The organism is Cellulomonas gelida, assembly GCF_006538725.1.
Lineage (GTDB): Bacteria > Actinomycetota > Actinomycetes > Actinomycetales > Cellulomonadaceae > Cellulomonas > Cellulomonas gelida.
In genome coordinates this window covers 1-41009 of record NZ_BJLQ01000030.1, presented here as the reverse complement: position 1 = coordinate 41009, position 41009 = coordinate 1, and the positions used below count along the sequence as shown (strand labels likewise).

At 73.6% G+C, this 41009-nt stretch carries 33 protein-coding genes; 11 read left to right on the top strand and 22 right to left on the bottom strand.

The window, feature by feature from the left end:
* Together CGE01nite_RS12675 and CGE01nite_RS12670 are read left to right on the top strand one after the other, a co-directional pair.
* A partial coding sequence (locus tag CGE01nite_RS12675; protein WP_174773454.1) for a DNA glycosylase AlkZ-like family protein occupies nucleotides 1-2375 on the top strand: 2375 nt, incomplete at its 5' end.
* Between the two features lie 48 nt (nucleotides 2376-2423).
* On the top strand, nucleotides 2424-3179 hold the full coding sequence (locus tag CGE01nite_RS12670) for a DNA-formamidopyrimidine glycosylase family protein (protein ID WP_141371288.1): 756 nt from the start codon (nucleotides 2424-2426) through the stop codon (nucleotides 3177-3179).
* 198 nt (nucleotides 3180-3377) lie between these two features.
* On the opposite strand, the gene CGE01nite_RS12665 is transcribed toward CGE01nite_RS12670, so the two are convergent.
* The 3 genes from CGE01nite_RS12665 to pgsA all read right to left on the bottom strand — a co-directional run bounded on the left by CGE01nite_RS12665 (nucleotide 3378) and on the right by pgsA (nucleotide 5149).
* Nucleotides 3378-3719, bottom strand: a complete 342-nt coding sequence (locus tag CGE01nite_RS12665) for a helix-turn-helix domain-containing protein (RefSeq protein ID WP_048341450.1) — start codon at nucleotides 3717-3719, stop codon at nucleotides 3378-3380.
* A gap of 319 nt (nucleotides 3720-4038) precedes the next feature.
* Complete coding sequence (locus tag CGE01nite_RS12660; RefSeq protein ID WP_141371287.1) at nucleotides 4039-4560, bottom strand: CinA family protein; 522 nt, start codon at nucleotides 4558-4560, stop codon at nucleotides 4039-4041.
* A 1-nt stretch (nucleotide 4561) separates the two neighbouring features.
* A complete protein-coding gene (gene pgsA, locus CGE01nite_RS12655; protein ID WP_141371286.1) occupies nucleotides 4562-5149 on the bottom strand; it encodes a CDP-diacylglycerol--glycerol-3-phosphate 3-phosphatidyltransferase in 588 nt (195 codons plus the stop codon).
* Between the two features lie 134 nt (nucleotides 5150-5283).
* On the opposite strand from pgsA, the gene CGE01nite_RS12650 reads away from it, so the two are divergent.
* Complete coding sequence (locus tag CGE01nite_RS12650; protein WP_141371285.1) at nucleotides 5284-6594, top strand: CapA family protein; 1311 nt, start codon at nucleotides 5284-5286, stop codon at nucleotides 6592-6594.
* Between the two features lie 9 nt (nucleotides 6595-6603).
* Here the strand turns inward: CGE01nite_RS12650 and CGE01nite_RS12645 are convergent, their stop codons facing one another.
* Nucleotides 6604-9033: a putative bifunctional diguanylate cyclase/phosphodiesterase gene (locus tag CGE01nite_RS12645; RefSeq protein ID WP_229747442.1), complete on the bottom strand. Its 2430-nt coding sequence runs from the start codon at nucleotides 9031-9033 to the stop codon at nucleotides 6604-6606.
* A complete protein-coding gene (locus tag CGE01nite_RS12640) occupies nucleotides 9030-11711 on the bottom strand; it encodes an FtsK/SpoIIIE family DNA translocase (RefSeq protein ID WP_141371284.1) in 2682 nt (893 codons plus the stop codon). Before CGE01nite_RS12640 ends, CGE01nite_RS12645 begins: the two co-directional genes overlap by 4 nt.
* A 164-nt stretch (nucleotides 11712-11875) precedes the next feature.
* Between CGE01nite_RS12640 and CGE01nite_RS12635 the strand changes: the two genes are divergently transcribed.
* Nucleotides 11876-12820 (top strand): DMT family transporter, encoded by a 945-nt coding sequence (locus CGE01nite_RS12635; protein ID WP_141371283.1) that lies wholly within the window; start codon nucleotides 11876-11878, stop codon nucleotides 12818-12820.
* 37 nt (nucleotides 12821-12857) lie between these two features.
* Here the strand turns inward: CGE01nite_RS12635 and CGE01nite_RS12630 are convergent, their stop codons facing one another.
* Nucleotides 12858-13649, bottom strand: coding sequence for an MBL fold metallo-hydrolase (locus CGE01nite_RS12630; protein WP_048341476.1), 792 nt, complete (start codon nucleotides 13647-13649; stop codon nucleotides 12858-12860).
* A gap of 70 nt (nucleotides 13650-13719) precedes the next feature.
* Between CGE01nite_RS12630 and CGE01nite_RS12625 the strand changes: the two genes are divergently transcribed.
* Nucleotides 13720-14736, top strand: a complete 1017-nt coding sequence (locus CGE01nite_RS12625) for a GlxA family transcriptional regulator (RefSeq protein WP_141371282.1) — start codon at nucleotides 13720-13722, stop codon at nucleotides 14734-14736.
* Here CGE01nite_RS12625 and CGE01nite_RS12620 read toward each other — a convergent pair.
* The 4 genes from CGE01nite_RS12620 to CGE01nite_RS12605 all read right to left on the bottom strand — a co-directional run bounded on the left by CGE01nite_RS12620 (nucleotide 14711) and on the right by CGE01nite_RS12605 (nucleotide 18896).
* Nucleotides 14711-16396 (bottom strand): ribonuclease J, encoded by a 1686-nt coding sequence (locus CGE01nite_RS12620; RefSeq protein ID WP_048341457.1) that lies wholly within the window; start codon nucleotides 16394-16396, stop codon nucleotides 14711-14713. The genes CGE01nite_RS12625 and CGE01nite_RS12620 overlap by 26 nt on opposite strands.
* A 115-nt stretch (nucleotides 16397-16511) precedes the next feature.
* The gene (gene dapA, locus CGE01nite_RS12615; RefSeq protein WP_141371281.1) at nucleotides 16512-17429 is read right to left on the bottom strand and encodes a 4-hydroxy-tetrahydrodipicolinate synthase; all 918 of its coding nucleotides are present in this window, start codon (nucleotides 17427-17429) and stop codon (nucleotides 16512-16514) included.
* 88 nt (nucleotides 17430-17517) lie between these two features.
* Nucleotides 17518-18051, bottom strand: coding sequence for a dihydrofolate reductase (locus CGE01nite_RS12610; protein ID WP_141371280.1), 534 nt, complete (start codon nucleotides 18049-18051; stop codon nucleotides 17518-17520).
* Nucleotides 18048-18896 carry a thymidylate synthase gene (locus CGE01nite_RS12605; protein WP_048341459.1) on the bottom strand — a complete coding sequence of 283 codons (849 nt, stop codon included), beginning with the start codon at nucleotides 18894-18896 and terminating at the stop codon, nucleotides 18048-18050. The genes CGE01nite_RS12610 and CGE01nite_RS12605 overlap by 4 nt, the downstream gene beginning before the upstream one ends.
* Before the next feature lie 67 nt (nucleotides 18897-18963).
* Here CGE01nite_RS12605 and CGE01nite_RS12600 point away from each other — a divergent pair, with 67 nt between their 5' ends.
* The 4 genes from CGE01nite_RS12600 (at nucleotide 18964) to CGE01nite_RS12585 (ending at nucleotide 21331) form a co-directional block, all read left to right on the top strand.
* Nucleotides 18964-19713 carry an AzlC family ABC transporter permease gene (locus CGE01nite_RS12600; RefSeq protein ID WP_229747443.1) on the top strand — a complete coding sequence of 250 codons (750 nt, stop codon included), beginning with the start codon at nucleotides 18964-18966 and terminating at the stop codon, nucleotides 19711-19713.
* Complete coding sequence (locus CGE01nite_RS12595; RefSeq protein WP_048341461.1) at nucleotides 19710-20030, top strand: AzlD domain-containing protein; 321 nt, start codon at nucleotides 19710-19712, stop codon at nucleotides 20028-20030. The genes CGE01nite_RS12600 and CGE01nite_RS12595 overlap by 4 nt, the downstream gene beginning before the upstream one ends.
* A gap of 108 nt (nucleotides 20031-20138) precedes the next feature.
* Nucleotides 20139-20780: a TIGR00645 family protein gene (locus CGE01nite_RS12590; RefSeq protein ID WP_141371278.1), complete on the top strand. Its 642-nt coding sequence runs from the start codon at nucleotides 20139-20141 to the stop codon at nucleotides 20778-20780.
* On the top strand, nucleotides 20777-21331 hold the full coding sequence (locus CGE01nite_RS12585) for a GNAT family N-acetyltransferase (protein WP_048341463.1): 555 nt from the start codon (nucleotides 20777-20779) through the stop codon (nucleotides 21329-21331). The genes CGE01nite_RS12590 and CGE01nite_RS12585 overlap by 4 nt, the downstream gene beginning before the upstream one ends.
* 66 nt (nucleotides 21332-21397) lie before the next feature.
* On the opposite strand, the gene CGE01nite_RS12580 is transcribed toward CGE01nite_RS12585, so the two are convergent.
* Genes CGE01nite_RS12580 through CGE01nite_RS12570 form a run of 3 tightly spaced genes read right to left on the bottom strand, consistent with a single transcriptional unit; the run spans nucleotide 21398 to nucleotide 23552 of the window.
* On the bottom strand, nucleotides 21398-21862 hold the full coding sequence (locus CGE01nite_RS12580) for a hypothetical protein (protein ID WP_048341464.1): 465 nt from the start codon (nucleotides 21860-21862) through the stop codon (nucleotides 21398-21400).
* A gap of 3 nt (nucleotides 21863-21865) precedes the next feature.
* Complete coding sequence (dapB, locus tag CGE01nite_RS12575; RefSeq protein ID WP_082156132.1) at nucleotides 21866-22621, bottom strand: 4-hydroxy-tetrahydrodipicolinate reductase; 756 nt, start codon at nucleotides 22619-22621, stop codon at nucleotides 21866-21868.
* Between the two features lie 43 nt (nucleotides 22622-22664).
* On the bottom strand, nucleotides 22665-23552 hold the full coding sequence (locus tag CGE01nite_RS12570; protein ID WP_141371277.1) for a hypothetical protein: 888 nt from the start codon (nucleotides 23550-23552) through the stop codon (nucleotides 22665-22667).
* Between the two features lie 218 nt (nucleotides 23553-23770).
* Here CGE01nite_RS12570 and CGE01nite_RS12565 point away from each other — a divergent pair, with 218 nt between their 5' ends.
* Entirely contained in the window at nucleotides 23771-26941 is a 3171-nt protein-coding gene (locus tag CGE01nite_RS12565) for a S8 family serine peptidase (protein ID WP_141371276.1), read from the top strand.
* 109 nt (nucleotides 26942-27050) lie between these two features.
* On the opposite strand, the gene CGE01nite_RS12560 is transcribed toward CGE01nite_RS12565, so the two are convergent.
* The 8 genes from CGE01nite_RS12560 to CGE01nite_RS12525 form a co-directional block, all read right to left on the bottom strand.
* Nucleotides 27051-28394, bottom strand: a complete 1344-nt coding sequence (locus CGE01nite_RS12560; protein ID WP_141371275.1) for a M16 family metallopeptidase — start codon at nucleotides 28392-28394, stop codon at nucleotides 27051-27053.
* 1 nt (nucleotide 28395) lies between these two features.
* Nucleotides 28396-30636 carry a polyribonucleotide nucleotidyltransferase gene (locus tag CGE01nite_RS12555; RefSeq protein WP_141371274.1) on the bottom strand — a complete coding sequence of 747 codons (2241 nt, stop codon included), beginning with the start codon at nucleotides 30634-30636 and terminating at the stop codon, nucleotides 28396-28398.
* 272 nt (nucleotides 30637-30908) lie between these two features.
* The gene (gene rpsO, locus CGE01nite_RS12550) at nucleotides 30909-31178 is read right to left on the bottom strand and encodes a 30S ribosomal protein S15 (RefSeq protein ID WP_048341468.1); all 270 of its coding nucleotides are present in this window, start codon (nucleotides 31176-31178) and stop codon (nucleotides 30909-30911) included.
* A gap of 140 nt (nucleotides 31179-31318) precedes the next feature.
* Nucleotides 31319-32362: a CAP domain-containing protein gene (locus CGE01nite_RS12545; RefSeq protein WP_170210969.1), complete on the bottom strand. Its 1044-nt coding sequence runs from the start codon at nucleotides 32360-32362 to the stop codon at nucleotides 31319-31321.
* Nucleotides 32363-32530: 168 nt separating this feature from the next.
* Complete coding sequence (locus tag CGE01nite_RS12540) at nucleotides 32531-33520, bottom strand: bifunctional riboflavin kinase/FAD synthetase (RefSeq protein WP_048341470.1); 990 nt, start codon at nucleotides 33518-33520, stop codon at nucleotides 32531-32533.
* 106 nt (nucleotides 33521-33626) lie between these two features.
* Entirely contained in the window at nucleotides 33627-36974 is a 3348-nt protein-coding gene (locus tag CGE01nite_RS12535; RefSeq protein ID WP_141371272.1) for a glycoside hydrolase family 9 protein, read from the bottom strand.
* A 158-nt stretch (nucleotides 36975-37132) separates the two neighbouring features.
* Nucleotides 37133-38125 carry a tRNA pseudouridine(55) synthase TruB gene (gene truB, locus CGE01nite_RS12530; RefSeq protein ID WP_141371271.1) on the bottom strand — a complete coding sequence of 331 codons (993 nt, stop codon included), beginning with the start codon at nucleotides 38123-38125 and terminating at the stop codon, nucleotides 37133-37135.
* Nucleotides 38122-38721, bottom strand: coding sequence for a TetR/AcrR family transcriptional regulator (locus CGE01nite_RS12525; RefSeq protein ID WP_048341472.1), 600 nt, complete (start codon nucleotides 38719-38721; stop codon nucleotides 38122-38124). The genes truB and CGE01nite_RS12525 overlap by 4 nt, the downstream gene beginning before the upstream one ends.
* A 91-nt stretch (nucleotides 38722-38812) precedes the next feature.
* Here CGE01nite_RS12525 and CGE01nite_RS12520 point away from each other — a divergent pair, with 91 nt between their 5' ends.
* On the top strand, nucleotides 38813-40330 hold the full coding sequence (locus CGE01nite_RS12520) for a DHA2 family efflux MFS transporter permease subunit (RefSeq protein ID WP_082156135.1): 1518 nt from the start codon (nucleotides 38813-38815) through the stop codon (nucleotides 40328-40330).
* A 108-nt stretch (nucleotides 40331-40438) separates the two neighbouring features.
* Here CGE01nite_RS12520 and rbfA read toward each other — a convergent pair whose 3' ends face one another.
* Nucleotides 40439-40888, bottom strand: a complete 450-nt coding sequence (gene rbfA / locus CGE01nite_RS12515; RefSeq protein WP_048341473.1) for a 30S ribosome-binding factor RbfA — start codon at nucleotides 40886-40888, stop codon at nucleotides 40439-40441.
* Between the last annotated feature and the right edge of the window lie 121 nt (nucleotides 40889-41009).

The following is a 41009-nucleotide window of genomic DNA, read 5'->3' as shown; positions in this document are numbered from 1 at the left end:
CCGGCGCGCTGGCCGAGCTGATGCGCGGCATCGCGGCGGGCCGCGTCCGGGTGCTCGAGGTGACGACCGCGTCGCCCTCGCCGTTCGCGCAGTCGCTGCTCATGGGCTACACCGCGCAGTTCCTGTACGACGGGGACGCGCCGCTGGCCGAGCGACGGGCCGCGGCACTCACGCTCGACCCCACGCTGCTCGCCGAGCTGCTCGGTCAGGGTGGCGAGTCCCAGCTCGCCGACCTGCTCGACCCGCAGGCGGTGCTCGACACCGAGGCCGAGCTCTCGGGCCGGGCGCCCGACCGGCAGGCGACGACGCTGGAGCAGCTCGCCGACACGGTGCGCCGGCACGGTCCCCTGACGGTGCCCGAGCTCATGACCAGGACCGCGCCCGCCGCGCACGACCACGTGACGCGGTGGCTCGAGGAGCTCGCGGCGGCGCGCCGCCTGATCGAGGTGCGCCTCGCCGGGGTGCCCGCGCACCGCGCCGCGCAGTGGGCCGCGGTCGAGGACGCCGGTCGGCTGCGGGACGCGCTGGGCGTCGCGCTGCCGGTCGGCGTGCCCGAGGCGTTCACCGAGGTCCTCCCCGACCCGGTCGGCGACCTGACCCGTCGGTACGCGCGCACGCACGGTCCCTTCACCGCGGCGGCGCTCGCCGCGCGGTACGGCTGGGGCGTGGCGATCGCGCACCAGGCGCTCGCGCGACTCGAGAGCACGGGCGTGCTCGTCCGGGGACGGCTGCGCCCTACCGAGCTGGGCGGGACGGGCGACGAGTACTGCGACGGCGACGTGCTCCGGACGCTGCGCCGCCGCTCGCTGGCCGCCCTGCGCTCCCAGGTCGAGCCCGTCGACCCGCGCGCGCTCGGCGTGTTCCTGCCGCGCTGGCAGTCGGTCGTGCCCGTGCTGGGGCGCGCGGGCGACGGCCTGCGCGGCGTCGACGGCGTCGCGCGCGTCGTCGAGCAGCTCGCGGGCTTCGCGGTCCCGGCCTCGGCCCTCGAGGGCCACGTCCTGCCGTCACGCGTCGTCGACTACCGCCCGGAGATGCTCGACGAGCTCACCGCCGCTGGTGAGGTGGTGTGGGCCGGTCACGCGGCACTGCCGGGCCACGACGGTCTGGTCTCGCTGCACCCCGCCGCGGTCGCGGACCTCACGCTGCCCGCTGCCACGCTCGCCGACCCGCCCGATGCCGCGGTCGGGCTACCGCCCGTGCAGGCGGCGGTCCTCGCGTGCCTCGCCGACGGCGGGGCGTGGTTCGTCGGTGCGCTCACCACGCGTGTGGCCGAGCGGCTCGCGGACGCCGTGACCGACGACGCCGGGCACACCCCGCCGACCGAGCGCGACGTCGCGGCCGCGCTGTGGGAGCTCGTGTGGGCGGGCCAGGTCACGAACGACTCGCTCGCACCGCTGCGCGCCTGGCTCGGCTCGGGCACGACCGCGCACCGCACGCGCGCGGCGGCTCCCCGCGGTCGGGCCCTGCGCCCGCGCCTCGGGCTGCGCGGCCTGGGCACCGGGAGCGGGCTGGGGACGGGCCGGCCGGCCCACGGCTCGAGCATCGGGAGCGCCGCCGGCCGCTGGTCGCTCCTGCCCCCGCGCGAGCCCGACCCCACGCTGCGCGCGCACGCCCTGGCGGCCCAGCTCCTCGACCGGCACGGCGTGCTCACGCGCGCGGTCGCCCCGCTCGAGGGCATCGGCGGCCGGTTCGGGGACGTGTACCGCGTGCTCGGCGCGCTCGAGCAGGGCGGCCAGGTGCGCCGCGGGTACTTCGTCGAGCGGCTCGGCGGGTCGCAGTTCGCGCTGCCGGGCGCGGTCGACCAGCTCCGTGCGGACGCCGCGACGGTGCAGGCCGCGCGGGACCGCGCGGTCGAGCTGCGCGACGAGCCGGCGACCGTCCCCGCGCGAGGGTCCGCAGACGTGTGGACCCCCGGCCGCGGAGGTCCGACGACCGGTGGCGGGAGCGACGACTCCGCGCGCCGCTCCGGATCGGGGTCGCACCCGGTGGTCGTCGTCCTGGCCGCGACGGACCCGGCCAACCCGTACGGCGGGTCGCTCGCGTGGCCCGAGCGGCCCACCGGTGGCGACGGGACGGGGCACCGCCCCGGGCGCAAGGCCGGCTCGCTCGTCGTGCTCGTCGACGGCGCGCTCGCGCTGTACCTCGAGCGCGGCGGGCGCACCGCGCTGTCGTTCGCGGACGACGAGGAGACCCTCGCCGCGGCGACGCGCGGCCTCGCCGCCGTCGTGGCTCGCACGGGCCGGCTCACGATCTCCCGCATCGACGGCGCGACGGTGCTCGCCGACGGCGCCGTGCACTCGCCGCTCGGGCAGGCACTGGTCGCCGCGGGCTTCGCGACCACGCCGCGCGGGCTCCGTCTCGGCACCGACCGATGACGCGCCGATCCCGGCGGCACGGCGCACGCCTCGCGCAGGCGGTGCCCGGTGCCTGAGGGCGACATCCTGCGGCGCACCGCGACCAGGCTCGACGAGGCGCTCGCGGGGCAGGTCCTCGAGCGCGCAGAGCTGCGCTGGCCCACCGCGGCCGGCGTGGACCTCACCGGCCGCACCGTGCTCGGCACGCGCTCCTACGGCAAGCACCTGCTCACGCGGTTCGACGACGGTCGCACGCTGCACACCCACCTGCGCATGGACGGCGAGTGGCGGCTGGCGCGCACCGGGACACCCGCGGCACGCGGCCGCGCCCCGGAGATCCGAGCGGTGCTCGCGACGTCCCGCTGGACGGCGCTCGGCCGGCTGCTCGGCATGCTCGACGTGCTGCCGACGCGCGACGAGCCCCGCCTGCTCGCGCACCTCGGCCCCGACCTGCTCGCCGACGAGCTCGCGCTCGACGAGATCCTCGAGCGGTGGCGTTCGGCCGCAGACGTCCCGGCCGCCGAGGTGCTGCTCGACCAACGGGTCGCCGCGGGCATCGGGACGATCTACTGCGCCGAGTCGTTGTTCGCGCTACGCCTGTGGCCGTGGACCCCGGCGTGCGAGGTCCCCGACCCGCGCCGGCTGTACCTCACGGCGCGGCAACAGCTGCAGCGTGCCGTGCTCACGGGGTTCCCACCCGGGCGGGTGCACGGGCGGCTGAGGCAGCCGTGCCCCCGGTGCGGCACGCCGATCACGGTCGGCCAGGCGCGCCAACCCCCGATGCAGCGGCCGGTGTTCTACTGCCCGTCCTGCCAGCGACCCTGATGTCGGCGATCGGCCGCCGCCGCAGGCGCTCGTGGGCCACCCGGCAGTCCTCACATGGTCGCGGACACCACGAGCCGCAGACAGCAACGAGCCGCAGACAGCACGAGCCCCGGACGGCGATCCGTCCGGGGCTCGTGGTGAAGTCCGCCCAGCGCGTGCGCTGGAGTGTCTGTCGAGCAGTGGGCCGACGAGCAGTCGTCAGCCGATCGGCGCGAGCTCCGAGCGCGTCCGCGCCCAGCCACCCTCGCCGGTGCATCCCATCGACGCTGCCAGGTCCGCGGGGACCGTGTCCGGGATGAGCAGCCCTTCGGCGACCGCGACCCGGTCGCTCACCTCGCGCAGCACGAGCGACATCGGCACGTCGAGCGCGGCGCAGATGCTCTGCAGCAGCTCCGACGACGCCTCCTTCTGCCCTCGCTCGACCTCGCTCAGGTACCCGAGCGAGACCCGTGCCGCCGACGAGACCTCACGAAGGGTCCGGCCCTGGCGCTGACGCGCGTCCCGCAGCACATCGCCGATCTCACGACGCAGTACGACCATCGGGGCTCCCCCTCTCGTCTCGTCCGTCCGGCCGACGGTCCTGCCGTCGAGCCGGAGTGTCGAGCCAGTCGGCACGTCCCGTGCCGGCTGGCGTGTCGCCTCGCGTGTCGCCGTCCTGTCCGCCGACACCTTGCCACCGTACCGTGCGCCACTCACACGCGCGGTCGCGCGGCGGGCAGGAGGTCGAGTGTTCATCACGCTCGCTCCAACGTCCGAGCACGTCGCCGTGTTCCCGCGTCCCGTCGGCCGCTCCCTCGCGCTCGCGAGGATTCACCCTCGCGGACGGCGCACCGGTCCCGGCCGGCCCGCGCCGCGGCAGTCACGACGAGGCCCGGCGCCGGCCACCCGGCGCGACGGCCTCGACCAGGAGCCGCAGCGCGGCCTCGACCGTCTGTGCGCGCACCGCTGCTCGGTCGCCCGCGAGCAGCAGCGAGACGACCCGCCGGCCGAAGGGTGTCACCACCGCCACGTGCACCGTCCCCGGCGGCTTGCCGTCCTGGCCCTCGGGTCCGGCCACCCCCGTGGTCGCGAGACCCACGTCCGCGCCGAGCCGCTCGCGCACGCCGTCGGCCATCTGCAGCGCGACGTCCGGGTCGACCGGACCGCGCCGGGTCAGCAGGTCGTCGTCGACGCCGAGGAGGCGGGCCTTGAGGTCGGTCGCGTAGGCCACGACCGCGCCGCGGTGGACCAGCGAGGCACCGGGGACGTCGACGAGGCGCGCGCTGAGCAGCCCGCCGGTCAGGGACTCGGCGACCGCGAGCGTCCACCCACGATCCCGCAGCGCCTCAAGAGCCACCGCGGCCGCGCTCGTCGTCGGGCCGGGCGTTCCAGAGCCGGGCACGCTAGATCCCGGGCGGGACGGTCGCGGTCCGACGGATACGGGCCGCGGTGCGTACGTAGTCGAGGCCGGTCACGACCGTCACCACGAGCGCCGCGGCCATGACCACGCCCGCGAGCACCTCGAACGCGCCGGGCATCGCGAACAGAGGCAGCACGTAGAGCCCGATCGCGAACGACTGCAGCACGGTCTTGAGCTTGCCCCCACGGGACGCGGGCAGGACGACGTAGCGGAGCAGGAAGAAGCGCATGACCGTGATCCCGAGCTCGCGCACGAGGATCACGACCGTGATCCACCACGGCAGCTCGTCCAGCGCGGAGAGCAGGACGAGCGCCGTGCCGATCAGCAGCTTGTCGGCGATCGGGTCGAGGAGCTTGCCGAAGTCGGTGACCTGGTTCGTCCGGCGCGCGTACCAGCCGTCGATGCGGTCCGTGACCGCGGCGACCCCGAAGATGCCGGCGGCGAGCAGCCGGTAGCCGACGCTCTCGCCGCCTTCGGCGAGCAGCGCCCAACCGAAGACCGGCACGAGGAGGACCCGCGCGACCGTCAACACGTTCGCGAGGTTCCACGACGGCTGGGGTGCGGCGCTCACCCCGACAGCCTAGGTCGTGGAGCGCCACGGGCCCGTCACCTGGGCGACCTACCCGCGCGTCGTCCGTGCGCCGCCCGGGTGGCGCACGCGGGGCGCATTCCCGCTGAGCGAGGCGGGACGGCTAGGGTCCGCGTGTGACCCGCCACGCCCGCTCGTCCCGGCGCCCACCCGTCATGGCGTCGCTCCTCACGCTCGCGCTCGTCGTCGCGGTCGCCGGGGGCGCCGCCGCCGCGCTGCGCCCGTGGGAGCAGCGCGCCGACGAGCCGACGCAGCCGCAGGCCACCGCGACCGAGACGAGCGCGAGCCCGACCCCGTCGCCGACACCCTCGCCGACGCCCGACCCGGACGCCGAGTTCACGATCGTCGCGACGGGTGACGTCCTCCCCCACCTCCCGGTCATCTCGTCGGCCACCACGGGCGGGACGGTCGACTTCGGCCCCCTCCTGGCGCCCCTGGACCCGTGGGTGCAGGGCGCCGACCTCGCGCTGTGCCACCTCGAGGTGCCCGTCGCGCCGGCCGGCAGCAAGCCGAGCGGGTACCCGATCTTCGGGGCGCCCGCGCAGGTGGTCGCCGGTCTCGCCCAGCAGGGCTGGGACGGCTGCTCCACCGCGTCGAACCACTCCGTCGACCGCGGGTTCGCGGGCGTCTCCGCGACGCTGGACGCGCTCGACGAGGCCGGGCTCGGTCACGTCGGGACCGCTCGCACGCAGACCGAGGCGGCCCAGCCGCAGCTCTACACGCTCGAACGTGCGGGGCAGTCGATCACCGTCGCGCAGATCGCCGCGACCTACGGCACCAACGGCATGCCCGTCGACGCGGACAAGCCGTGGTCGGTCGCGCTCATCGACGTGCCCGCGATGGTCGCCGAGGCCAAGGCCGCGCGCCAGGCCGGCGCCGACCTCGTCGTCGCGAGCGTGCACTGCTGCGTCGAGTACCAGACGGAGCCCACCGCGGAGCAGGTCGAGGTCGCGCAGGAGATCGCCGCCTCGGGCGAGTTCGACCTGTACATCGGCCACCACGCGCACGTGCCGCAGCCGGTCGTGCGGCTCGAGGGCGGCCCCGACGGCACGGGGATGTGGGTCGCGTACGGGCTCGGCAACTTCCTGTCCAACCAGGACGGCGCGTGCTGCACGGCCAAGACCGACTCGGGCCTGCTGCTCACCGCGCACGTGAGCAGTCCCGGCGGCTTCGACGCCGAAGGACGAGCCGCGGGGCCCGCGCGGGTGACCGGTGTCGAGTGGACGGCGATCACGGTCGACCGCAAGAGCGGGCACAAGGTGCACGCGCTCGCCGACATCGCAGGCGGCACGTCGACGCTCTCCGCGAGCGAGGTCACGGCACGGCTCGCGCGCGTGACCGAGGCCGCCGGCTCGCAGGCGCCGCAGCGCACGAGCCCGCTCACGCCGACGGGTGACGCTCCGACGGTCGTGCCCCGCGCCGGCTGACCCTCGGGGTCAGTGCGGCGGTCGCGGCAGGGGCCCGGCGGTGGTCCCGTGCGAGGGCGGGCGGCCCCCGGGCGGGACGGGCGCGGGGCCCGACGACATCCCGGGCATCGACGGGCCCGACGGCGTGGGGAGGTCGGCCGCGACGGGTGCCGAGCGCGTCGCGTCACGCACGAACGCGGGCGCCACCGGGCTCGGTGCCGCGGACTCCGCGGGCGGCGGAGCCGGCTGCGCACCCCCGTACAACCAGCCCTGCCCGTACCGCCAGCCGTTGCGGTGCAGGTACTCGGCCTGCTCGGCGTGCTCGATGCCCTCGGCGATCGTCACCATCGCGAGCTCGCGGGCGAGCGCACCGAGCGCCCTCACGACCTTGCCCGCCGTGGGGTCGTCGGGGATGCCGGACGTGAACGACATGTCGAGCTTGACACCCGCGACCGGCAGGTCGCGCAGGTAGGACAGCGGTGAGACGCCCGTGCCGAAGTCGTCGAGCAGGATCGGCACGCCCGCGGCGGACAGCTGCGTGAGCTCGTGACGGATGCGCGTGCCCGACGCGACGAGCGAGGACTCGGTGAGCTCGACGACGATCCGGCCCGCCATGAGCCGGTGCCGGGAGATCTCCGACAGCAGCGTCGTCGCGAACTCCCCGTCCCCGAGCTGGTCGGCCGAGACGTTGACCGACACCCAGGTGGTGCGGTCGGGCGACGACGCGACGAACTCCGCGACCTTGGTCGCGACCAGCTGCCCGAGCGGCACCGCGAGGCCCGCCTCCTGCGCGAGCGAGAGGAACGCCGCCGGCAGCAGGAGCCCGCGGTACGGGTGCTGCCAGCGCACGAGGGCCTCATAGCCGACGACGCGGCCGTCGGCGAGGTCGACGATCGGCTGGTAGTGCACGACGAGCTCGTCGGCGTCGAGCGCCTCGGTCAGCTCGCGTAGCAGGTCCGAGCCCGACGAACGGGCCATCGAGTGGTCGTACACCTCGGTGCGCCCGCGTCCACCCGCCTTGGCCTTGTAGAGCGCGGAGTCGGCCGCGGCCAGCAGGCCCGGCGCACCGCCCTGCACGGTCTCGGGGTCGGCCAGGGCGATCCCGATGCTCGCGGCCACCGCGAGGCGCCGGCGCGCGACGCGGACGGGCTCGGCCAGGCCGGCGTGGATCGCGCCCGCGACCTCGAACACCGCCCGGGGACCGTCGACGTCCTGCACGACGACGACGAACTCGTCGCCACCGAGCCGCGCAACGGTGCCGCGCCGGGCGGTCGCTGCCCGCAGCACGCCCGCGACGTGCACGAGCACCTCGTCACCGGCCGCGTGGCCGTACCGGTCGTTGATCTCCTTGAACCCGTCGAGGTCGCACGCGAGCACCGCGACCCGGTCCACGACGCCGGGCTGCTCGAGGACCGACTGCAGCACCTCCTGCAGCAGCGTGCGGTTCGCCAGGCCGGTCAGCGGGTCGTGCATCGCGCGGTGCGTGAGCATCTCGGCCTGCAGCCGCGACTCGGTCGAGTCGCGCACCTGCACGACGAAGTGGTCGGGCTCGCCCGTGGGGCTGCGCACGAGCGCGGCGTCGAGCACGACCCACACGAGGTGGTCGTCGGCCCGCTGGTAGCGCTTCTCGATCGAGAACCGGTGCTGGCCGCCACCCAGCAGCCGGTCGACCTCCAGCCGCTCGCTCGCGCGCGAGTCCGGCGTGCCGAGCGCCTCCATCGGGTAGCCGCGCAGCGCCTCGACCGTGGTCCCGAGCAGCTCGGCGAGCGCCGCGTTGGCCTCGACGATGTGCCAGTCCAGGTCGACGAGCGCCATGCCGATCGGCGCGTTCTCCATCGCGACGCGGAACTGCGTCTCGGACCGGGACAGCGCGGCCTCGACCTGGCGCGACCCCGTGACGTCGACGAGCGTCGTGAGCACGGCCGGCGCGTCACCGTCGGCGGCCGCGACGAGCTGGCTCGCGACCTGCACCATGCGCGCCTGGGTCCCCATCGGCCCCGGCAGCGCGACCCCCACGAGCTGCGAGTCGACCGTGTAGCCTGCCCGGCCCGTGCGGTAGCCGAGCACCGCGGCGGGGTTCATGGACAGCCCCTGCTCGTTGACGAGCACCACGGGCAGGTCGGTCAGGTGCCGGCCCACCACCGCGTCGCTCTCGAGCCCGAGGATCGCCGCGGCTCGCTCGGAGATGTCCAGCACCGTGCCGGACAGCGAGACGACGAGCACGCCCTCCTTCGTCACGGCCTGCAGGGCGTCGTACCGGTGCCGCAGCTCGCGCGACAGGTCGAGCAGGCCGTTGGCCCGGTGCACCTCGCGACGCTGGCGGGCGAGCAGCACCAGGACCCACACGAGCGCGACGACCGCGATCGCGGCGATCACGAGCAGGCCCACGCCCACGGTGTCGGTCGTGCCGGAGACGAGCGACGCGACCGACGCGTCGTGCGGCGCGCGCCCGGCGCTCACCGAGCGCCGCCGGGCCAGTCCTGGCCCTCGTCCTCGAGATCGTCGTGGTAGTCGGTCGCGACGGGGATCCCCTCGTCGCCGGGCAGCGCCTCGGGAGCCCCGCGCAGCATCGCGAGCGTCGCCGGCAGGTCGTCGGCCTGCACCAGCACCTCCCGGGCCTTCGAGCCCTCCGACGGCCCGACGATCTCGCGCGACTCGAGCAGGTCCATGAGGCGCCCGGCCTTGGCGAAGCCGACGCGCAGCTTGCGCTGCAGCATCGACGTCGAGCCGAACTGCGTCGTCACGACGAGCTCGGCGGCCTGCAGCAGCAGGTCCAGGTCGTCGCCGATGTCCTCGTCGACCTGCTTCTTGGGCGCGGCCTGGGTGACGTCCTGCCGGTACGACGGCTTGAGCTGGGTCTTGACGTGCGCGACGACCGCGTGGATCTCGGACTCCGCGACCCACGCGCCCTGCGTACGCATCGGCTTGGCCGCACCCATCGGCAGGAAGAGCGCGTCACCCTGACCGATCAGCTTCTCGGCACCCGGCTGGTCGAGGACGACACGCGAGTCGGTCAGCGAGGACGTCGCGAACGCCAGGCGGGACGGCACGTTCGCCTTGATCAAGCCGGTCACGACGTCGACGGACGGGCGCTGGGTCGCGAGCACCAGGTGGATCCCGGCCGCGCGCGCGAGCTGCGTGATGCGCTGGATCGACGCCTCGACGTCGCGCGGCGCGACCATCATGAGGTCGGCGAGCTCGTCGACGATCACCAGCAGGTACGGGTACGTCGCGATCTTGCGCTCGGAGCCGGGCAGCGGCTTGACCTTGCCCGCCCGCACCGCGGCGTTGAAGTCGTCGATGTGCTTGAACCCGAACGCTGCGAGGTCGTCGTAGCGCGCCTCCATCTCCCGCACGACCCACTCGAGGGCCTCCGCGGCCTTCTTCGGGTTCGTGATGATCGGGGTGATGAGGTGCGGGATGCCCTCGTAGATCGTCAGCTCGACGCGCTTGGGGTCGACGAGCACCATGCGCACCTCGTCGGGCGTCGCACGCATGAGGATCGAGACGATCATCGAGTTGACGAAGCTCGACTTGCCGGCGCCGGTGGCGCCCGCGACGAGCAGGTGCGGCATCTTGGCGAGGTTCGCGGTCACGTACCCGCCCTCGACGTCCTTGCCGACGCCGATGACCATCGGGTGGTCGGAGCGCTTCGCGGCGGCCGAGCGCAGCACGTCGCCGAGGGCGACCGTCTCGCGGTCCGTGTTGGGGATCTCGATGCCGATCGCCGACTTGCCGGGGATCGGCGACAGGATCCGCACGTCCGCGGAGGCCACCGCGTAGGCGATGTTCTTGGACAGCGCGGTGACGCGCTCGACCTTGACGGCCTGGCCCAGCTCGACCTCGTACCGGGTCACGGTCGGGCCGCGCGTGAAGCCCGTGACCTTCGCGTCGATCTCGAACTGCTCCAGGACGCTGGTGAGCGACTCGACGACGCGGTCGTTCGCCGCCGAGCGCACCTTGTGCGGAGCGCCCTTCACGAGCGACTCCTCCGACGGCAGCGTGTAGAGCACGTCGCCGTCGAGCATCGGCTGCTCGCCGCGCGGCACCCCCGTGGTCACGGGCGGGGCCAGCGGGGCCTTGGTGCGGCTCGGGACGGCGGCTGTCGCCTCGGCGTCGACGGCGGCCGTCGGCTCGGTCGGGGGTGCGGGGTCGAACGCCTGCGTCTCGTCGTCGTGCTCGGCCCCGGGCACCACGACCGCGGCGCGCACGAACGCCTCGTCCGCCTCGTAGGCGTCGAGAGCGGCCTGCTCGGCCTCGGCCTGCGCCTCCGCCCGACGGCGGGCGAGCCTCCCCCGGCGCCTGCCGGGCCGAGCCTCGGGCTCCTCGACGGCGGAGTGGAGGGCGTTGATGACGAGCGGCTCGTCGTCGGCCTCGTCACCCGTCGCCTCGTCGTGCTGACCCGTGAGCCGCCGGTACAGCGCACGCAGGCGCGGGACGACCTGGTGCACGGGCGTGGCCGTGACGACCAGCACCCCGAAGAACGCCAGCAGGAAGAGCAGCACGACGGTCACCGGGGTCGTCACGAGCGTCACCAGCGGCGTCCCGACGATGAGCCCGAGCATCCCGCCGGCGCCACGGACGGCGTCCATGTCGTCGGTGCCGGGAGCGTCGGCGAAGACGTGCACGAGCGCGCACACCGCAAGCAGGATCGCCGCGAAGCCGATGCCGATGCGACCGTTCGCCTGGCCGCGGTCCGGGTGCCGCATGAGCCTGACGGACGTCGCGAGCAGCAGGATCGGCACGACGACGCCGACGACGCCGAACGTGCCCGCGACGATGTTGTGGACCACGCCGCCGGCCGTGCCGGACAGCGACCACCACTCGCGCGCCGCGACGATCACGGCGATCCCGAGCAGGGTGAACGCGAGCCCGTCCCGCCGGTGCGAGGGGTCGAGGTCACGCGCGTCGCGACCGACCCGCCGCGCGGCGCCACCGACGAGGTGGGCGCTGCCCATCCAGATGCCCCGGACGATCCGCACCGGGAGCGCGGGCCGGCGCGGGGCCGCGGGCGCGGCGGTGCGGCTCGCCGGACGCGATCCCCCCTGCCGCGCGGGCTGCTTCTTGCCGGAGGACGTGCCGGCGGACCGTGCAGCGGGCGCGCCGGAGCGCGACCGGGGAGTCGTACGGGTCGCCATGGTCCTCACGGTAGCGTCGCGGCCCGCCGCAGCGCCGCTGCCCGCGCCGTGTCGTCCGGCGGTTCGCGAGCTTCGCCCGCACGTCGGGCCCGTGCGCCGCCCGCTCCTGTCGGTGGTCGGTCCTACGGTGTGCCCGTGCACACACTCGCGACCGGGCCGCTGACATGACGCGCCGCGGCTGGGCCCTGCTCCTGGCGATGGGCGTGATCTGGGGCGTGCCCTACCTGCTCATCAAGGTGGCCGTCGAGCAGGTCACGCCGGCGACGGTCGTGCTCGCCCGCACGTCGATCGGCGCGCTCCTGCTGCTGCCGTTCGCGCTGCGGCGCGGCGGGCTGCGCCCGTTGCGCGGGCACTGGCCGGCGATCGGGGCGTTCGCGGTGCTCGAGCTCGTGATCCCGTGGATCCTGCTGTCGAACGCCGAGCGCACGCTGTCCAGCTCGACGACCGGGCTGCTCGTGGCGACCGTGCCCATCGCGGCCGTGGTGATCGGCCGCTTCGTCGACGGCCAGGCCGTGGCGCTCGTGCGGTGGGCGGGCCTGCTGGTCGCGCTCGGCGGCGTGGCGCTCCTGCTCGGTCCCGGCGCGGCCGCGGGAGACCCGTGGGCGGTCGTGCAGGTGCTCGTCGCGGCGCTCGGGTACGCGATCGCGCCGATCGTCGCGGAACGGCATCTGCGAGGGGTCCCGGCGATCCCGATGACGACGGCCTGCCTCGTGATCGCCGCGCTCGTCTACCTGCCGGTCGTGCTCCTCGAGGCGCCGCACGAGCGACCGGGCACTGACGCCGTGCTCGCCCTCGTCGCGCTCGGCGTGGTCAGCACCGCGCTGGCGTTCGTGCTCTTCTTCCGGCTCATCGCCGAGGTCGGCGGCGCGCGCTCCACGCTCGTCGCCTACCTCAACCCCGTGGTCGCGGTCGCGCTCGGGGCGCTCGTGCTCGACGAGCCGCTCACCCTGGCGGTCGTCGCCGCAGCCGCGCTCATCCTCGCCGGGTCGGCCGCCGCGTCGCGCCGATCGCACGGCGTGCCCGAGCCCGAGCCTGCGGGCGTCGCCGACGCCGCGACGGCGCTCACGGTCGAGCCCGCGCCCACCGGGAGCCGCGGCGACGCGACCTGACGAGGACCCGGGCGGGCCTCGACCCGGCGCGACGAGGTCACAGCGTCAACGGGATGCCTCGCTCCGGCACGACGAGACGGTCGAGTCGTCCCCCGCGCTCGAGCCGCTCCTCGAGGACCGCGAGCGGTTCGACGAAGTGTGCCCAGTCGGTGTGGTGCACAGGGACGACGCGCGCAGGTGCTAGCAGGTCGATCGCGGCGCTGGCCCGCAGTGCGTCGAGCGTGAGCGGCTCCGCCCCGAACCGGCCGACGTTCGCGGCACCCACGAAGAGCACGGCCAACGCGATGTCCGGGAACCGGCGCACGACCTGGTCGACCACGTCGAGCGAAGCGTTGTCACCCGAGACGTAGACCGTCGGCCAGGCCTCGGCCTCGAGGACGAAGCCGACCACGGAGCCGCTGAGCGCCTCGCTGCCCTCGGGGCCGTGCCGCGCGGGCACCGCCGTCACACGCACGCCGCCGTCGAGATCGACGTGGTCCCAGGGGTCGAGCCCACGCACCTCAGGCACCCGAGTCGCAGCGGCGGTCGTGGACAGGACGGTCGGGACTGCGGCCAGGAGTGCGCGACCGGCCGCGTCGAGGTTGTCGGCATGCTGGTCGTGCGACAGCAGGACGACGTCGACGGGCCCGAGCGCGTCGACGGGCACCGCCGGTCCGACGAGCTTGCGCAGCGTGACGGGTCCGGCGTACTCGGCGGGGGCCTCGTCGAACGTCGGGTCGGTGAGGAACGCCGTGCCGGCGTAGACGAGGTGGAGAGTCGGACCGCCGACCCACGTCGCGACGACGTCGTGCGGCGTGGCGGAGTCGTGCTGTGCTGGCGTCTGGGTCATCACTCCATGCTCGATGGACTCACCTCACGCGACCAGTGGCCCGCGAGTCGATGATCGCTAGGATCAGGCCATGCCCGCGACCCGGCAGGACGCCGCCGAGCACACTCGGCCGCGTGCCACGACGCACCGGGTCGCCGTCGTCGCCTTCGCAGGGATCAGCCCGTTCCACCTCGCGGTCCCGAGCGCCGTCCTGGCCTCGGGGGGCGGCGTCGCTCCCCACACCGGGTACGAGGTCGCGGTGTGCGCCGAGCGCCCCGGCCGGGTGCCGACGTCAGCCGGGTACGACATCGTCGTCGGCCACGGCCTCGAGCTCCTCACCGAGGCACGCACCGTGGTCCTGCCGAGCTGGGACACGCACCGGGATCCGCCGCCGGCGCTCGTCGAAGCGGTCCGGGCAGCGCACGGCCGCGGCGCGCGCGTGGTCGGGCTGTGCCTCGGCGCATACGTGGTCGCCGCCAGCGGCATCGCCGACGGCCGCACTCTCGCAACCCACTGGCACGCCGCTGACGACCTCGCGAGGCGCTACCCCGCGGTGCGGGTGCGCTCGGACATCCTGTGGTCCGACCTGGGCGATGTCGTGACGTCCGCCGGGGTCGCGGCCGCCCTCGACACGTGCCTGCACGTCGTGCGCACCGATCTCGGTGTCACGATGGCCGACAGCGTCGCGCGCGCGCTCGTGCTCGCGCCGCACCGTGACGGCGCCCAGACGCAGTTCATCCCTGCCCCGGTGTCTCGCCGACCGGGCGCGGACCCGGTCGACAGGGCCATCGAGTGGGCGCTCGACCACCTCGACGATCCGCTCGACCTCGACACGTGGGCCGAGCAGGTGCATCTCGCACGACGCACGTTCACCCGCAGGTTCCGGGACCGGACCGGGATCAGCCCCGGCCGGTGGCTCGTGCAGCAGCGCCTGGCACGTGCGCGCGTGCTGCTCGAGACCACCGACCTGAGCGTCGACGAGGTCGCCCGCAGGTCCGGGTTCGGGTCGGCGGCGACGCTTCGTGTGCACTTCACCGAGCACCTGCGCACGACGCCGCGTCGCCACCGCGAGACGTTCTCCGTCAGGCCTCGACCACCACGGGGATGATCATCGGCCGGCGCCGCAGCCGGCCCGAGACCCACCGGCCGACCACGCGCCGGATCACCTGCTGCAGCTGGTGCGTGTCGGTCGCGCCCTGCGCGACGGCCTCCTCGAGCGCCCGCGTGACCTCGGGGAGGATGTCCTCGAACACGTCGTCCTGCTCGGCGAAGCCTCGCGCGTGGATCTGCGGCCCGGCCAGGACCTTGCCGTCGGCCGACGAGACGACCGCGAAGATCGACACGAACCCCTCGTCGCCGAGGATGCGCCGGTCCTTGAGCTCGGCCTCGGTGATGCCCCCGACGCTCGACCCGTCGACGTACACGTACCCGCAGGGCACCGCGCCGACGACCGACGCGCGCCCGTCGACCAGGTCGATGACCACGCCGTCCTCCGCGAGCACCACGCGGTCGGCCGGGACACCGGTCTGCACCGCGAGCGCCGCGTTGGCCACGAGGTGACGGACCTCGCCGTGCACCGGCATGACGTTGCGCGGGCGCAGGATGTTGTAGCAGTACAGAAGCTCGCCGGCCGACGCGTGGCCCGAGACGTGCACCTTGGCGTTGCCGGAGTGCACGACGCGTGCCCCGAGCCGCGTGAGGCCGTTGATCACGCGGTAGACGGCGTTCTCGTTCCCCGGGATGAGGGACGAGGCCAGGATCACCGTGTCGCCGGCGCCGACCGAGACCTTGTGGTCGTTGTTCGCCATGCGTGACAGCGCGGCCATCGGCTCACCCTGCGAGCCCGTGCACATGAGCACGACCTCGTCGTCCGGCAGGTCGCCCACCGCCTTGAGGTCGATCAGCACGCCGTCCGGCACCTTGAGGTAGCCGAGGTCGGCGGCGATCGCCATGTTCCGCACCATCGACCGCCCGACGAGTGCGACGCGACGGCCGTGCGCGGCGGCGGCGTCGAGGACCTGCTGCACGCGGTGCACGTGCGAGGCGAACGACGCCACGATGATGCGCTTCGCCGAGTCGGCGAACACACCGTCGAGCACCGGCCCGATGCCGCGCTCAGGCGCGACGAAGCCGGGGACCTCGGCGTTGGTCGAGTCGACCATGAACAGGTCGACGCCCTTCTCACCGAGCCGCGCGAACGCGCGCAGGTCGGTGATGCGCCCGTCGAGCGGGAGCTGGTCCATCTTGAAGTCGCCCGTGTGGAGCACTGTCCCGGCGGGCGTCGTCACGGCGACCGCGAGCGCGTCCGGGATCGAGTGGTTCACGGCGACGAACTCGCACTCGAACTGGCCGAACCGCTCGACCTGGCCCTCGCGCACCGGGCGGGTGCGCGGCGTGATGCGGTGCTCCTTGAGCTTCGCCTCGACGAACGCGAGCGTGAGCTGCGAGCCGACGAGCGGGATGTCGGCCCGCAGCCGCAGCAGGTACGGCACGGCGCCGATGTGGTCCTCGTGGCCGTGCGTGAGGACGATCGCCTCGATGTCGTCGAGCCGGTCCCGGATGTAGTCGAAGTCCGGCAGGATCAGGTCGACGCCGGGCTGGTGGTCCTCGGGGAACAGCACGCCGCAGTCGATGACGAGCAGACGGCCGGCGAACTCGAGCACGGCCATGTTGCGGCCGACCTCACCGAGGCCGCCCAGTGCGACGACGCGCAGGGCGCCCTCGGGCAGCGGCGGCGGGGTGTCGAGCTCGGGATGGGGGTGGCTCAAGGGCTCTCCCTGCAACGGGCGGGCCGGGCTTGCGGCGCGGACCCGCGACGGTCCCGGACCTGGTCCGGGTGATGACGTGTGTGGTGGTGCGTGCGGCCCGGGGGTCGCGTGGGCGTCAGGTGAGCGCGGCGTCGAGCAGGCCCGCAGCGCGCAGCGCGGCCCGGATGCCGTCGACCTCCTCGTCGGACGCGGCGACGTACGGCAGGCGCACGGTGCGCCGCGGGATGAACCCCAGCACCTCGAGCGCCGCCTTGACGTGGACGGCCTGGAACCCGGCGCCGTTGACGGCGTCGGTCACGGGCAGGGTCGCGGCGTAGGCGCGCTGCATGCCCGTGACGTCGCCCCGGTCCCAGGCGGACAGCACGTCGACGAACATGCGGCTCGCGGCCTGCGTGACGACGCCGACGATGCCCGCGGCGCCCACCGCGAGGAACTGCGCGATCAGGCCGTCGTCGCCCGAGTACCAGGCGAGGTCGGTGCGCGCGATCCCCCGTGCCGCGTTGACGGTGTCACCCGTGGCGTCCTTGAAGGCGACCACGCGCTCGTCGGCCGCGAGGGTGTCGATCGTCGCGTCGGCGAGGCGGACCCCGGCGCGACCCGGGACGTCGTAGAGCATCGCGGGCAGGTCCGCCGCGTCGAGCACCGCGCGCACGTGCGCGACGACGCCCGGCTGCGAGGGCCGCGAGTAGTACGGGCTGACGACGAGGAGCCCGTGCGCACCGGCCTCGGCGGCCTGCTCGGCCATGCGGACCGCGTGCAGCGTGTCGTTGGACCCCGCGCCGGCGACGACGTACGCGCGGTCACCGACCGCCTCGACCACCGCCGCGATGAGCTCGGCCTTCTCGGGGGCGTGCGTGGTGGGGGCCTCACCGGTCGTGCCGTTGAGGACCAGGCCGTCGTGGCCCGCGTCGACGAGCCGGCGGGCGAGCCGCACCGCGGCGTCGAGGTCGACCTCGCCGTCGGCCGTGAACGGGGTGACCATCGCGGAGAGCAAGGCCCCGAACGGTCGCGTGCTCGACGTCACCTGCGGCATGGCGCCCACCGTACCGCTCCCCGACCTCGCGGACCGCCCAGGATCCACGTCCCGGGCACGTCGCGCACGACGACCGGGCGCCCCGGCGTCAGCGGCGTCGGTAGGTCTCGAAGCGGTAGCGCACGCCCGACGACGACGTGTGCCACGCGCCCGCCGGGTCCGCGGACTCGAGCCGCCACTCCTGCGGGTCCAGGCGCGGCGCGTGGGTGTCGCCGGCGACGGTGGCGTCGATCTTCGTGAGCTCGACGCGGTCGGCGCGCGGCAGCGCGAGTGCGTACACGGCCCCGCCGCCGACGACCCACACCTGCTCGCCACCGGGCGCGGCCGAGGCCACCTCCCACGCGGCCTCGAGGTCGCCGCACACCGTGGCGCCGTCGAGCGCCAGGCCGGGCTGGCGCGAGAGCACGACGTTGGTCCGCCCGGGCAGCGGCCGCCACCGCGGTGGCAGCGAGTCCCACGTCGCGCGTCCCATCACGACGGTATGCCCACCGGTGAGTGCCCGGAACCTCGCGAGGTCCTCGGGCACGTGCCAGGGCATGGCCCCGTCCGCGCCGATCACCCCCGTCGCGCTCTGCGCCCACACGAGCGCCACCTCGGGCGCTCGACGCTCCCCCGTCGTCATACGGCGATCGGCGCCTTGATCGTCGGGTGGTGCTGGTAGCCGACCACCTCGACGTCCTCGAACGTGTAGTCGAAGATCGACGGCGCGTGGCGCAGCTGCAGCGTGGGCGCGGGGTACGGCGCGCGCGCGAGCTGCTCACGCACCTGCTCGACGTGGTTGTCGTAGATGTGGCAGTCGCCGCCCGTCCACACGAAGTCGCCCACCTCGAGGCCGGCCTGCTGGGCGACCATGTGGGTGAGCAGCGCGTACGACGCGATGTTGAACGGCACGCCGAGGAACAGGTCCGCGGAGCGCTGGTAGAGCTGGCACGACAGCCGGCCGTCGGCGACGTAGAACTGGAACAGCGCGTGGCACGGCATGAGCGCCATCTGCGGCAGCTCGGCGACGTTCCATGCCGAGACGACGTGGCGCCGTGAGTCCGGGTTCGTGCGCAGGTTCTCCACGAGCTGCGCGATCTGGTCGACGTGACCGCCGTCGGGCGTCGGCCAGGACCGCCACTGCACGCCGTACACCGGGCCGAGCTCACCGTTCTCGTCGGCCCACTCGTCCCAGATCTTCACGCCGTGCTCCTGCAGCCAGCGCACGTTCGAGTCGCCGCGCAGGAACCACAGCAGCTCGTACACCACTGAGCGCAGGTGCACGCGCTTGGTGGTCACGAGGGGGAAGCCCGCGGACAGGTCGAACCGCATCTGGTGCCCGAACACCGAGCGCGTCCCGGTGCCGGTGCGGTCGGACTTCGGCGTGCCGGTCTCGAGCACGAGCCGCAGGAGGTCCTCGTACGGCGTGGCGATCGGCGTCGGGGACGGCGTGGTGGGTCCGGACGGCTCGTAGGACGGCAGCGTCATGCGCGTCATCGTACGTTCGGGCCAGGCGGAACGGGACCAGGCGTCCGCGTGTGCGACAGTGACCGACGTGAGCAGGCAGGACGCGCAGCGCGACGAGGTCCGCGCAGCCGTCCGTCAGGCGGTGTCGGTCGCCGTGGCGACCGGCCTGTACGGCGTCTCGTTCGGTGCCCTGTCCGTCGTCGCCGGGCTCTCGCTGGGCCAGACCATGGCCCTGTCGCTGCTGATGTTCTCGGGCGGCTCGCAGTTCGCGTTCATCGGCGTGGTCGGTGCAGGCGGCACCGCGACTGCCGCGGTCGCGACCGCAGGCCTGCTCGGCGTGCGCAACGGGCTGTACGGACCGCAGGTCGCCCCGCTCCTGGGCGTGCACGGGCCACGACGCCTGCTCGCCGCCCAGCTCACGATCGACGAGTCCACGGCGGTGGGGACCGCGCACCGCCCCGGCCCGGCGGCGCGCGCGGGGTTCTGGTGGACAGGCGTCGGCGTGTTCGTGCTGTGGAACCTGTGCACGCTCGGGGGCGCGCTGCTCGGCGACGCGCTGGGCGACCCGCGCCGGTACGGCCTCGACGCCGCAGCGGCGGCCGCCTTCCTCGCGCTCGTCTGGCCGCGCTTCTCGGGTCCGCACGGGCGGCTCGCGCGGCTCGTCGGCGCCGCTGCGGTGCTGGCGGCGCTCGCGACCACGCCGTTCCTGCCCGCCGGAGTCCCCGTGCTGCTCGCGGCGGCGATCGCGATCGTCGTCGGCATGACGGCACCTGCGGACCGCGACGCACCCGACGACGACGAGCGGGCGCACGCGCCCGAGGAAGAAGGTCGTGCGTGAGCCCCACCGCCACCTGGATCGCCGTGCTCGTGGGCGCGGGCGTCGTGTTCGCGATCAAGCTCGTCGGGCACCTCGTGCCCGAGCACTGGCTCGCCGAGCCGCGCGTCGCGCGCACTGCCGCGCTCGTCACCGTCGCGCTGCTCTCGGCGCTCGTGGCGGTGCAGGCGGTGGCGCATGGTCGCGAGCTCGTCCTCGACGCCCGGCTGCCGGCCCTCGCGGTCGCTGCGGTCGCGCTCGCGCTGCGCGCGCCGTTCGTCGTCGTGGTGATCCTGGCCGCTGCGACCGCCGCGCTGCTGCGCGCGCTCGGCATGCCCTGAGTGACGCGCAGATCACAGGCGGTGGGCGGGCACCAGGGACGTAGGTCGTGCGTTGTACCCTCGCCCGACGACGAGGCCGCGCCGCGGCCACCGCAACCCGGAGGACCGATGGCCGAGGCCACCATCACGACCACCACGGCATCCGTGCGCCGATCCCCGATCGGCACGCTCATCTTCATGTCCCGCTGGCTGCAGGTGCCGCTGTACCTGGGTCTGATCGTCGCGCAGGCGTTCTACGTCTGGCAGTTCATGAAGTCGCTCTGGTACCTCGGGGTCGGCCTCTTCACCGGGCACACGACGAGCCACGGCGAGACCGTCGAGTTCGACGAGGGCACGATGATCATCGCGGTCCTCGGGCTCGTGGACGTCGTGATGATCGCGAACCTGCTGATCATGGTGATCATCGGTGGCTACGAGACGTTCGTCTCGCGCATCCGCCTCGACGACCACCCCGACCAGCCCGAGTGGCTCTCGCACGTCAACGCGAACGTGCTCAAGACGAAGCTCGCGATGTCGATCATCGGCATCTCGTCGATCCACCTGCTCGCGAGCTTCATCGAGGCGGGCGACACGATCGCGCACGACGGCGGGGCGACCGCGCTCATGTGGCAGACCCTCATCCACCTCGCGTTCATCGTCTCGGCGATGGCGCTGGCGTGGATCGACAAGGTCTCGACCAAGCACCCCCCGAAGCCCAAGCCCGCGCCGGTCACGGACGCACCGGCGCCCGTCGGAGCGGGCGCACTGTGACCCTGTTCCGCGAGACCTCGGACGTCTCGGTCCGGCCCGCGGTCCCGGGCGACGAGACCGCGATCGTCGCGATCCAGGTCGAGGCGTGGCGGCGCTCGCACGGCGAGCTGCTCGGCGGCGCGATCGACGCGCTCGACCACGACGCGATGCGCGGCCAGTGGGCCGCAGCCGTTGCCGCTCCCCCTGCCGGGCACCGCGTGCTCGTCGCGTGCGCGGGCGCCACGGTCGTCGGCTTCGCGTCGATCGCGCCCGTCCCGGCGACCGACCCGACGTCCGCTCCCGGCGGTCTCCTGCTCGCGCTCGAGGTCGACCCCGCGCACCAGCAGGGCGGGCACGGCTCGCGCCTCCTGGCGGCCGCCGTGGACCTGCTGCGCGAGGACGGCGCCGACCAGCTCCTGACGTGGGTCCTCGACGGCGACACGGCGCGCGCGCAGTTCCTGTCGGGTGCGGGGCTCGGTCCGGACGACACCGTGCGCGAGCTCGCCTCGGGCACGTTGCCCGACGGCACCACTCGCACGGTCCGCGAGCACCGCTGGTGGGCGACGATCTGACGTCGGCTCGGCGCGGGCGGTGGACGTCGCTGCCCCGCCGCGGAGAGGTCAGCTGCGGCCCTCCGGTCAGCGGCGGTAGAGCGTGCGGGCGTGCCGCAGGGACTCGCGCGCGCGCCTGCGGTCGCCTGCGGCGTCGTACGCGAACGCGAGGTGGTACCACGAGCGCCAGTCGTCGGGCTCGGCCTCGCAGCGCTCGCGCACGTCGTCGAACGCCGCCCGCGCCGCGCCGCGGTCGACCCGACCGCCGGGTGAGCGCGGCAGGTCGTCCACGGGCAGCTCGTCGGCCTCCGCGAGCGTGTCCGCCATGCGCTGCACGTCGATCGCGAGCGCCCACTCGCGGGCCAGGAACCAGATCGCCACGACGGGCAGCACCCACAGCGCGACGCCCAGCGCGATCGCCACGGGCTCACCGGTGCGGACCAGCGCGGTCGCGCGCGCCGCGACGAGCACCACGTAGAGCGCGAGCAGCGCCGTGAGCGCGACCGCCGCACCGATCGCGACAGCCGAAGAGCGGGGACGTCGTCGCGCCATCGCTCAGGCCAGGTCGAGCAGGTGCTCGAGGCCGACGGTCAGGCCGGGTCGCGACCCGACCTGGCGCACCGCGAGCAGGACGCCGGGCATGAAGCTCACGCGGTCGAACGAGTCGTGCCGGATCGTGAGCTGCTCGCCGGGGTTGCCGAGCAGGACCTCCTCGTGCGCGGTGAGGCCGCGCAGGCGCACGGCGTGCACGCGCACGTCGTCCACGAGCGCCCCGCGCGCACCGTCGAGCGACTGCTCGGTCGCGTCCGGGCTCGCCTCGACCCCGGCGGCGCGACGCGCACGCGCGACGGCGTGCGCGGTGTGCAGCGCGGTGCCCGACGGCGCGTCGACCTTGTCCGGGTGGTGCAGCTCGACGATCTCGACCGACTCGAACCAGCGCGCCGCGCGTGCGGCGAACGCCATGGTCAGCACCGCACCCAGGGCGAAGTTCGGCGCGATCAGCACGCCGACGTCGGGGCGGTCCGCGAGGTGGTCGCGCACGCGGGCCCGCGCGGCGTCGTCCCAGCCGGTCGTGCCGACGACCGCGTGCACCCCCGCGTCGACGAGCGCGTGCACGTTGCCCTCGGTCACCGACGGGACGGTGAAGTCGACAGCCACCTGCGCGCCGGCGGCGGCCACCTTCGCCAGGTCGTCGCTCGCGTCGAGCGCCGCGACGAGCTCCAGGTCGGGCGCGGACTCGACCGCGCGCACCGTCGTCGACCCCATGCGTCCCGCCGCGCCCAGCACGGCCACCCTGATCCGTTCGCTCACGATCCGTAACCCTAGCCGCGCGCGGCACCGGCCTCGTGCGCGGCTACGCGATCCCGACGAGCTCGGCGACCCGCTCCTCGACACGCCGCAGCTCGACCGGGCTGAGCCCCGTGAACCGCTCGACCTCGCGCGGCGCGATCGCCGACTGCGCGTACCAGCGCAACGCGGCGACGACGTCGGTGGGCGCGACCGGGCCGGGACCGACGGCCTCGCGGACGAAGCCCGTGAACCGCACCGCCGCGAGGTAGGTCGCGGGCGGTACGCCCAGGTAGCGGACCGACCACCGGTGCAGGTCGCTCACGGTCACCTCGTGCGCGCGGGCCAGGTCGGCCGCCGCGACCAGGCCACGCTCGGCGTCGACCTGGCTGACGACCTCGGCGAACGTCGCCCGGTGCTCGTCGTCCTCGTCCGACCCCGGCCGCTCGTCGGCCGACTCCTGCGCGCGCCGCACGACCGCCGCGACCACGAGCCGCGCCGCCTCGTCGTCCTCGCCCGCGGTCAGCGCCGCCCGCGCCGCCTCGACGACCGCTTCCCCGAGCAGGTCCTGCGGCGGCGCAGCACGGTCGACGAGGAGGTCCGCGGCCCGCCCCGCCGCGACGCGGACCTGCGGGGCAGCGACGAACAGTCGCGAGAGCGCCATCGGGTGCAGCTGGACGCCCAGCCTGACTGCCCCGGCCGGGAGCTCGCGCACCGCCGCGCGCGTGAGCAGCCCGCGGACGTCGTCGCCCTCGGCACGCCGCGCCCCGGTCAGGGCGTCGGTGAGGCGACCGGGCGCGCCGAGCGCGAGCTGGACCAGGCCCCGGCCGTCCGGCAGGAGCAGCTCGCGCACCGCACCGGCGTCGCGCAGCACCCACGCGTGCTCGACGAGACCCGGCACGGCCAGCGCGAGCCGGCGGTAGGCGCGGTCGGAGAACGCCGACGAGTTGCTCACCAGGCCATCATCGCCCTCGCGGGCCCGACGACGGCGCTGATGCGCCCGACCGACAACCGGGTGAAATCGCCCAGACCGTGACATCGGCACCCCCGGTGGCGTCCGTACCGCCTGTCGCCCGTCCTCCTCCTTGTCGCACGAGACGGCCCGCCGTGCGCGCCGAGGCCCTCCACCGAGGCCGACGGCAGCCGTCTTCGATCAGCACGAGGGGGTGCACGATGTTCGTGCCCGCAAGATGTCACCGGAGAAACGCACGACGAGTCGCAGCAGCAGGGATCGCTGCCCTGGCGCTCGCCATCACGGGCGGCACCGCCGCCCTCGCAGCCCCGCCGGCCGTCGCTGCCAGCCTCGCGACCAGCGGTCTGCAGGACCCGGACGGCGCACAGCCCGAGTTCGAGGGCTACGTCGGCTACCACGCCGACGCCTCATCCGCAGCGGCCTCCGCCACGACGACGGACAAGCCCAAGACCACGGACCCGGGGCCCGTCGCGACCCCGGGCTTCGACACGCCCGACGTACCCGGCACCAAGGTGCCGCAGGTCAAGAAGCTCCCGGCCGTCGCGCCGCTGCCCAGCGCACCGGACCCGCAGCAGGTCGCCGCGGTCCGCAAGGCCGTGGCGACGAACGGCAGCGCGCGGGTCGCCGTGACGGCCACCGGGTCGCTGCGCTCCGACCTCGGGACGTCGGCCACCGCCTCCCGGGTCCAGGGCGAGCTGACCGCTGACGCCCAGGCCGGGCTGTCCGCCACGCTCGCGGGCACCGGCTCGACGCTCGTGGGCCTCGACCCCGTGCTGCCCGCCGGCGTCTGGACCGTCACCCAGGACGGGCTGGACGCGCTGCTCGCCGATCCTCAGGTCGGTTCCGTGGTGCTCGACGGCGAGGCGTACGCGACGCTCGCGACGAGTACCGGGGTCATCGACTCCGACCTGCTCAACACCGCCGGCGTCCTCGGCAACGACTTCGACGGAGCGACGGGCGGCGGGTACCAGGTCGCCGTGATCGACTCCGGCGTCGACAACCAGCACAACGCGTTCACCGGACGCATCGTCTCGCAGGCCTGCTACGTCACCGACTCGTCCTGCCCCGGCGGGGTCAACGCGTCGACGGCGGCCGGCTCGGCCGACGAGTGCACGCACTCCACCGACTGCGACCACGGCACGCACGTCGCCGGCATCGCGGCGGGCTCCTTCTTCACGGGTGGCCACGAGGGCGTCGCACGGGGCGCCGGGATCCACGCCCTGCGCGTGGCGCAGGACAACCCGAACAGCTCCCGGTGGACCGCGCAGTTCTCGTCCATCAACAACGCGCTCGCGCGCGTGTACGCGCTCAAGACCACGACGAGCCCCAAGATCGTCTCGGTCAACCTGAGCATCGGCACCAACACGGTGTTCGCCCCGGGCGACGCCGCGTGCGCCGCGGTCAACCCGACGACGAACACGTGGTTCTCGCTCCTGCAGGGCCAGGGCGTCGCGGTCGTCGTGGCCGCGGGCAACAACGGCAGCAGCACCGGGATGAGCTTCCCCGGCTGCTTGACGACCGCGTTCGCGATCGGCGCGACGAGCGACACCGACGTCCCGGCGGGGTTCACCAACTCCTCCTCCGGGCTGCGCTGGTGGGCTCCTGGCGTCTCGATCGACGCGCCCGTCCCGACCGGGAACAACCACGGGTTCAAGGACGGCACCTCGATGGCCGCTCCGCACGTCACCGGGGCGTTCGCGCTGCTGCGCGAGTGCGTCGACGGCAACGGTGTGCCCATCACCAACGCGGCCGCGGCCGCCAACCTCGACGCCACGGGCGTGGACGTGACGCGCGCGGGCGTGACCCGCAAGCGCATCAACGTGCTCGACGCGGCGACGCGGACGGTCAACAACAACGACTTCGCCTCGCCCGAGGTCTTCAGCGGCAACGGGCCGATCAACGACTTCGACTTCACCGTCTGCTCGGACGCCGAGCCCGGCGAACCGGGGCCGTTCAGCGTCGACAACGGCGTGTGGTGGCGGTGGACCCCCGCCACGACGGGCACGGCGACGATCTCGACGGAGGACAACGGGACGAACGTCACGACGTTCGACACGACCCTGACCGTCTACACGGGCACCTCGCTGGCCACGCTCACGCCGCTGGCCTGGGACGACGACTCGGGTACGGGCAACCGCAGCCTGGTCACCTTCCCGGTCAACGGCGGCACCTCCTACCGCATCAAGGTGGACGGGTTCGGCGCGACCAACGGTCTGCTCAACCTGCACATCGAGAACGGGCCCGCCCCGCTCTGCCAGGGCGTCGCGGCGACGATCGTCGGAACGCCGGGTGCGGACACGATCAACGGAACCGCCGGTGACGACGTGATCGTCGCGGGTGCGGGCAACGACGCCATCGACGGGCTGGGCGGCAACGACCGGCTCTGCGGTGACGCAGGCGACGACACGATCCGTGGCGGTACGGGCAACGACATCGGCTTCGGCGGGTCGGGCGCGGACTCCCTGCGGGGCGACTCGGGCAACGACACGCTGCTCGGCAACCCCGGCAGCGGGTCGACCGACGACGTCGGCGACTACCTCAACGGTGGCACCGGCAACGACACCCTGGACGGCTGGGTCGGCGACGACCAGCTCAACGGCGGCACCGGGAACGACCAGCTGCTGGGCATGGACGGCACCGACACGGTGATCTTCGCGACCTCGGCCGCGGGCGTGGTCGTCGACCTCGCCGCGGGCACCGCGACGGGTGACGGCACCGACTCGGTCGTGCAGGCCGAGAACGCCATCGGTTCGGCGCGGGCCGACAAGCTCGTGGGCACCTCGGGCACGAACGTGCTGCGCGGTGGCGCCGGCAACGACCGGATCGAGGGGTGGAACGGCAACGACACGATCGCCGGCGGCCCCGGCACCGACACGGTCCTGGGCGGCAACGGCAACGACACGATCGCCGGAGAAGCGGGCAGCGACCGCCTGTACGGCAACCCCGGCAACGACACGGTCCGAGGCGGTGACGGCGACGACCAGATCGACGGCGGCACGGGCAACGACCGGTTGTACGGCGAGGCCGGGGTCGACCGCATCGCCGGTGCCGACGGCACCGACACGATCGACGGTGGCGTGGGCAACGACGTCATCGACGCGGGCGACGACGCCGACACGGCGACCGGAGGCGCCGGCAACGACACCGTGCGCGGTGGCACAGGCAACGACACCGTGCGCGGCGGGGCCGGCAACGACTCCGTGTACGGCGGCACGGGCAACGACCGGGTCTTCGGTGACTCGGGCAACGACCGGGTGTTCGGCGAGTCCGGCACCGACGTCCTCAACGGCGGTTCCGGTTCGGACAGCTGCTCCGGCGGTACCGGCGTCGACACGGGCGCGTCGTGCGAGAGCACGTCGTCGATCCCCTGATCACCTGACGGCACTCCCGCCGCTCGCTGCGGGAGCCGAAAGGTCCGCGCTGCGCGGGTCGGCCACGGCCGGCCCGCGCAGCGTCGTGGAACGGGTCAGTGCGCGGTGGTCAGTCGCCGAACGGCCCGACGCGCACCACGGACCGCGGGCGTGACGCGAGCTCGGCAGCGAGCTCCTGCACGTCGGCCGCCGTCACCGCGCGCACGCGCTCGAGCGACTCGTCGATGCTCAACAGCTGGCCGTGCACCAGCTCGGCCTTGCCGAGCCGGCTCATGCGCGAGCCGGTGTCCTCCATGCCGAGCACGAGCCCGCCCGACAGCTGCCCGATCGACCGCTCGAGCTCGGCGGACGAGATGGGGGTCGACGCGAGCCGCTCCCACTCCGCGACCATGAGCGCCACGACCTCGTCGACCTTCGCCGGGGTGCACCCGGCGTAGAGCCCGAACACGCCCGTGTCGGTGTGACCCGACGCGAACGAGTAGGTCGAGTAGGCCAGGCCACGCTTCTCGCGCACCTCCTGGAAGAGCCGCGACGACATGCCGCCGCCGAGCACCGCGTTGAGCACCGACAGCGTGAAACGACGGTCGTCGGTGGCCGTCAGGGACGTGCACCCGACGATGACGTTCGCCTGCTCGGTGTGCCGCCGCACGGCGCGCTCGACGCCCACGATCGGCAGGCCCTGCTCGCCGGCGGTCAGCTCGACGGCACGCGCGCGGCGTCCCGTCGGGTCCGCGTCGCCTGCGAGGTCCCAGTCGCCGGCGACGAGAGCGTCGGCGACCTGGGCGCACAAGGTGTCGTGGTCGACTCCCCCGGCCGCGCTGACGACGAGCGTCGCGGGCTGGTAGTGCCAGCGGTAGTGCTCCCAGACCGCGTCACGCGGGACGTCCCGGATCGTGTCCGGCGTGCCGCCGATCGGACGGCCGAGCGGGTGGTCCCCCAGCACCGCGGTCGCGAACTGCTCGTGGACCACGTCGCTCGGGTCGTCGTCGTTCATCGCGAGCTCTTCGAGGATGACCCCGCGCTCGGTCTCGAGCTCGTCGGCCTCGAGGCGCGCCGAGGTCACCATGTCGGCGATCACGTCGACCGCCATGGGCAGGTCCGAGTCGAGCACCCGCGCGTAGTAGCACGTGTGCTCCTTGCCCGTGGCCGCGTTCGCCTCACCGCCGACGGCGTCGAACGCCTCGGCGATGTCCATCGCGGTCCGCCGCGCGGTGCCCTTGAACAGCAGGTGCTCGAGGAAGTGCGTCGAGCCGAAGTGGCCCGACTCCTCGTCGCGCGAGCCGACGCCGACCCACGCACCCACGGTCGCGGACCGCAGGCCGGGCATGTGCTCGGTCAGGACCCGGACGCCGCCGGGCAGGACGGAACGACGCACGAAGGCGTCGCCGTCCTGCCCGGCGGACTGCTCGGCGCCAGGGAGCCCCTGGCGCACGAGCGGGAGGTCGAGAGGCACGTCAGGCGTCGGTCGTCGCGGGCTCGACCGTCTCGTCCGCGGGCTTCGCGTCCTCGGCGGGCTCGTCCACGACCGCGTGCAGCGACAGCTTGCCGCGCGGGTCGATCTCGCCGATCTCGACCTGGACCTTCTGGCCGATGGCCAGCACGTCCTCGACGTTCTCGACGCGCTTGCCGCCGACGAGCTTGCGGATCTGGCTGATGTGCAGCAGACCGTCCTTGCCGGGCGAGAGCGAGATGAACGCGCCGAAGGTCGTCGTCTTCACGACGGTCCCGACGAAGCGCTCGCCGATCTCGGGCATGTGCGGGTTGGCGATCGCGTTGATCGCGGCCCGCGCGGCCTCGGCCGACGGACCGTCGGTCGCACCGATGTAGACCGTGCCGTCGTCCTCGATCGAGATGTCGGCGCCGGTCTCCTCCTGGATCTGGTTGATCATCTTGCCCTTCGGGCCGATGACCTCGCCGATCTTGTCGACCGGCACCTTGACCGTGATGACGCGCGGGGCGAACGGGCTCATCTCGTCGGGCGTGTCGATCGCCTCGGAGATCACGTCGAGGATCGCCAGACGCGCCTCCTTGGCCTGAGTCAGCGCGCCGGCCAGCACCGAGGCGGGGATGCCGTCGAGCTTGGTGTCGAGCTGGATGGCCGTGACGAACTCGCGCGTGCCGGCGACCTTGAAGTCCATGTCGCCGAACGCGTCCTCGGCACCGAGGATGTCCGTGAGCGCCGCGTAGCGGGTCTCACCGTTCACCGTGTCGGAGACGAGGCCCATCGCGATGCCCGCGACGGGCGCACGCAGCGGGACACCGGCGTTGAGCAGCGACAGCGTCGAGGCGCAGACCGAGCCCATCGACGTGGAGCCGTTGGAGCCCAGTGCCTCGGAGACCTGGCGGATCGCGTAGGGGAACTCCTCGCGGCTCGGCAGGACGGGCATGAGCGCCCGCTCGGCCAGCGCGCCGTGACCGATCTCGCGACGCTTCGGCGAGCCCACGCGGCCCGTCTCACCGGTCGAGTACGGCGGGAAGTTGTAGTTGTGCATGTAGCGCTTGCGCGTCTCGGGCGACAGCGTGTCGAGCTGCTGCTCCATGCGGAGCATGTTCAGCGTCGTGACGCCCAGGATCTGGGTCTCGCCACGCTCGAACAGCGCCGAGCCGTGGACGCGGGGCAGGACCTCGACCTCGGCACCCAGGGTGCGGATGTCGCGCAGGCCGCGGCCGTCGATGCGGAAGCCGTCGGTGAGGATGCGCTGACGGATCAGCTTCTTCTGCACCGAGCGGTACGCGGCGGAGATCTCCTTCTCGCGACCCTCGAACGCGGCGGCGAGCTCGGCCTGGACCTCGGCCTTGATCTCGTCGAGCCGGCCCTCGCGGGTCTGCTTGTCGGCGATGCTCAGTGCCTCGTTCAGGCGACCGGTCGCGGCGGCCTCGACCGCGGCGAACACGTCGTCCTGGTAGTCGGGGAACGTCGGGAAGGCCTGCGTCTCCTTGGCAGCCTTCGCGGCGAGCTGCGACTGCGCGTCGACGAGGACCTTGATGAACGGCTTCGCGGCCTCGAGGCCCTGCGAGACGATCTCCTCGGTCGGCGCCTGGCCGCCCTCGTTCTTGATGAGGTTCCACGACTTCTCGGGCGCCTCGGCCTCGATCATCGCGATGGCGACGTCGTCACCGACGACGCGACCGGCGACGACCATGTCGAACGTCGCCCGCTCGCGCTCGGAGTAGCGCGGGAACGCGACCCACTGACCGTCGACGAGCGCGATGCGCACGGCGCCGACCGGGCCGGAGAAGGGCAGGCCCGACAGCTGCGTCGAGATCGACGCGGCGTTGATGGCGAGCACGTCGTACGCGTCGTCCGGGTGGATCGCCAGGACCGTGATGACGACCTGGACCTCGTTGCGCAGACCCTTGACGAAGAGGGGACGCAGCGGGCGGTCGACGAGACGGCACGCCAGGATCGCCTCGGTCGAGGGACGGCCCTCGCGGCGGAAGAACGAGCCGGGGATCTTGCCGGCGGCGTACTGCCGCTCCTCGACGTCGATCGTCAGCGGGAAGAAGTCGAACTGCTCCTTGGGGTGCTTGCCGGCCGTCGTGGCCGACAGGAGCATCGTGTCGCCGTCGAGGTACGCGGCGGCGGAGCCGGCGGCCTGCTTGGCGAGGCGGCCGGTCTCGAAACGGACGGTGCGGGTGCCGAAGCGACCGTTGTCGATCACGGCCTCGGCGAACTGGATCTCGGGACCCTCCACGGGTGCCCTCCTTGCTCTCGAAGGCGCCGGCCGGTCCCGGCGGTCTTCGATCGAGGCTCACGGAGCGAGGCTCCGGGGGCCACTACCGAGGACCGGACAGGTGGACCGACGCGGTGGGTGATGCGTGTCGAACGTGTGGTGCGTGCTGCTCGGACGAGCAGCTGAGCACGCCGACGATCTTGCCGGGGTGCTGCCGGGCCTGTCGCGCGACGCGCGGGCCCGACATGCGGACCAGCCCGGGCCCCCGCGGGGGCCCGGGCTGGTCCGGAAGGTCAGCGACGCAGACCGAGGCGCTCGATGATCGAGCGGTAGCGGTTGATGTCGATCTTCTGCAGGTAGCCGAGCAGGCGACGACGACGACCGACGAGCAGCAGCAGGCCGCGGCGGCTGTGGTGGTCGTGCTTGTGCTCCTTGAGGTGCTCGGTCAGGTCCTTGATGCGCTTCGTGAGGACAGCGATCTGCACCTCCGGGGAACCGGTGTCGCCCTCGTGCGTGGCGTACTCGGTCATGATGGCCTGCTTGGTGGCAGCGTCGAGGGACACGGCTCTCCTTGTTGATCTCGTTGCGCGGTGCGCCGGGGCACGTCCACCCGGGCTCTCTCGTTCCGCGGCCGTTCTGACGGCTACGACAGACTACCAGGCACGAGCCCGCACCGAAGCCCGCCCTGACGGGGGCGACGCGGTCAGGCCGTGGGGTCGTACAGCCGCACGACGTAGCTCAGCGACCGCGACGACCCACCGGTGATCCCCGAGACCGTCACGCGGTACTGGATCGACCGCTTGCCCTGGGGGTCCGCGACGCCCTTGACGCGGAACACGAGCGTGTTCGGCCCGTACCCGACGACGGGCGCGTACTTCTTGACCGTGAGCGTGCGCGCCACGTTGCCCGACGACCACAGCCGCTGCACCTTGACGGTCGCCCTGGAGAAGCTGACGTTCGGGTCGGACGACGACAGCGACCAGCGCCCGTTCGGCTCGAGCTGCTCGGGGAACCAGCCGCGGGCGGGCCACTCCATCCAGGTCGGCCTGGCGACCGACGAGGACGTGCCGAGGCCGATGACCGTGAGCGCGTTGGCCGAGGGCGTCGAGCCCGTCGCGATGCGCGTCGTCGTCGGGTTGAGGATCCACCGGCGGTGCCCGACGGCCGTGTTCCCGTCGCCGGGGTCGACCATGTACGCGGCGATCGCCTTGGCCCCGCTGGTGCCGAGCGCGAGGTTCGAGACCCCCGCGGCGCTCTTGGCGTCCCGGGTCCAGCAGTGCGGGAACTCGCTCGGGGTGGGCGAGTGCGACAGCTTGCCGTTCGCGTCCATGAGCAGCGCCGCCTTCTGCGCCGCTCCGCTCGCGTCCGCGTCGAGCTCGACCGGCGCCAGCTGGACGAGCGCGCGCATCGCGTTGACCGTCGTGAGCGTCGCCGTGCGCGACGCGTTCGACTCGCGGCCGGCCGAGCACGACCCGACGCTGCCGGTCCAGGTCACCGGGACCTTGAGCGCCTCCGCGATGCGGGAGGTGTAGAGGCGCGTGACCCAGGCCTTCGTCGGCTTGACGTCCACGCTCGCGGCGACCGCCCCGGCCGCCGCGACGCCGCCCCGCTGGGCGCTCGTCGGTGCTGCGACCGTGGGTCCGGCGACGACGGGTGACGATGCGACGACCGGACGCTCGGACCGGGCCTGCGCCGGCGCGAAGGCCGTCGCGAGGAGCGCGCAGGAGGCGACGGCGCAGAGCAGCACGCGAGTGCGACGGTGGGCCACACGGACCTCCGAGGGGCGACGACAGGGCGAGGACCCCGTGCGGGGCCCCTGCTCCACCATCGGCACGCCTGGCGGGCGACCTGAGCCGGCCGGTTCAACAACTGGCTGACCTGCCGCTCGGCGCTCCCGCTGGCACAGCCCGCCGCGTCACTGCGCGGGGGCGAGCACCTCACGCACGCGCTCGACGTCCGCGTGCATCTGCACCAGCAGCTCGTCCACCGAGTCGAACCGCAGCGTGGGACGCAGCCGCGCGACGAGGTCGAGCACGACCTCCTCGTCGTACAGGTCGAGGTCCGTGCGGTCGAGCACGTACGCCTCGACGCGGCGCTGCACACCGTCGAACGTCGGGTTGGTGCCGATCGAGACCGCCGCAGGCAGCGGTGCGTCGTCGACGACCGGGGTCCCGTCGGCGCGGCGCGTCCGGCGCAGCCACCCCGCATACACGCCGTCCGCGGGCACCATGCCGATCGCGTCCTGCGCGAGGTTGGCCGTCGGGAAGCCGAGCTCGCGGCCCCGTGCGTCGCCGTGCACGACGATGCCGCGCAGCCGGTGGGCCCGGCCGAGCACGTGCGCGGCCTGCTCGACGTCGCCCGCCGCGAGCGCCTCGCGCACCCACGTCGACGACCAGCGACGGTGCGGCGCCTCACCGTCGGGCGCCTCGGGGGGTGTGATGTCGTCGATCACCTCGACGTCGAACCCGTACCGCCGGCCGAGCTCGACCATCGTCGACAGGTCACCCGAGTTCTGCCAGCCGAACCGCACGTCCCGTCCGACGACCACGGTGCGCGCCCGCAGGCCGTCGACCAGGTAGGTGCGCACGAACTCCTGCGGCGACTGACGCGCGAAGTCGAGCGTGTAGTCCAGCAGCAGCACGGCGTCGAGCCCGGTCTGCTCGAGCAGGTCGAGCCGGTCCTCGTCGCCGGTGAGCAGCGGCGGGGCGTCATCCGGCCGGTGCACCTGCAGCGGGTGGGGGGTGAACGTCACCGCGACCGCGGCGGACCCCTGGGCCCGCGCGTCCGCCGCCATGCGGCGCAGCACGCTCGCGTGCCCGCGGTGCACTCCGTCGAAGTTGCCGAGCGTCACGACCGTCGGACCGAAGTCGGACGGCACGTCGGCGAGGTCGGTCCAGCGATGCACCCGCCGATCATGCCACCGCGTCACGGTCGGGCGCTGCGCCGTCCCGTGGCGCGGCCTCGTCGTGCTGCCTGCGGGGCAGCGACGACGAGGCCGCGCACGTGGTACGTCACCTGGGGCCGCGGACCAGGGTGACGGACGCCTCGTCGGTCGTGGCCGAGCCGGCGTCGTTGGTGAACACCGCGCGGTAGCGGTCCCCGTCGGTGCCGGGCCCGACGACGAGGCTCAGCGCCGTGCCGCACGCGTGGCGCAGGTCCACCCACCGCGACGAGCCGCGCTCGCGCACCTGCCACTGGATGCGCGGCACCGGGTAGCCGCTGGCCGCAGCCCGCAGCGTGACGCGCGTACCCGCCTTGCCGCTCACGGACGCCGGGTGCGTGGTCACCTGCGGCGCCGCACGCTCGATCCGCAGCGTCGCGGCGTCGGTCGCGACCGAGCCGGACGCGTTCGTGAAGACCGCGCGGTACTGCGTGCCGTCAGTCGCCGGGGACGCCTTGACGGTCAGCGTCGTGGACGTCACCCCGCGGACCGTGGCCCAGCGACCCTTGCCGTGTCGCGACTCCCACCGCACGGTGGGCGTCGGGCTACCCGTCGCGGCCGCGACGAACTGCACGGTCGCGCCAGGTGCGACCGTCGCGTCCTGGGGCTGGGTCGTGACGGCCGGCGCGGCCGGCACACCCTTGGCACCGAGGTCGGCGACGAACGACGCGACCCACGACATCGGCGCGTTCCAGTTGATCGTCAGCTCGTTGACCGACCACGCCTCGATGTCGTCGACGTAGCACAGCTGCGGCGCGCACTCGTGGCCCGCGGGGTAGAGCCGGTTCATCACCGGGTCCCACGTGCCGCGCTGCGAGTTGGGACCACCCGAGACCGTGCCCGGCGGCGGCGGCACGAGCCACCGGCTGTGCTGGTGCGACGAGAACTCGGTGCCGTACCCCGTGATGTACGAGTTGTTCAGCGCGTTGCGGCCGAGCAGGTAGTCCATCGACTCGAGCACGGCGCGGGCGTACGCGGGGTCACCCGTGAGGTCGTAGGCCGTGGCCAGGACCACCTGGTTGTTGAGCACGGCCGAGTTCGAGCCCCACTCGTACGAACCGTCCGCCTGGCCCGGGTAGGCCTGGCCGAACGCCTCGTCGCCCTGCCACGCGAGGTAGGTGTCCGCTCCTGCGACCACCGAGGCACGGATGGCCTTGCGCGTCGGCAGGTTGTTGGGCACCGTCGCGAGGTCCATCCGCGCGAGCGGGGCCACGCTCCCCCACGAGAACCCGGTGCGCGACCAGATGTCGGAGGCCGCGAGCGGGCTGGCGAGCACGTCGGCCTTGACGTCGCGGTCGCCCGTGGTCAGGAAGAGCTCTGCGGCCGCCCAGTAGAACTCGTCGGTCACGTTGGCGTCGTCGTACGGGCCTCCGCCGTTCTGCCCCGCCGTCACCGGCGCGTACAGGTCGGGCACGCGCTTGGCGGCCGCGTAGGCCGTCCGCGCCGCGGTGAGCAGCTTCTGCGAGTACGCCTTGTCGTACGTGCGGAACAGTCGCGCACCCTGCGCCGCAGCCGCGGCGAGGTTGAGCGTGGCCGCCGTCGACGGGCGGTGCAGGCGTCGCAGCTGCGGGTCCTGCGACGGCAGGAGCCCGAGCCCCGTCCAGCCCACGTCGTGGATCTTGTGGTGCACGAGGCCGTCGAGCGAGCGGGAGTCCGTCGCGGAGACCGTCATCCCCGAGCCGGCGGGCACCTGCATCGCGAGCAGGAAGTCGAGCTGCCAGCGCGCCTCGTCGAGCACGTCCGGCACGCGGTTGCCGCTCTCGTCGCCGGGCACGTCCAGCGTGGCGTCGCCGAGGGCGCCCTTGACGGCGTTCTTCGTGTGCAGCGTCCGCTCGTACATGCCGAGCAGCTGAGCGACCGCGATGCCGCCGTTGACCACGTACTTGCCATGGTCGCCCGCGTCGTACCAGCCACCGACGACGTCGAGCGAGTACCCCTCGGGGCACGCCCACGTCCCGTACGACCACGAGCCGCCGTCCTCGGCGGAGGTGAGGCACGCGACGTCCAGGTCACCCTTGTTGACCCCTCCGTCAGGCCCGGACACGTGCCCGGCGGGCCGGTCGTACCGGTCGTCCGGGACGTCGACCGCGATACCCGATCGCACGGGGTAGAAGTAGTTCAGCGCGTCGTAGCGCAGCTGGTCGTACAGCGTCGCCGAGATGGCGAACGGGTCGCTGCGGTCCTCACCGACGACGAGCGTGTACCCGCTTCCCGGCGTGCTGAAGCTGCTGAAGTCGATCGTCTGGACCGCGAGCTGCGACGTCGGGTCGACGCCCGCCGGGGTGGCCTCGCCGGAGGCGACCACCTGCTGCGCCGCGTCCTGCAGCTCCCACGCGAGGGGCTCGGCGGCGTCGCTCACGACCGTCGCGTTCTTCGGCCCGTCCGGCAGGTAGCCGAGCTGGTTGACCCGGACCGGGCCGCGCACGTCCGGCTCGTACGGCGGCGGCGGCGTGGCGACCTTCTGCAGCGAGATGCTCGTGATGCAGAAGGTGAAGTCGCCGCGAGCACCCATCTGCAGCGCGAGCTGGCCCACGCCGACGGTCGGGTCGGACGACTCGGCCGGGAACGTCAGAGGCGACGTGAACGCCAGGACGTGCTCCTGCAGGTCGGTGGTCAGCTCGGTGTTGTCGACGAACGCGGTGCGCCACGGCTCGGCGTTCTCGCCGACGATCGTGCGGATCGTCGCTCCGTTGCTCGCGCTCGCCGTGTACGCGAGGCGGTAGTTGGCGTCCGCCTCGATCGGCAGGCCGTTGAGCACGAGGCCCGCGTACTGGCCCGAGCTGTCGAGGACCTCGAAGCACAGGGGCTCACCCTCGCCGGGCTCGGACGTGACGGTCCAGCCGTTCGCGCTCCAGCCCTCGGGCAGCACACCGTCGAAGCTCGTGTCGGGGAGCAGCTCGACGTCCCCGCTGAGCTGGAAGTCGTCGAGGCAGAACGTGTAGTCGGCCGCCTGCGCGCCGAGCTGGAAGGAGAGGTTCCCGTCGCCGCTGAACTCGGGCGTCCAGGAGAACGCGTAGTCCTGCTTCTCCTCGGTGAGGGCGACGGTCGACGACACGTCGTCGGGCCACCCGATGCCGGCGCGCAGGTTCACCGAGACGGGCGCGGTGGTGTGCGCGGAGAACGACACCGTGTAGGTGCCGCCCGCCTGGAACGCCACCCCGTCGTGCTGCGCCGCGACGTCCCAGGGGTTCGTCGTCCCGGCGGGGACGACGACGCAGAGCTCACCGTCCACCACGGACGACGACGAGTCGCCGCCGTAGCTGTACCAGCCCTGCGTCCCGTCGGCGAAGTCGTGCGGGGACTCGACGGGATTGGCGAACGCTCCGGGCGCGACTGCGGCGGTCGCGACGAGGGCCGCGGCCGTCAGGCCGGCGGACAGGGCGGCCGTGCGCGCACGGCGACGGAACCAGGAAACCACGTTGTCTCCTTGAGAGGCCTGACAGCGCTTGCCCCGGGAGCGGACGGAGCTCCCGATCGTCGCTACGCGGAACGTACCAGGACATACGGGACGCCGAAACCGGTCCCGGACCGCCTGAACCGTTTAGTTCACCCGTCCAGCCGTCGCCGATCGCGGGATCAGGCGACGGCGAGGACGAGCACCGGCCGGGCTTTGCCCTCGCGCAGGCGCAGCAGGGCGACGAGGCGTCCGTCCGGGCCGATCGCCGCGACCGTCTGGTCCGGGTCGTCGGTGACCGACGGCGGGTAGGCCTCGATCCCCTGGCCGTAGCCGAGCGCACGCTCCTGGGCCTCGGTCACGTCGTACACGGGGAAGGTGCCGCGTGCCGCGTCCGCGAGCGGCATCACGTCGAGCGGGACGTCGTCCGGCGTGCGTGCGAGCTCGTCGAGCGTGCGCGCGTCGTCGAGCCGGTAGCCGCCGACGCGCGTGCGCCGCAGCGCGACCAGGTGCGCCCCGACGCCGAGCGCGAGGCCGAGGTCGCGCGCGAGCGCCCGCACGTACGTCCCCGACGACACGACCGTGCGGACGTCGACGTCGAGCACCCGCACGTCGTCGGCCGACGCCTCACGCATCTCGCCGACGACGAGCTCGGCAATCGTCACCGGGCGCGCCGCGAGCTCGACCTGCTCCCCCGCCCGGACGCGTGCGTACGCGCGCTCACCGTCGACCTTGATCGCCGAGACGGCACTGGGCACCTGCATGACGTCGCCGGTGAGCCCGCGAGCCGCCGCGACGATCTCGTCGCGGGTGAGGTGGTCGGCGTCCTGCGCGCGCGTGACCTCGCCCTCGGCGTCCTCGGTCGTCGTGGCGACGCCCAGCCGGATCGTCGCGGTGTACTCCTTGTCGGCGCCGACCACATAGGTCAGCAGCTTCGTGGCACGGCCGACGCCGACGACGAGCACGCCCGTCGCCATCGGGTCGAGCGTGCCGGCGTGACCGACCTTGCGTGTGCCTGCGAGTCCGCGCATGCGCGCCACGACGTCGTGGCTCGTCCAGCCCCCGGGCTTGTCGACGATCACGAACCCGTCCGGTGCGGTCGGGCGCCGTCGTCGTGCACCCTCGTCCCGCTGCCGGCGCGCGCCGGGCGCGCGCACCTCGGGCGCTCCGCTCATGCCTGGGCCCGGCGGGTCGCGAGGACCACGCAGTCGATCAGCGCGTCCATGCCGGCGTCCTCGCCGCGGTGCGCGTCCGCGTCGACCGCGACGAGCACGTTGAGGAGCATGCCGAACGCCACGAACTGCCGCGCCTCGTCCGGCTCGGCGCCCGTGCTCGCGACGAACAGGCGGTACGCCTCGCCGAGGCAGTGCCGCGCGACGCGCCCCACCTCCTCGTCGGCGCTCGCGATGAAGCCGTGCATCAGCAGCCGCAGCAGGTCCCGGTCCTCGATGAGCTCGAGGTAGGCACGTCCCATCGCCTCGCCAGGGTCGGCCTCCTGGGCGGCGGCGGTCAGCACCTCGATGACCTCGCCCGCCGCCTGGCGGTACACCTCGACGAACAGGTCACGCTTCGAGCCGAAGAGGCGCACGACGTACGGCTGCGAGATCGCCGCGGCGCGCGCGACCTCGTCGGTCGTCGCCGCGAACCCACCCTCGGCGAACACGTGGCGGGCCGCCAGCAGGATCTGCTCGCGGCGCTCGTCGCCCGACATCCGGACGGCACGAGCGGACTCCTTGACGGCGACCTCGCTCGGCACAGCGCTGCTCGACATGGTTGACAGGTTATCAGCCGATGCCTACGGTCGGATCTTGTTAGTAATCACTCAATGCCAACAGATCGACCTCGACCGCAGGGAGCACCCGATGACCACGTCCCGCCACGACGAACCGCCCACCGCGGTGCGTGCCCCTCGCGCACGCCCCCGAGCGGCCCGCACCGGCATCGCGCTCCTGGCCGCGTCGCTGCCGATGTTCATGGCGACCCTCGACAACCTCGTCATGACCACGGCGCTGCCCGTGCTGCGCACCGAGCTGTCCGCCTCGCTGAGCGAGCTCCAGTGGATGATCAACGCGTACACGCTCGCGTTCGCCTCGCTCATGATCGCCGCGGCGACCCTCGGCGACCGCCTCGGCCGACGCCGCGTCTTCCTCGTCGGGATCGGGGTGTTCGCGCTCGCCTCGATCGCCTCGGCGCTCGCCACGACCCCCGAGGCGCTCATCGCCGCGCGTGCGGTCCAGGGCGCCGGCGCAGCCGCGATCATGCCGCTGTCCCTCACGCTGCTCGCGGCCGCCGTGCCGCGCGCACGCCGCGCGATGGCGATCGGAGTCTGGGGCGCGGTCTCGGGTCTCGGGGTCGCGCTCGGGCCCGTGATCGGCGGAGCGGTGGTCCAGGGCATCTCGTGGGAGGCGATCTTCTGGATCAACGTGCCCGTGGCGCTCGTCGCCGTGCCCCTCGTGCTGCGCGTCCTTCCCGAGTCGTTCGGTCGTCGTCAGCGCATCGACCTGGTGGGTCTCGCGTTCGCCGGCACCGGCGTCCTGGCGATCGTGTGGGCGGTCGTGAACGGCAACGACGACGGCTGGACGTCCGGCAGGGTGGTCGGGGCGCTCACAGCAGGCGTCGTGCTCCTGGTCGCGTTCGTCCGGCGTGAGGCGTCCACGGACCACCCGTTGGTCCCCCTGCGGCTGTTCCGGGTGCGGTCCTTCGCGGCCGCGAACGGCAGCTCGTTCCTGTTCTCGGTGGGCGTGTTCGGCACCGTCTTCGTGCTCTCGCAGTACCTGCAGATCGCGATGGGCTACACGCCCCTGCAGGCCGGGCTCCGGACGCTGCCCTGGACCGCGGCTCCCATGCTCGTCGCGCCGATCGCCGGGATGCTCGCGCCGCGGCTCGGCGTGCGCCCCCTGCTCACGGCCGGGCTCGCGCTCCAAGCAGTGGGCCTCGCGTGGCAGGCCGCCGTGATCGGGGACGCGACCGTGTACGCCGACATCGTGCCCGGCCTGGCCCTGGCGGGGCTCGGCATGGGCCTGACGTTCGCACCGTCGGCGACCGCCGTGCTGGCCGACATGGTGCCCGACGACCATGGCACCGCGAGCTCGGTCAACGCGACGATCCGCGAGGTCGGCGGGGCCGTCGGTGTCGCCGTGATCGTCGCCGTGTTCCAGGCCGCCGACGGCACGCTCACGCCCGACGGCTACGCGCAGGGGTTGCGGCCCGCGGCCTTCGTCGGCGCGGCCGTGGTCGCCCTCGGCGCGGTCGTCGCCGCGCTCATGCCCCGCAGCACGGGCCGCATCACGCCGGAGGCGCCGACCCTGCCGGTCGACTCGGCAGATCTCGCACGCGTGGCCGACGAGAACGACGACGAACCCGCGCTCGCCACGCGCTGAGAGCGCCCGGCGCCCGGAGCGAGACGCCGTGCACGCGCGAGGGCGGCCCGACCTGTGCAGGTCGAGCCGCCCTCGTGATGTCGCCGGACCGCCGCGGTGCGGGATCCCTCAGGCCTCAGCCTCGTCCGACTCGTCGTCGTCCTCGTGCTTGCGGTAGGGGTCGGCCTCGCCGGCGTACGTCGCCGACTTCGCCAGCGCCTGCACCTGCGCGTCGCGTCGGGCCGCGTCGGCGAGCGCCTGCTCGAGGTGCGCCGCGGTCTCGGGCACCGCGTCGAGGTGGAAGGCGAGCGTCGGCGTGAGCCGGATGCCCGTCTGCTTGCCCACCTCGGAGCGGATGATGCCCTTGGCTGACTCGAGCGCGAGGGCGGAACCCGCGCGCTCCTCGTCGTCCCCGAGCACCGTGTAGAACACGTCGGCGTGTTGCAGGTCCCCCGTGACACGGACGTCGGTCACGGTCACGAACCCCAGGCGCGGGTCCTTGACCCGGGTGTCGAGCATCTGCGCGACGACCTGCTGGATCCGCTCCGCCAGCTTGCGTGCACGGGCACTGTCCGCCATCAGACTCTTCCTCTCACACGACGGCCGTCCTGGAGCCCTCCCCAGGGGCAGGGCTCGGCGAGGGTGCGGTGTGCGCACACGGCCGTGGTTGGACCTGGCGGGCGGCCGCCCCGTGAGGGGC

What these genes read in the sequence shown, in the direction of transcription:
- CGE01nite_RS12665 (WP_048341450.1), bottom strand. Translation starts at nt 3,719, where the DNA reads ATGGTCGTACTGCGTCGTGAGATCGGCGATGTGCTGCGGGACGCGCGT.
- CGE01nite_RS12640 (WP_141371284.1), bottom strand. Translation starts at nt 11,711, where the DNA reads ATGGCGACCCGTACGACTCCCCGGTCGCGCTCCGGCGCGCCCGCTGCA.
- CGE01nite_RS12635 (WP_141371283.1), top strand. Translation starts at nt 11,876, where the DNA reads ATGACGCGCCGCGGCTGGGCCCTGCTCCTGGCGATGGGCGTGATCTGG.
- CGE01nite_RS12630 (WP_048341476.1), bottom strand. Translation starts at nt 13,649, where the DNA reads ATGACCCAGACGCCAGCACAGCACGACTCCGCCACGCCGCACGACGTC.
- CGE01nite_RS12625 (WP_141371282.1), top strand. Translation starts at nt 13,720, where the DNA reads ATGCCCGCGACCCGGCAGGACGCCGCCGAGCACACTCGGCCGCGTGCC.
- dapA (WP_141371281.1), bottom strand. Translation starts at nt 17,429, where the DNA reads ATGCCGCAGGTGACGTCGAGCACGCGACCGTTCGGGGCCTTGCTCTCC.
- CGE01nite_RS12610 (WP_141371280.1), bottom strand. Translation starts at nt 18,051, where the DNA reads ATGACGACGGGGGAGCGTCGAGCGCCCGAGGTGGCGCTCGTGTGGGCG.
- CGE01nite_RS12605 (WP_048341459.1), bottom strand. Translation starts at nt 18,896, where the DNA reads ATGACGCTGCCGTCCTACGAGCCGTCCGGACCCACCACGCCGTCCCCG.
- CGE01nite_RS12590 (WP_141371278.1), top strand. Translation starts at nt 20,139, where the DNA reads ATGGCCGAGGCCACCATCACGACCACCACGGCATCCGTGCGCCGATCC.
- CGE01nite_RS12580 (WP_048341464.1), bottom strand. Translation starts at nt 21,862, where the DNA reads ATGGCGCGACGACGTCCCCGCTCTTCGGCTGTCGCGATCGGTGCGGCG.
- CGE01nite_RS12565 (WP_141371276.1), top strand. Translation starts at nt 23,771, where the DNA reads ATGTTCGTGCCCGCAAGATGTCACCGGAGAAACGCACGACGAGTCGCA.
- truB (WP_141371271.1), bottom strand. Translation starts at nt 38,125, where the DNA reads ATGAGCGGAGCGCCCGAGGTGCGCGCGCCCGGCGCGCGCCGGCAGCGG.
- CGE01nite_RS12525 (WP_048341472.1), bottom strand. Translation starts at nt 38,721, where the DNA reads ATGTCGAGCAGCGCTGTGCCGAGCGAGGTCGCCGTCAAGGAGTCCGCT.
- CGE01nite_RS12520 (WP_082156135.1), top strand. Translation starts at nt 38,813, where the DNA reads ATGACCACGTCCCGCCACGACGAACCGCCCACCGCGGTGCGTGCCCCT.
- rbfA (WP_048341473.1), bottom strand. Translation starts at nt 40,888, where the DNA reads ATGGCGGACAGTGCCCGTGCACGCAAGCTGGCGGAGCGGATCCAGCAG.